General features: G+C 72.7%; 36 protein-coding genes and 2 pseudogenes (1 of these 38 cut by a window edge). 18 read left to right on the top strand and 20 right to left on the bottom strand.

Annotated elements, in window-relative coordinates:
* On the bottom strand, positions 1-419 hold the 5' portion of the coding sequence (locus ACZ5K7_RS28170; protein WP_351706265.1) for a Rieske (2Fe-2S) protein. 85 nt of this gene lie to the left of the window's left edge; 419 of the gene's 504 nt are visible here — the first part of the coding sequence; it begins with the start codon at positions 417-419; the stop codon falls past the left edge of the window.
* 545 nt (positions 420-964) lie between these two features.
* Between ACZ5K7_RS28170 and ACZ5K7_RS28175 the strand changes: the two genes are divergently transcribed.
* Entirely contained in the window at positions 965-2,506 is a 1,542-nt protein-coding gene (locus tag ACZ5K7_RS28175; RefSeq protein WP_468917462.1) for an amidohydrolase, read from the top strand.
* Between the two features lie 149 nt (positions 2,507-2,655).
* Here the strand turns inward: ACZ5K7_RS28175 and ACZ5K7_RS28180 are convergent, their stop codons facing one another.
* Positions 2,656-3,981: a lysine N(6)-hydroxylase/L-ornithine N(5)-oxygenase family protein gene (locus ACZ5K7_RS28180; RefSeq protein WP_468917771.1), complete on the bottom strand. Its 1,326-nt coding sequence runs from the start codon at positions 3,979-3,981 to the stop codon at positions 2,656-2,658.
* An 84-nt stretch (positions 3,982-4,065) separates the two neighbouring features.
* On the opposite strand from ACZ5K7_RS28180, the gene ACZ5K7_RS28185 reads away from it, so the two are divergent.
* Positions 4,066-5,019 (top strand): methionyl-tRNA formyltransferase, encoded by a 954-nt coding sequence (locus tag ACZ5K7_RS28185; protein ID WP_468917465.1) that lies wholly within the window; start codon positions 4,066-4,068, stop codon positions 5,017-5,019.
* 258 nt (positions 5,020-5,277) lie between these two features.
* Here the strand turns inward: ACZ5K7_RS28185 and ACZ5K7_RS28190 are convergent, their stop codons facing one another.
* The 4 genes from ACZ5K7_RS28190 to ACZ5K7_RS28205 all read right to left on the bottom strand — a co-directional run bounded on the left by ACZ5K7_RS28190 (position 5,278) and on the right by ACZ5K7_RS28205 (position 8,668).
* Positions 5,278-6,189, bottom strand: a complete 912-nt coding sequence (locus ACZ5K7_RS28190) for an ABC transporter ATP-binding protein (RefSeq protein ID WP_468917468.1) — start codon at positions 6,187-6,189, stop codon at positions 5,278-5,280.
* Positions 6,190-6,193: 4 nt separating this feature from the next.
* Positions 6,194-7,300, bottom strand: coding sequence for a FecCD family ABC transporter permease (locus ACZ5K7_RS28195; RefSeq protein ID WP_468917470.1), 1,107 nt, complete (start codon positions 7,298-7,300; stop codon positions 6,194-6,196).
* Positions 7,301-7,302: 2 nt separating this feature from the next.
* Positions 7,303-8,298 carry a FecCD family ABC transporter permease gene (locus ACZ5K7_RS28200; RefSeq protein ID WP_468917773.1) on the bottom strand — a complete coding sequence of 332 codons (996 nt, stop codon included), beginning with the start codon at positions 8,296-8,298 and terminating at the stop codon, positions 7,303-7,305.
* Positions 8,299-8,503: 205 nt separating this feature from the next.
* Positions 8,504-8,668: a hypothetical protein gene (locus ACZ5K7_RS28205; RefSeq protein WP_468917473.1), complete on the bottom strand. Its 165-nt coding sequence runs from the start codon at positions 8,666-8,668 to the stop codon at positions 8,504-8,506.
* Here ACZ5K7_RS28205 and ACZ5K7_RS28210 point away from each other — a divergent pair.
* Positions 8,658-30,608: a non-ribosomal peptide synthase/polyketide synthase gene (locus tag ACZ5K7_RS28210; protein WP_468917475.1), complete on the top strand. Its 21,951-nt coding sequence runs from the start codon at positions 8,658-8,660 to the stop codon at positions 30,606-30,608. The two genes, ACZ5K7_RS28205 and ACZ5K7_RS28210, sit on opposite strands and share 11 nt — an antisense overlap.
* A 58-nt stretch (positions 30,609-30,666) precedes the next feature.
* On the top strand, positions 30,667-30,870 hold the full coding sequence (locus tag ACZ5K7_RS28215) for an MbtH family protein (RefSeq protein ID WP_351706244.1): 204 nt from the start codon (positions 30,667-30,669) through the stop codon (positions 30,868-30,870).
* Between the two features lie 55 nt (positions 30,871-30,925).
* On the opposite strand, the gene ACZ5K7_RS28220 is transcribed toward ACZ5K7_RS28215, so the two are convergent.
* From ACZ5K7_RS28220 to ACZ5K7_RS28230, 3 genes are all read right to left on the bottom strand, one after another.
* A complete protein-coding gene (locus ACZ5K7_RS28220; RefSeq protein ID WP_468917478.1) occupies positions 30,926-31,996 on the bottom strand; it encodes an iron-siderophore ABC transporter substrate-binding protein in 1,071 nt (356 codons plus the stop codon).
* A 64-nt stretch (positions 31,997-32,060) separates the two neighbouring features.
* Positions 32,061-33,893, bottom strand: coding sequence for an ABC transporter ATP-binding protein (locus ACZ5K7_RS28225; RefSeq protein ID WP_468917480.1), 1,833 nt, complete (start codon positions 33,891-33,893; stop codon positions 32,061-32,063).
* Positions 33,890-35,590: an ABC transporter ATP-binding protein gene (locus ACZ5K7_RS28230; RefSeq protein WP_468917483.1), complete on the bottom strand. Its 1,701-nt coding sequence runs from the start codon at positions 35,588-35,590 to the stop codon at positions 33,890-33,892. The genes ACZ5K7_RS28225 and ACZ5K7_RS28230 overlap by 4 nt, the downstream gene beginning before the upstream one ends.
* 407 nt (positions 35,591-35,997) lie before the next feature.
* Here ACZ5K7_RS28230 and ACZ5K7_RS28235 point away from each other — a divergent pair, with 407 nt between their 5' ends.
* From ACZ5K7_RS28235 to ACZ5K7_RS28265, 7 genes are all read left to right on the top strand, one after another.
* Complete coding sequence (locus tag ACZ5K7_RS28235; RefSeq protein ID WP_468917486.1) at positions 35,998-36,774, top strand: HipA family kinase; 777 nt, start codon at positions 35,998-36,000, stop codon at positions 36,772-36,774.
* Complete coding sequence (locus ACZ5K7_RS28240; protein WP_468917488.1) at positions 36,771-37,220, top strand: DUF3037 domain-containing protein; 450 nt, start codon at positions 36,771-36,773, stop codon at positions 37,218-37,220. Before ACZ5K7_RS28235 ends, ACZ5K7_RS28240 begins: the two co-directional genes overlap by 4 nt.
* 152 nt (positions 37,221-37,372) lie before the next feature.
* Complete coding sequence (gene fabG / locus ACZ5K7_RS28245) at positions 37,373-38,134, top strand: 3-oxoacyl-ACP reductase FabG (RefSeq protein WP_351706229.1); 762 nt, start codon at positions 37,373-37,375, stop codon at positions 38,132-38,134.
* Between the two features lie 51 nt (positions 38,135-38,185).
* Positions 38,186-38,947, top strand: a complete 762-nt coding sequence (locus ACZ5K7_RS28250) for an SDR family oxidoreductase (RefSeq protein ID WP_351706226.1) — start codon at positions 38,186-38,188, stop codon at positions 38,945-38,947.
* Between the two features lie 221 nt (positions 38,948-39,168).
* Entirely contained in the window at positions 39,169-40,743 is a 1,575-nt protein-coding gene (locus tag ACZ5K7_RS28255; RefSeq protein ID WP_468917492.1) for an ABC transporter substrate-binding protein, read from the top strand.
* Between the two features lie 92 nt (positions 40,744-40,835).
* Complete coding sequence (gene ung, locus ACZ5K7_RS28260) at positions 40,836-41,522, top strand: uracil-DNA glycosylase (protein WP_351706312.1); 687 nt, start codon at positions 40,836-40,838, stop codon at positions 41,520-41,522.
* Between the two features lie 191 nt (positions 41,523-41,713).
* Entirely contained in the window at positions 41,714-42,217 is a 504-nt protein-coding gene (locus ACZ5K7_RS28265) for a hypothetical protein (protein WP_468917493.1), read from the top strand.
* Between the two features lie 47 nt (positions 42,218-42,264).
* Here the strand turns inward: ACZ5K7_RS28265 and ACZ5K7_RS28270 are convergent, their stop codons facing one another.
* Together ACZ5K7_RS28270 and ACZ5K7_RS28275 are read right to left on the bottom strand one after the other, a co-directional pair.
* Positions 42,265-42,738: a hypothetical protein gene (locus tag ACZ5K7_RS28270; protein WP_450972777.1), complete on the bottom strand. Its 474-nt coding sequence runs from the start codon at positions 42,736-42,738 to the stop codon at positions 42,265-42,267.
* Between the two features lie 112 nt (positions 42,739-42,850).
* Complete coding sequence (locus tag ACZ5K7_RS28275; RefSeq protein WP_351706214.1) at positions 42,851-43,363, bottom strand: DinB family protein; 513 nt, start codon at positions 43,361-43,363, stop codon at positions 42,851-42,853.
* 95 nt (positions 43,364-43,458) lie between these two features.
* Between ACZ5K7_RS28275 and ACZ5K7_RS28280 the strand changes: the two genes are divergently transcribed.
* Entirely contained in the window at positions 43,459-44,370 is a 912-nt protein-coding gene (locus tag ACZ5K7_RS28280; RefSeq protein WP_468917498.1) for a Gfo/Idh/MocA family protein, read from the top strand.
* Here ACZ5K7_RS28280 and lnt read toward each other — a convergent pair.
* A complete protein-coding gene (gene lnt / locus ACZ5K7_RS28285) occupies positions 44,288-45,868 on the bottom strand; it encodes an apolipoprotein N-acyltransferase (protein ID WP_468917501.1) in 1,581 nt (526 codons plus the stop codon). The genes ACZ5K7_RS28280 and lnt overlap by 83 nt on opposite strands.
* A gap of 76 nt (positions 45,869-45,944) precedes the next feature.
* A complete protein-coding gene (locus tag ACZ5K7_RS28290) occupies positions 45,945-46,430 on the bottom strand; it encodes a nuclear transport factor 2 family protein (protein ID WP_351706205.1) in 486 nt (161 codons plus the stop codon).
* Positions 46,431-46,986: 556 nt separating this feature from the next.
* On the opposite strand from ACZ5K7_RS28290, the gene ACZ5K7_RS28295 reads away from it, so the two are divergent.
* Complete coding sequence (locus ACZ5K7_RS28295; protein WP_468917504.1) at positions 46,987-47,727, top strand: SDR family NAD(P)-dependent oxidoreductase; 741 nt, start codon at positions 46,987-46,989, stop codon at positions 47,725-47,727.
* Between the two features lie 15 nt (positions 47,728-47,742).
* Here the strand turns inward: ACZ5K7_RS28295 and ACZ5K7_RS28300 are convergent, their stop codons facing one another.
* Together ACZ5K7_RS28300 and ACZ5K7_RS28305 are read right to left on the bottom strand one after the other, a co-directional pair.
* Positions 47,743-47,922 (bottom strand): hypothetical protein, encoded by a 180-nt coding sequence (locus tag ACZ5K7_RS28300; protein ID WP_046727191.1) that lies wholly within the window; start codon positions 47,920-47,922, stop codon positions 47,743-47,745.
* A 589-nt stretch (positions 47,923-48,511) separates the two neighbouring features.
* Positions 48,512-49,336, bottom strand: a complete 825-nt coding sequence (locus ACZ5K7_RS28305) for a helix-turn-helix domain-containing protein (protein ID WP_351706198.1) — start codon at positions 49,334-49,336, stop codon at positions 48,512-48,514.
* Between the two features lie 134 nt (positions 49,337-49,470).
* Here ACZ5K7_RS28305 and ACZ5K7_RS28310 point away from each other — a divergent pair, with 134 nt between their 5' ends.
* Both ACZ5K7_RS28310 and ACZ5K7_RS28315 read left to right on the top strand, forming a co-directional pair.
* Entirely contained in the window at positions 49,471-50,178 is a 708-nt protein-coding gene (locus ACZ5K7_RS28310; protein ID WP_468917509.1) for an alpha/beta fold hydrolase, read from the top strand.
* Between the two features lie 54 nt (positions 50,179-50,232).
* Complete coding sequence (locus ACZ5K7_RS28315; protein ID WP_351706192.1) at positions 50,233-50,598, top strand: nuclear transport factor 2 family protein; 366 nt, start codon at positions 50,233-50,235, stop codon at positions 50,596-50,598.
* Between the two features lie 112 nt (positions 50,599-50,710).
* On the opposite strand, the pseudogene ACZ5K7_RS28320 reads toward ACZ5K7_RS28315, so the two are convergent.
* Both ACZ5K7_RS28320 and ACZ5K7_RS28325 read right to left on the bottom strand, forming a co-directional pair.
* Positions 50,711-50,845: pseudogene (locus tag ACZ5K7_RS28320) on the bottom strand (undecaprenyl-diphosphatase); the annotation flags it as partial.
* A 270-nt stretch (positions 50,846-51,115) separates the two neighbouring features.
* Positions 51,116-51,947: pseudogene (locus ACZ5K7_RS28325) on the bottom strand (helix-turn-helix transcriptional regulator).
* 334 nt (positions 51,948-52,281) lie between these two features.
* Here ACZ5K7_RS28325 and ACZ5K7_RS28330 point away from each other — a divergent pair.
* The 3 genes from ACZ5K7_RS28330 (at position 52,282) to ACZ5K7_RS28340 (ending at position 54,484) form a co-directional block, all read left to right on the top strand.
* Positions 52,282-53,724: an aldehyde dehydrogenase family protein gene (locus ACZ5K7_RS28330; RefSeq protein ID WP_468917512.1), complete on the top strand. Its 1,443-nt coding sequence runs from the start codon at positions 52,282-52,284 to the stop codon at positions 53,722-53,724.
* 66 nt (positions 53,725-53,790) lie between these two features.
* On the top strand, positions 53,791-54,147 hold the full coding sequence (locus tag ACZ5K7_RS28335; RefSeq protein ID WP_468917515.1) for a nuclear transport factor 2 family protein: 357 nt from the start codon (positions 53,791-53,793) through the stop codon (positions 54,145-54,147).
* A gap of 28 nt (positions 54,148-54,175) precedes the next feature.
* Positions 54,176-54,484: a nuclear transport factor 2-like protein gene (locus tag ACZ5K7_RS28340; RefSeq protein WP_468917517.1), complete on the top strand. Its 309-nt coding sequence runs from the start codon at positions 54,176-54,178 to the stop codon at positions 54,482-54,484.
* Between the two features lie 8 nt (positions 54,485-54,492).
* Here the strand turns inward: ACZ5K7_RS28340 and ACZ5K7_RS28345 are convergent, their stop codons facing one another.
* From ACZ5K7_RS28345 to ACZ5K7_RS28355, 3 genes are all read right to left on the bottom strand, one after another.
* On the bottom strand, positions 54,493-55,572 hold the full coding sequence (locus ACZ5K7_RS28345; RefSeq protein ID WP_468917520.1) for a protein kinase family protein: 1,080 nt from the start codon (positions 55,570-55,572) through the stop codon (positions 54,493-54,495).
* Positions 55,573-55,661: 89 nt separating this feature from the next.
* Positions 55,662-56,470, bottom strand: a protein-coding gene (locus ACZ5K7_RS28350; RefSeq protein WP_468917523.1) for an IS5 family transposase whose coding sequence is annotated in 2 segments (ribosomal slippage) — positions 55,662-56,120 and positions 56,123-56,470 — 807 coding nt in all. Because the reading frame shifts where the segments join, the coding sequence is not laid out codon by codon here.
* A gap of 95 nt (positions 56,471-56,565) precedes the next feature.
* Positions 56,566-57,441, bottom strand: a complete 876-nt coding sequence (locus ACZ5K7_RS28355; RefSeq protein WP_468917526.1) for an undecaprenyl-diphosphate phosphatase — start codon at positions 57,439-57,441, stop codon at positions 56,566-56,568.
* Between the last annotated feature and the right edge of the window lie 230 nt (positions 57,442-57,671).

Consider the following 57,671-nt stretch of genomic DNA (forward strand, 5'->3'; position numbering starts at 1 on the left):
TCGGCGATGGCGAACTCACTGCCGTGGCAGGGACAGACGATCGCTCCGTTGGCGATGCTCGCCACCGCGCAGCCCGCGTGCGGGCACTTCGTCGAGAACGCCTTGTAAGTGCCCGACGTCGGCTGGGTGACGACCACGGCCTGGTCCTTGTAGATCGTGCCGCCGCCCTCGGGTATGTCCGAGGTCTTGGCGAGCGCGGAGCCACCGGCCGCCGCCGTGGAGGTGTCGGTCGAACCGCCCGAACCGTTGCTGTCCTGGGTGGTGGAGCCACCGCCCGCGTTGTTCGTGGTCGTCGAGCTCGACGAGTCGTCGGACGACCCGCAGGCGGTCAGCGCGGCGGCGAGCCCCGCCGCTCCGGCAGCCGCCATGATCGTACGGCGGGCCGGTTTGGCAGAGGGGTTGAGCGATGCGCTGGTCATGTGAGGGGTTCCCTTCCGCGGAGCTTCTCGTTGATCCGTCCAGGGGTACGGTCTTCGGGCACCACCTGTTCAGACGGCATCCCGATAGTGACCACCTCGACATGAGCCCCCGGTAAAACGTCGCTGTCGGTTCCCTGTCGGTGTCCGCGCATGCCCGCCGATTCAGGACGAGACGGACGGCGCCGCCCCGAGAGAGCGGGAGAAGTCGCGGTGCCGGCGGCCCGCGGCGCGCCAGGTGTGGCGGACGGCGAGCGTGCGTCCGGCGGCCGGGCGGTCCGGGTCGCCGGCGGTCCGGGCGTGGCCGAGTGGGGTGGGCGCTGCCCTTCGGCAGGTCCGGGGAGCCGGTCCGTCGCCCGACGGGGACCGGACGCGAACGCGATCAGGCGGATAAGGTGACCCTAAGTTTTGCGGCTGTCGCTGTCGAGCGGTGGCGTAGCGTGCCTCTGCCGGGGGGACTGTGCCGTCGTGGCCCACGGGTGGTCCCGGCGGCGGTCAAGGCCGCGGTGTCTCGGCTGACGACGGCTGCCGCCGCAGAGGGAGGCTCGATGACGGACTTGGCAGGCTCATCGCGCGGGCCGGTGGCGCGGACAGCGCCCCGGGGAACGGCGTTGACGCTCGCCCGGGTTCGGCTGGGGGCGGGCGGACCGCTCGTCCGGGTTCGGGTGGCGGACGGCGGGGTCACCCACGTGGTCGCGGAACAGGAGACCACGGCGTCCGCCGGACTCGTCGCGGGTGACCGGGTCCTCGACCTGGACGGGCGGGTCCTCCTGCCCGGACTGTGGGACGCCCACGTCCATCTCGCCGAGTGGGCCAGCGCACGCCGCCGGCTCGATCTGTCCGGCACCTCCTCCGCGCGGGAGGTGGCCGACCGGGTCCGCGACCACGGCCGTGCGGCCCCCGGCGGGTCGGTGCTGTTCGGATACGGCTTCCGGGACGGGCTCTGGAGCGACGCCCCGCACAAGGAGCTGCTCGACGCGGCCCTGCCGGATCGTCCGGTCGCCCTGGTCAGCGCCGATCTGCACGCCGTGTGGCTGAACTCCGCCTGCCTGGCGCTGGCCGGTCGGGGCGACCATCCGACCGGACTGGTCCGGGAGCACGAGGGACACGTGGTCCTCTCGGCGCTTCCCGAGGCGCCGGCCGAGACGGTGGACGGCTGGGTCGCCGACGCCTGCCGGGCCGCCGCCGCCCGCGGGATCACCGGTGTCATCGACTTCCAGTTCGGCGACACGGTGGGCGCCTGGGAGCGGCGCTCGGCGGACTTCCCGCCGGCCGTACGGGTGGCCGCGGCCGTCTACCCGAGCCACCTGGACGCGGCCCTGGCACGCGGACTGCGCACCGGGTCGCGGATCGGCGCGCACGGGGACCTGGTACGGGTCGGCCCCCTCAAGCTCTTCACGGACGGCTCGCTCAACACCCGCACCGCGCTCTGCCGTGACCCTTACCCCGGCCTTGAGGGCACGGACGGCGCCCACGGCATCGAGCAGACGCCACCGGACGAGTTGGTGCGGCTGATGCGCCGGGCCGCCGCCCACGGCATCGAACCCGCGGTGCACGCCATCGGCGACCGCGCCAACACCGTTGCCCTGGACGCCTTCGAGGCCGTGCGCTGCCGTGGCCGGATCGAACACGCCCAGCTGCTGAGCCCCGAAGACCTGCCGCGCTTCGCGGAGTTGGACGTCGTCGCGGGGGTGCAGCCCCGGCACGCCACGGACGACCGGGACGTGGCGGACCGGTACTGGACCGGCCGCACCGAACGCGCCTTCGCCTACGCCGACCTGCTGGCCGCCGGGGCGCGGCTGGAGTTCGGTTCGGACGCCCCCGTCTCACCGCTCGACCCCTGGCTCGCCGTCGCGTCGGCCGTCAGCCGCACCGACGACGACCGCCCGGCCTGGCATCCGGAACAGCGCCTGCCGGTACGGGACGCGCTGGCCGCGGCGGCGCGCGGGCGCCGGCTCATCAGGGTCGGGGACCCCGCCGACCTGGTGGTCGTGGAGGCGGATCCGCTGGCGGCGGACCCGGACGCGCTGCGCGCGATGCCGGTGCACGCCACGATGACGGCCGGCCGCTGGACCCACGGGCCGTACTGAGCCCGCTCCGCGACGGCGTTGCCGACCGCGGCCGACGCCTGGATGCGGGACGTGGAGCCGTTCGCCGGCCCCGCGGGGCGCGGGTCACGGGGAACCCCGTGGCCCGAACGGGACCGTACCGTCCGGGCCACGGGAGTGCGGGGGCGAGGTCAGGCCGCCGTCAGCCGGTCGGCCAGTACGGAACGGTGGATCTCCTCCGCCCGGACCGCCACGGTCGACAGCAGCGTGCTGGTGAGCCCGTGGGTGTGCTCGGTGCCGCCCTGGAGGTAGATGCCCGCGGTGACCTCCGGCACCGTCTCGACGCGGTGGTCCCGGCCCACCCGGATCTCGTCCCCGTCGTCCTTGAGGCACAGTTTGGCCGCGTCGCCGAGGATCGCCGTCAGGTCCCGGGGCCGGTAGCCGGTGGCGAGCACCAGCACGTCGGCGGGCAGCACCTGCCGCTCGCCGGTGGGCAGGAACTCGACGGCGACGTCGAGTCCGCCGTCGGCGGCGGGAGTGACACCGCGGACCCGCGAGACGTTGAGGAAGCGCAGCCGCTCCCGGCCGGCCACCTTCTCCCGGTACGTGGTGGCGTACAGCGACTCGATCAGATCCATGTCGACCACCGAGTAGTTCGTGGAGCGGTGGTAGTCGAGCAGGGACTGCTTGACCTCGGACGGCGACGAGAAGTAGACGTCGACCGCCTCCGGGTCGAAGATCCGGTTGGCGAACGGGCTGTCGTCGGCCGGGGTGTAGCCGTACTTGGCGAAGACCGAGCACACCTCGGCGTCCGGGAAGGTGCGGTGGAGGTAGTCCACCGTCTCGGCGGCGCTCTGCCCGGCGCCGAGCACGACCGCCCGCCGCACTGCCCCACCCGTTGCGGCCAGTTGCTCGGCTCGCGGTATCAACTCGCTGTTGTGCCAGACGCGTTCGGCCAGTTCGAGGCCGGGCGGCACATGCGGTTCGAGTCCCATCGCCACACTGATGTTGCGAGCCCGGTGGGTCACAGCCGCCCCGGGGCGCGCCGGGTCACGGCGGGTGACGTCGAAGAAGCCCACCCGGCCGTCCTCGTCGCGCACCGGGTCCACCGCGATCACCTCGCTGTCGTACGACACCTGGTGCGCGACCCGCGTGGCCGCCCATTCGAAGTACTCGTGGAACTCCATCCGCAGCGGGAAGAGCGTCTTCTGGTTCAGGAAGTCGATCAGTCTGCCGCGTTCTCGCAGGAAGCACAGGAAGCTGTAGTCGCTGGTCGGATTGCGCAGCGTGACGAGGTCCTTGAGGAAGGAGACCTGCATCGTGGCGTCGTCGATCAGCATGCCCCGGTGCCAGCCGAACCGCGGCTGGCGCTCCAGGAACAGGGCATCGATCCGACGGTCTGCCGCGAGACCCGCGTTGTGCTCCTCAACCGCTATGGACAGAGCGAGATTTGACGGGCCGAAACCGATCCCGACGATGTCGTGGACGACGTCGGGACCATTGACCGGTGATTTCACCTTGGCATCGCCTCCCTCAGGCTTGCCCATGCTAGATAAGGTAAGGCTTACCTAGCAATGGAGTCTTGGAAGGGAAGGACCGTCATGCGGGTCGTCATGCTCGGCTACCAGACGTGGGGTCACCGAACGCTGCAGGCGTTGCTGGACTCCGATCACGAGGTCGTCCTCGTCGTCACTCACCCGAGGAGCGAGCACGCCTACGAGAAGATCTGGGACGACAACGTCGCCGAGCTGGCCGAGAAGCACGACGTGCCGGTGCTGCTGCGCAACCGCCCCGACGACGCCGAACTCCTCGCCGCCGTGAGGGAGTCCCGTCCGGACATCATCGTCGCCAACAACTGGCGGACCTGGCTGCCGCCGGAGCTGTTCGACCTGCCCCCGCACGGCACCCTCAACGTCCACGACTCCCTGCTGCCGGCCTACGCCGGGTTCTCGCCGATCATCTGGGCGCTGCTCAACGGCGAGGAGCGGGTCGGCGTGACCGCGCACCGCATGAACGCCGAACTCGACGCCGGAGACGTCCTGGTGCAGCGCTCGGTGCCGGTCGGGCCCACCGACACGGCCACCGACCTGTTCCACCGCACCGTCGGCCTGATCGCGCCCATCGTGCGGGAGTCGCTCGACCTGATCGCCTCCGGCCGGGACGCCGGCCAGTGGATACCGCAGGACCGCGGCCGTGCCAGCTTCTTCCACAAGCGGTCCCTGGAGGACAGCCGCATCGACTGGACATGGCCCGCGGAGCGCCTGGAGCGCCTGGTACGGGCCCAGTCGGACCCGTATCCCAACGCGTACGCCTTCCACGGCGGCGCGCGGCTGCGGATCGTCTCCGCGGCCGTCTCCGAGGGCCGTTACGGCGGTACCCCGGGCCGGATCTTCATCCGCGAGGACGACGGCGTGGTCATCGTCGCGGGCCCCGACGCCCACACGGGCCGTGACCGGGGCCTGTTGGTCCGCCGGGTACGGACCGACGACGGCGCGGAGTACGCCGCGACGGAATACTTCCGCACGATGGGCGGCTACCTGACGTCCCGCCCCTGAAAGCGAGCCCCAACTCCCGCCGCGCCTCCCGGACTCGGGCCTCCGGCGGGTCCCGGGGGTTCAGTGGCCTTCCGGTGGACCGCGGGACTTCGGTGAACCTGCGTCCCCCGGCGGACTCGTCGGGCCGCCGGGTGTTCGGGGGAACCGGCGGGTTCGGCGATTCCGGGACTCGCCGGCCCTCCCGGGGGCGAGGCTCGGACCGCCCAGCTTTCCGGCCGGCAGGGCGTGGCGCCGCAGCGGGTCGTCTCGGCGGTCGGCTCAGTCGACGGCGGCCGGTATCGCTTCCTCGGTGGCGTGGGTGTCGTCGTCGTGGTGGTGGCGGCCGAGCGGGATGACCATCGGGGTGCCGCTGACCGGGTCGGGGGTGATCCGGCAGCGCAGGTCGAAGACGTCCTCGACGGTGGCCTCGGTGACCACCTCGGCCGGCGGGCCCTCGGCGACGATCCGGCCCGCCTTCATGGCGATGACGTGATCGGCGTACCGGCAGGCCTGGTTGAGGTCGTGCAGCACCATCACCACCGTGCGGCCCTCGCGCCGGTTGAGGTCCGTGATCAGGTCGAGCACGTCGATCTGGTGCGCGAGGTCGAGATAGGTCGTCGGCTCGTCCAGCAGCAGGACCGGGGTGCCCTGAGCGACCGCCATGGCGATCCACGCGCGCTGCCGCTGGCCCCCGGAGAGCTCGTCCACCGGCCGGTCCGCGAGGTCGGTGAGTTCGGTCGCGGCCAGCGCCGCCCGCACCGCCTCCTCGTCCGCCGCCGACCACTGCCGCCACCAGGTCTGGTGCGGGGAACGCCCGCGGCCCACCAGGTCGACGACGGTCAGCCCCTCCGGCGCCACCGGCGTCTGCGGCAGAATGCCCAGCTTGCGCGCGAGTTCGCGGGTCGGTATCGAGCGCAGCGCGGCGCCGTCCAGCTCGACCACGCCCTGGCGCGGGGCGAGCAGCCGGGCGAGGGCCCGCAACAGGGTCGACTTTCCACAGGCGTTGGCGCCGACGATGGCCGTGATCCGGCCGGTGGGCACGGTGAGGTCCAGGTCCTCCACCACCGGCCGTCCGTCGTAGGCCAGATGGAGGCCGGCGGCCCGCAACTCGGGCCCGGCCGCAGGCCCTTCGGGGGAACCGGGCGAGCCGGGGGCGGTCGGCCGCGGGGTGCGCGAGTCGGTGGTCGACATGGGATCAGCCTCCAGAGCCCGCGCGGTTGGCGCGGATGAGCAGCCACAGCAGGACCGGCGCGCCCAGGGCGCCGGTGACGACCCCGACCGGCAGTTCCGTCCCGGGGATCGCCTCGCGTGCGAGGAGGTCGGAGCCGAGGACGACGAACGCGCCGGTGAGGCCGGAGACGAGCGGGGGCGGCGACGAGGTGCCCGCCAGCCGCAGGGCGATCTGCGGACTGGCCAGGGCCACGAACGCCACCGGGCCGGCCGCGGCCGTGCCGAAGGCGATCAGGCCGACCCCGGTGAGCAGCAGCGCCAGCCGGACCGGCTGGACGGGGGTGCCGAGCCCGGCCGCCACGTCGTCGCCGAGCTGGAGCGTCCGCATCCAGCGGCCCATGCCCAGGGCCACCGGCAGCAGCACGGCCAGGGCGACGGCCAGCGCGTCCACCTGGTCCCAGGTACGGCCGTTGAGGTTGCCGACCAGCCAGCCGAGCGCCTCTTCCGCCTGGAACCGGCTGCCCCGGGCCACCAGGAAGTCGGTGGCGCTGGTGCAGATCCAGGACACGCCGATGCCGACCAGGATGATGCGGTAGCCGGTGGTCCCGCTCTTCCAGGCCAGCGCGTACACGAGGAGCGCGGTCGCGAGGGCGCCGAGCAGTCCCAGCGTGGACAGCCCGAGGCCACCGGTCCAGCCGAGGACCACCGCCGCGACCACCGCGGTTCCGGCGCCTTCGGTCAGCCCGATCATGTCGGGGCTGGCCAGCGCGTTGCGGGTCATCGTCTGGAACACGGCCCCGGAGACACCGAAGGCGATGCCGACGAGGAGCCCGGCGAGGGCGCGCGGCAGCCGCAGGTCCCGTACGACGGTGAGCGTGCCGGGATCGCCCACGCCGAACAGGGCCTTGACGACGTCGGGCAGGCTCACCGGATAGTCGCCGAGCGCCAGGCCCCAGCAGAACAGCGCGAACGCGCCGAGGGCGACGAGTACTCCGGTCAGCACGAGGCGCGGCCGGAACGTCCCGGAGACGGGGGGCGCGGCCAGCCGGAAGGGCCGGTCGCGCAGCGCGGACCGGGTCCGGGCGCCGGGAGAGGACTGTGTGTTCGGCTGGGCGGCCGACGGCGAGGTCACGGTCACACCTCCGCGAGCTTGCGGCGGCGGACCAGGGCGATGAAGAAGGGGCCGCCGAGGAACGCGACCAGGACGCCGGCCTGGATCTCGGTGGGCCTGGCCACCATCCGGCCCACGATGTCGGCGGTCAGCAGCAGGACGGGGGCCAGCGCCGCCGACAGCGGCAGCAGCCAGCGGTGGTCCGGGCCGATGCCGGCCGCCTGGGCGAGCACCCGGGCGAGGTGCGGGACGACCAGGCCCAGGAAGACCACCGGGCCGATCACGGAGACCGACGCGCCGGTCAGCAGCACCACCGCGGTCACGCCCTGGAGCCGTACCAGACCGAGCCGCCGCCCGAGAGAGGCGGCCACGTCGTCGCCGAGGGCCATGCTGTTGAGGGCGGGGGCGCAGGACAGCGCGAGGACGGCGCCGACCGCGAGGAACGGCAGGATGCGCAGCAGATCGCCGGAGTCCTGGTCGGCCAGGGTGCCGGCGGACCAGAAGCGGTACCGGTCCAGCGCGTCCTGGTCGGTCAGGACCACGGCACTGGTGAGCGAGGACAGCAGCGAGGTGACGGCCACTCCGGCGAGCGCCAGCTTGACCGGGGTCGCTCCGGACCGGCCGAGCCGCCCGAGCAGGAAGACCAGGACGCTGGCGGCCAGCGCCCCGGCGAACGCGAACCACACGTAGCCGTACAGCGATCCGACCCCGAACACCGCGACCGAGACGACGATCGCGAAGGAGGCGCCGGCGCTGACCCCGAGAATCCCGGGGTCGGCCAGGGGGTTGCGGGTCAGGGCCTGCATCAGCGCGCCGGACATGCCGAGCGCCGCGCCGGTCGCGAGGCCCAGCAGGGTGCGGGGGATGCGTACCGACCAGATCACGTTGTCCACGAGCCGGCTGGGCGGATGCCCGAGGACCGAGCGCACCACTTGGTCGAGCGGGACGCTCAACGCGCCCAGCGCCACGGAGAGAAGGGACAAAAGGACCAGGAGGGCGACGATCAGTGACACCAGCACCGTCGTGCGAAGCCTTCTGTCTGAAGCCACTTGCCGGTCTCCATACCGTCTTCCGGTCGGCCGCCGAGCAGTCCTGAGGGCGGGTTAGGTGAGCATAACCTCAGTCGCTGTGACTTGGGCCGCTGAAACCGCATCGACCCTGTTGAGTTAGGCAATCCTTACCTTACTATGCGAGCGGTCGCGGCTCCGCTGAGCCGTTCCACACCTATGGGGAGGCACGGGCAGCTGTGTCGGGCAACACGCGTTCTTCCGCACCTTCTTCGGCGAGTTCGGCTTCCGCGAGTTCGGTGACTTCGGCGAGTTCGGTGACTTCGGCGAGTTCGGTGACTTCCGCGAGTTCGGCGAGTTCGGCGACGAGGGTGACAACCACCGAGGACTACTGGCGGCAGAGGTTCGCCGTACCGGCACCGGAGACCGCGCTGCCGCTCGACTTCCCCCACCCGCCGCGGTCGCGGGAGCGGCGCCGACCGGCCCGCCGCACGGTCGCGTCGGGCACGACGGCCGACGAGGCGACCCGGCTCGCCGCCTTCGTCGCCCTGCTGCACCGCTACGGCGGCGCCGCGGCGACCGAGTTGACGGTCGCGTACGACGGGCTCCCGCTGCGCCTCACGGTGACCGGCGGCCTGTCCTTCGCCCAGCTGCGCGCACGCGTCACGGCCGCCCGTGCGGAGGCCGCCGCCCACCGGCTGCCGACCGCCGACCTGCTACGCCTGCTCGCTCCCGAACCGGGCCGCGGCGGCGCCCTGTTGTGCGCCTCCGGCTTCGGCACCGCGCCCTGGGACGAGGGCGGCCCGCTGGACCTGGCGCTGTCCGTGGCCGACGGGGAACTGCGCGCGGACTACGACCCCGACCTCTTCGAGGCCGCCACCGTCGACCGGATCCTCGGCCACTACGCCACCCTGCTCGCCGCCGCCCTCGAATGGGCCGACACCCCGGTCGCCGCCCTGGAACTCCTCGGCGAGGAGGAACGGCACCGGATCCTCGTCGAGTGGAACGACACCACGCACGACGTGCCCGCGCTCACCTGGCCGCGCATGTTCGCCGACCAGGTGGCCGCCCGTCCCGACGAGGTGGCCCTGATCCACGAGGACGTCCGCCTCACCTACGCCGAACTCGACGCCCGCGCGGCCCGGTTGGCGCACGCCCTGGTGGCCCGGGGGGCCGGTCCCGAGCAGGTGGTGGCCCTCGCCGTCCCGCGCTCGGCCGACATGATCGTGGCCGAGGTCGCCGTGCTGAAGGCGGGCGCCGCCTATCTGCCCGTCGACACCGACTACCCGGCCGACCGCATCGCCTACATGCTCGAAGACGCCCGGCCGGTCTGCCTCGTCACCACCGCCGAGATGGTCCCCGACCTGCCGCCGGGCCAGGACCCGCTGGCCCTCGACGCCCCCGAGACCCTCGCGGAACTCGCCGGCCACCCCGCCCACGACCCCGCGGCGGCAGCCGAGTTGACCGTCGCGCACGCGGCGTACGTCATCTACACCTCCGGCTCCACCGGCCGCCCCAAGGGCGTGGTGCTCTCCCACGCCGGTGTCGCCAAGCTGGTCGCCACCCAGCGCGAACGGTTCGGGATCGGCCCGCACAGCCGGGTCCTGCAGTTCGCCTCGCCCAGCTTCGACGTGGCCTTCTGGGACCTGTGCCTCGGCCTGCTCTCCGGCGGCCGGCTGGTCGTCGTACCCGCCGACCGCCGGGTGCCCGGCGCACCGCTCGCCGACTACGCGAACGAGCACGGCGTCACCTTCATGATCCTGCCGCCCGCGCTGCTGGCCGCCATGCCGGAGGACGTCCGACTCCCGCCCACGGCAACGCTGTTGGCGGGCACCGAGCGGGTCTCGCCGGAACTGGTCGGGCGGTACGCGCGCGGCCGGAAGATGTTCAACGCCTACGGCCCCACCGAGGCCACCACCAACTCCACGCTCGGCCGGTGCGACCCGGACACCCCGGCCGGCACCATCGTGCCCATCGGCGTCCCCGACCCCGGCACCCGCGCCTACGTGCTCGACGACCGGCTGCGGCCGGTACCGGTCGGCGTGGTGGGGGAGTTGTACCTCGGCGGCGCCGGACTCGCCCGCGGCTACCTCGGCCGGCCCGCGCTGACCGCCGAGCGGTTCGTGGCCGACCCGTTCGGCGCGCCCGGCGAGCGCCTCTACCGCACCGGCGACCTGGTCCGCTGGAAGGCGGACGGACGGCTGGAGTTCCACTGCCGCGCCGACAGCCAGGTCAAGATCCGCGGCTTCCGTATCGAGCCCGGCGAGATCGAGTCGGTGCTGCGCGCCCACCCGGCCGTCGACCAGGCCGCCGTGGTGGTCCGCGAGGACCGCCCCGGCGACCGCCGCCTCGCCGCCTACGTGGTGCCCTCCCTGGACGCCGCGGCCGAGGCCGACGAGGCCGTGTCCAACTGGAAGGACCTGCACGAACTCCTCTACTCCGCGGCCGGATCCGACGGCTTCGAGGAGAACTTCGCGGGCTGGAACAGCATGTACGACGGGCTGCCCATCCCACTCGCCGACCTGCGCGAGTGGCGGGACGCGACCGTCGCCCGGATCCGGGAGCTGCGGCCCCGCCGCGTCCTCGAGATCGGCGTCGGCAGCGGTCTGCTGCTTTCCCGGATCGCCCCCGACTGTGACGGGTACGTCGGCACCGACCTCTCCGAGGAAGCCGTACACGCCCTGCGCGCCCAGGTCGATGCCGTACCGGAGCTGGCCGGCAGGGTCAGCCTGCTGGCCCGGCCCGCACACGAACTGACCGGCCTGCCGGAGGGTTCCTTCGACACGATCGTCGTCAACTCCGTCATCCAGTACTTCCCGAGCGCCGACTACCTCACCGGCGTCCTGCGCTCGGCGGCCCGGCTCCTCGCGCCCGGCGGCGCGCTGTTCGTCGGCGACGTACGGAACCTGCGGCTGCTGCGGACCCTGAGTGCGGCCATCGAGACCGGCCGGGCCCACACGGACGACAAGGACGCCTTGCGCGCCGCCGTCGACCGGGCCGTGGCCTGGGAGGGCGAACTCCTCGTCGACCCCGACTACTTCGCGGCCCTGGACGGCTTCACCGCCGAGGTACGGATCAAGCGCGGCACCCACCACAACGAGCTGACCCGCTACCGCTACGACGTCGTCCTGCGCCCGGACATCGAGACTCCCGCCGACACCGTGACCGAGACTCCCGCCGACACCCTGACCGAGATCCCCGCCGACACCGCGACCGAGATCCACGCCGGCACCGTGACCGAAGTGCCCGCCCTCTCCACGGCCGAGATCCCCTGGTCCGCTCTCGGTACCCCCGAGGCCCTCGCCGAGCGGCTCACCGCACCGGACCGCCCGGCCCGCCTCCGCGTCACCGGCATCCCCAACGCCCGCCTCGCCCCCGACCTGGCCGCGCTCGGCACCCTCGACGACAGCAGCCGCACCGGCGGCCCCGGCGTCGACCCCGAGACCGTGTACGAGACCGCCGTCCGGCACGGCTGCCGCGCCGCCCTCACCTGGACCGCGGACGCCGAGGACGGCAGCTTCGACGCGGTGTTCGCCCTCGGTGACGACACCCCGCTCGGCCCGCTCTACCGCCCCGCCCAGGACCACCCGCACGCCAACCGCCCCGCGCCGTTCCGCAACGTCACCGCGCTGATGGCCCGACTCCGCGCACACACCGCCGAGTTCCTGCCCGAGTACATGGTCCCGGCCGCCCTGGTGCCGCTGGACCGGCTGCCCGTCACCCCCAGCGGCAAGCTCGACTCCGCCGCCCTGCCCGTCCCGGACTACGGCCTGCTCAGCTCGGGCCGCGCCCCGGGCACCGACCGCGAGCGCCTGCTGTGCGACCTGTACGCGCGTGCCCTGCGGGTGCCCTCGGTCACCGTCGACGACGACTTCTTCGCGCTCGGCGGCGACAGCATCGTCGCCATCCAGCTGCTCGTCCTGGCCCGCCGGGCCGGCCTGGAGCTGACCCCGCGCGACGTGTTCAGGCACCGTACGGTCGCCCAGCTCGCCACCGTCGCCCGCACCGCCGCCGCCGACGACACCGCCGAGCTGCCCTGGGCCTCCCCGACCGCCGACGAACTCACCGCGCTCCAGGGCCGCGACCCGCTCACGGTCGCCGAGGTCCTGCCGCTCGGCCCGCTCCAGGAGGGCTTCTTCTTCCACGCCCTGGTGGACGGCGGCGAGCACGACGCTTACGTGGTCCAGCAGGTGGTCGAACTCGCCGGACCCGTCGACGGCGGCCTGCTGCGGCAGGCCGCCCAGCGGCTGCTCGACCGGCACGCCCCGCTGCGGGCCTGCTTCCGCCAGCTCCCGGACGGCCGCCCCGTCCAGATCGTCGCCACCGGCCTCGACGTGCCGTGGCGCGAGGTCGACCTCGCCGCCCAGGACACCGCCGTCCGCACGGGCCTCGCCGAGGCCGTCGCCGCCGCCGAACGCGCCCGCCGCTTCGACCTCGCCCGCCCGCCGCTGCTGCGCTGCGCCCTGGTCCGCCTCGGCCCGGACCGCAGCCGCCTCGTCCTGACGTTCCATCACATCATCGCGGACGGCTGGTCCCTGCCCGTCCTGCACCGTGAACTCCTCGCCCTCTACGGTGCTGAGCCCGCCCCGCTGCCCGAAGTCGCCCCGTACCGCGGCTACCTGGCCCGCGTCGCGCGCGCCGACCGAGAGGCCGCACGGGACGCGTGGCGAGGCGCCCTGGCCGGGATCGACGAGCCCACCCGCCTGGTCGAGACCCCCGCCGCCGGGCCGATCGAGCCCGCCCAGATCCGCATCGAGCTGCCCGAGCGCACCACCGCGCGCCTCACCGCCCGCGCCCGCGAGCACGGCGTCACCCTCGGCACGGTCGTACAGGCCGCCTGGGGCCTGCTCCTGGCCGGTCTCACGGGCCGTCAGGACGTGCTGTTCGGCACCACCGTCTCCGGCCGGGACGCCGCCGTGGACGGTATCGAGTCGATGGTCGGCCTCTTCATCAACACCCTGCCCACCCGGCTGAGCTGGGCCCCAGCCGACACCCTCGGCGCCGTCCTGGAGCGTCTGCAGCGGGAGCAGAGCGCCCTGTTGGACCACCAGCACCTCGGCCTCGCCGAGATCCAGCGGGCCGCCGGGCACGCGGGCGGCGGCGAACTCTTCGACACCCTCGTGGTGTTCGAGAACTACCCAGCCGACTCGCACCTCACCAACCCCACCGGTACCGTCCGGCTGACCGGGCACGCCTTCCACGACGCCGTGCACTATCCGCTGGCCCTCGTCGTCAAGCCCGGCCGCCGTCTCGACCTGCGCCTCAAGCACCACGCCGACCGGCTCTCCGCCGACGCCGCAGGGACCCTTGCCGACCGGCTCACCCTGGTCCTGGACGCCCTCGCCGAGGACACCGCACGCCCGGTGGCCGCCCTCGACCTGCTCACCCCGGCCGAGCGGACCCACCCCGAGGGCGAGCGGCACGCCGTCACAGCGGTCACCCTGCCCGCCGCCATCGCCGCGCAGACCGCCCGCACCCCCGACGCCACCGCCGTCGTCTTCGCGGACACCACCCTCACCTACGCCGAACTCGACGCCCGCGCCGAGGCGTTGGCCCGACGGCTGCGGTCCCGGGGAGCGGGACCCGAGCGGTTCGTCGCCGTCGCCGTGCCGCGCTCGGCCGAGCTGATGGTCGCCCTGCTCGGCGTGCTCAAGTCGGGCGCCGCCTATCTGCCGCTCGACCTCGAGTACCCGGCCGACCGCATCGCGTACATGCTCACCGACTCCGGCGCCCGGACCGTCGTCACCACCGCCCGGGACGCCGTACGCCTGCCGGACACGGACGGCCTGGACATCCTGTACGTCGAGGAGGACGAGGACGTCCCCGACGCGCCCCGGTCCGCGCCGCTCACCCCGGACCACCCCGCCTACCTCATCTACACCTCCGGCTCCACCGGCCGTCCCAAGGGCGTCGTCGTCACCCACCGGGCCATCGGCAACCGGCTCGCCTGGATGCAGGGCGCATATCAACTCGGAGCCGACGACCGGGTGTTGCAGAAGACGCCGGCCGGCTTCGACGTCAGTGTCTGGGAGTTCTTCTGGGCGCTGCACGAGGGCGCCGCCGTCGTCCTCGCCGCCCCCGACGGGCACCGCGACCCCGCCTGCCTCGCCCGGCTGATCCGGGCCGAGCAGGTGACGACGATGCACTTCGTGCCGTCGATGCTGGAGGCGTTCCTCGCCTCCGAGGAGGTCACCGCGGACCCGTCCTGGGCGGGCAGCCTGCGCCGCGTCCTCAGCAGCGGCGAGGGGCTGCCCGGACGGGCGGCGGCCCGCTGGCACGAGCTGACCGGCGTACCGCTGCACAACCTGTACGGGCCCACCGAGGCCGCCGTCGACGTGACCTACCACGCCTTCGACGGCGCGGCCGACACCACCGTGCCCATCGGCCGGCCCGTGTGGAACACCGGCCTGCGCGTGCTGGACTCCTGCCTGCGCCCGGTGCCCGACGGCGCGCCCGGCGAGCTGTACCTGACCGGCGTCCAGCTGGCCCGCGGCTACCACCGGCGGCCCGCGCTCACCGCCGACCGCTTCGTCGCGGATCCCTACGCGGACACCCCCGGCGCCCGGATGTACCGCACCGGCGACCTGGTGCGCCGCCGCCCGGACAGCACGCTCGACTACCTGGGCCGCACCGACCGGCAGGTCAAGCTGCGCGGCAACCGGATCGAACTCGGTGAGATCGAGGCCGCGTTGACCCGGCACCCGGCGGTGGCACGCGGTGCCGTCGTCGTCCGCGACCAGCGCCTGGTCGCCTACGCGGTCCCGGCCGCCGGTGCCGTCGCCGACCCCGCCGAACTGCGCGCCGCGCTCGCCGACGAGCTGCCCGCGCCGCTGGTTCCGGAGGCGTACGTCGTCCTCGCCGACCTGCCGCTGACCCCCAGCGGCAAGCTCGACCAGGCCGCGCTGCCCGCCCCCGAGGCCGGACGCGCCGCCCGCCGCGAGCCCGCCGGACCCCTGGAGCGGCAGCTCACCGACATCTTCGCGGCCGTCCTCGGCATCGCCGACGTCGGCCCGGACGACGACTTCTTCCGGCTCGGCGGCGACAGCATCAGCTCCATCGGTGTCGCCAGCCGGGCCCGCGCCGCCGGCCTGGACCTCAGCCCACGCGACGTGTTCACCCACCGCACGCCCGCCTCCCTCGCGGCCACCACCGGCACCGCCACGGCCGCCGCCCCGGCCACCGCCGCCGCCTTCACCCTCACCGACGCCGAGCACGCGCGGGTCCGCGCCCTCGCCGCCCCGGCGGCCGTCGCCGATGTATGGCCGCTGGCCCCCCTCCAGGAGGGCCTGTTCTTCCACTCGGCCTACGACCAGGGCGCGTTGGACGTCTACACCGTCCACGAGACCTTTGACTTCGGCACCCGGCTGGACGCGGCCCGGCTGCGGGCCGCCGTCCGCACCCTCCTCGACCGCAACCCCGGCCTGCGCGCCGGGTTCACCAGCGAGGGCCTGGACCAGCCGGTGCAGTTCATCGTCGAGGACCCGGAGATCCCGCTGCAGGAGGTCGACCTCACCCATCTCCCGGCCACCGAACAGGACGCCCAGGTGCGGGAGTTGACCGACGCCGAGCGCAACCGCCGGTTCGACCTGTCCGCGCCCCCGCTGTTCCAGCTGCTCCTGCTGCGGCTCGGCGCCGAACGCGGCGACCGGCTCGTCATCGGCCGCCATCTGATCCTCTGGGACGGCTGGTCCGCCTGGCTCTTCCTCGACGAGCTGTTCGCGCTGTACGAGACCGGCGGTGACGCCTCCGACCTGGCCACGCCCGGCAGCTACCGGGACTACCTCACCTGGCTGGACCAGCAGGACGACCCCGCCGCCACCGCCGCCTGGCGCACCGCCCTGGACGGCCTTGAGGAGCCCACCCTGCTGGCCCCGACGGCCGCCGACGGTCTCGAACCGGTCATCCCCGACCAGCTCGACCTACGCCTGACCGCCGCCCTCGGCGACCGGCTGCGGGAGACCGGCCGGGTCCACGGCCTCACCCTGAACACCCTGCTCAACGCGGCCTGGGGGCTCACCCTCGCGTCCGCCACCGGCCGCCCCGACGTGGTCTTCGGCACCACGGTCGCCGGCCGGCCCAGCGAGGTCCACGACGTCGAGAACATCATCGGGCTGTTCCTCAACACCGTCCCCACCCGGATCGCCTTCGACCCCGCCGAGCCGGTCCTCGACCTGCTCCGCCGTATCCAGGGCGAACGGCTCGACCTGATGCCGTACGAGCACCTCAGCCTCGGCGTGCTCCAGGCCGAGACCGGGCACCGCAAGCTGTTCGACACCCTGTTCGTGCTCCGCAACAACGACACCGAGGACCGGCTGTCGGAGCTGCGCACCCGGCACGGCGCCACCGCCGTCGCCAACGTCGACGCCACCCACTACCCGGTCAACCTCGTCGTCACCCCGGGCCACCGGATCGCGGTCACCCTCACCCACCGGCCCGACCTGGTCCCCGCGGACCGCGCGCAGGCCCTCCTGGACCGCTTCGCCCTGCTCCTCGACCGCCTCACCGCCGACCTGACGGCACCCGTCGGTTCCCTGGACCCGCTGCTGCCCGCCGAACACACGGCGCTGCGCGCGGAGTGGGCCGCCGGCCGGGTCGCGGACCCCGAGGACACCATCGCCGACCTGCTCGCCACCCAGGCCGCCCGCACCCCGGACGCCCGCGCCCTGGTCTTCGGCGAACACACCCTCACGTACGCCGAACTCGACGCGGCCGTCAACCGCATGGCCCGGCTGCTGATCGAGCGTGGCGCGGGCCCCGAGCGGGTAGTCGCCCTTGCCCTGCCGCGCTCCCTGGACATGGTCGTCGCCCTGTTCGCCGTGCTGCGCACGGGCGCCGCCTATCTGCCGCTGGAACTGGACCACCCGGCCGACCGGCTCTCCCTGACGCTGGCCGACGCCAGCCCCCTGCTGCTGCTCAGCAACGCGGCCGTATCGGCCACGCTGGACGGCGACATGACCCGGGTGCTGCTCGACGACCCGGCCACGAAGGGGGAGTTGGCGGGGCTGCCGGACACGCCGGTTCACCGCCGCTTCAGCCTCGAACACCCCGCCTACGTCATCTACACCTCCGGCTCCACCGGCCGCCCCAAGGGCGTCGTCACCCCCTACCGGGGCCTGACGAACATGCAGCTCAACCACCAGAAGGAGATCTTCGAACCGGCCATCGCGGCGGCGGGCGGACGGCGGCTGCGGATCGCGCACACCGTGTCCTTCGCCTTCGACATGTCGTGGGAGGAGCTGCTCTGGCTGGTCGAGGGCCACGAAGTGCACGTGTGCGACGAGGAGTTGCGCCGTGACGCCGAGGCGCTGGTCGCCTACTGCGAACACCACCGCATCGACGTCGTCAACGTGACGCCCACCTACGCCCGGCTTCTCATCGAGCAGGGCCTGTTGGAGGGCCATGTCCCGCCGCTCGTCCTGCTCGGCGGCGAGGCGGTCCCGGAGACGGTCTGGGCGGCCCTGCGCGACACCGAGGGCACCTACGGCTACAACCTGTACGGGCCCACCGAGTACACCATCAACACCCTCGGCGGTGGCACCCTCGACTCCGACACCCCCACCGTCGGCAAGCCGATCCGCGGCACCCGCGCCCACCTCCTGGACGCCTGGCTGCGCCCGGTGCCCGACGGCGTCCCCGGCGAGCTGTACATCGCCGGTATCGGCCTGGCCCGCGGCTACCTCGACCGGCCCGGCCTGACCGCCGAACGTTTCGTGGCCGACCCGTTCGGAACGCCCGGCGAGCGCATGTACCGCACCGGTGACCTGGTGCGCCGCAACCCCGACGGCAACCTCGACTTCCTCGGCCGCACCGACGACCAGGTGAAGATCCGCGGCTACCGCATCGAACCCGGCGAGATCGAGACCGCCCTCAGCCGCCACCCGCTGGTCTCCCAGGCCGCCGTGATCGTCCGCGACGAACGCCTCGTCGGCTATGTCGTGCCCTCCGGCGCCGACACCGCCGAACGCACCGCCGCCGAGGCCGCCCAGGTCGGCGAATGGCAGGTTATCTACTCCGACGAGTACGAGGAGATCGGCACCGCCGTCTTCACCGAGCAGTACGACGGCTGGGACAGCTCCTACGACGGCCGGCCCATCCCCTTCGAGCAGATGCACGAGTGGCGCGAGGCCACCCTCGCCCGCATCCGCTCCCTGAACCCGCGCCGCGTCCTCGAGATCGGCGTCGGCTCCGGCCTGTTGCTCTCCCGGCTCGCCCCGGACGCCGAGGCCTACTGGGCGACCGACTTCGCCGCCCCCGTCATCCGCAAGATCGGCGCCGAACTGCGCGCCGGGGACCCGGAGCTGGCGGCCAGGGTCGAGCTGCGCTGCCGTCCCGCCGACGACCTCAGCGGCCTGCCCACCGGCTACTTCGACACCATCGTCATCAACTCCGTCATCCAGTACTTCCCGAGCATCGAGTACCTCACCGCCGTCATCGACGGCGCCATGGCGCTGCTCGCTCCCGGCGGCGCCCTGTTCGTCGGCGATGTCCGCAACCTGCGCCTTGCCCGCACCTTCCACACCGAGATCCAGCAGGCCCGGGGCACGGCGGCGGCCGAGCTGGAGCGGGCGGTGGAGCGCGGTCTGCGCCTGGAGAAGGAACTCCTGGTCGACCCCGACTTCTTCACCACCCTCGGCCACGGCGTCGACCTGCGCACCAAGCGCGGCCGCCACCACAACGAACTGACCCGGCACCGCTACGACGTCGTCCTGTACGCCGGCGAGCCGGACATCCGCCTCGACGACGCGCCCACGGTCCGGTGGACCACCGCCCACACCGTGGGCGAACTCGCCCGCGGTGGCTGGACCTCCGAGGCCATCGGCCAACTCCTCTCGGCGGGCGGCAAGTTGAAGGGTCACCTCGGTGACCGCTCGCGCGCCGAGCGGCCCGCCGCCCTGCGGGTGACCGGTATCCCGGACGGCCGGACGGACGAGGACGGCGTCGACCCGGAGACCCTGCACGCGCTCGGCGCGGACGCCGGATACCGGGTGCTGACCACCTGGTCGGCACGGACCGGCACGTACGACGCCGTCTTCCTCTCGGCCGAAACGGCTGAAACGGCTGAAACGGCCGAAGCAGCCGAACACCGGCTCACCGGCGGCCTGTTCCGCCCCAGCGGCGGTTCCGGGCCCCACGCCAACGACCCCACCGCCGCCCGCGAGACCAGCGCCCTGATCCGCAGGCTGCGCGAGGACCTCGGCCGGGAACTGCCCGAGTACATGGTCCCGGCCGCCTTCGTCACCGTCGACGGCCTGCCCATGAACGCCAACGGCAAGCTCGACCTCCGCGCCCTGCCCGAGGCCGAACCCGCGGTCGCCCTCGGCGGCGGACGCGGCCCCCGCACCCCGCAGGAGGAGGTGCTGTGCCAGCTGTTCGCGGAGGTGCTGGGGCTGCCGGAGGCCGGAGCGGAGGACAACTTCTTCGACCTGGGCGGCCATTCACTGCTCGCCACCCGGCTGGTCAGCCGCGCCCGCACCGAACTGGGCGCCGAACTCGCCATCCGTGACCTCTTCGAGGCACCCACCCCGGCCCGGCTCGCCGCGCGAGTCGGCGAGGCGAGCACCGCCCGGCCGCCCGTCACCCCGGTGACCGACCGGCCCGACCGCATCCCGCTGTCCCCGGCCCAGCGCCGGCTGCTGCTCGTCGAGCAGATCACCGGCAGCGGTGTCGCCTACAACTTCCCGCTGGTCTTCCGGCTGCGCGGCGACCTCGACACCGAGGCACTGCGCGCCGCCCTGCGGGACGTGGCGGGCCGCCACGAGGCCCTGCGCACGGTGTTCCCCTCGCACGAGGGCGAGCCGTACCAGCGGATCGTCCCCGCCGAGGAAGCCGACCCGGCCTTCACCGTCACCGACGCCGCCGAGGGCGACCTGCCCGCGCTGATCGAGGCGGCCCAGCGCCGCCCCTTCGACCTCACCGCCGAACTCCCGCTGCGCTGCGCGGTGTTCCGGCTCGGCGCCGCCGACCACGTGGTGGCCGTCGTCCTGCACCACATCACCACCGACGAGTGGTCCGACCGGCCGTTCCTCGCCGACCTCGACACCGCCTACGCCGCCCGCCGCGCGGGTACGGCCCCGGACTGGGTGCCGCTGCCCGTGCACTACGCCGACTACACCCTGTGGCAGCGGGAGCTGCTCGCGACCGGCGGCGAGACCCAACTCGCCTACTGGACAGAGGTGTTGCGCGGGCTTCCCGACGAGCTGACCCTGCCCGCCGACCGGCCGCGTCCCCCCGGGCCGACCGGACGGGGCGGCAAGGTCCGCCTTGAGCTGCCCGCCGCCACCGGCCGCGCCCTGCGCGACCTCACGACCGCCACCGGCACCAGCATGTTCATGCTGTTCCAGGCCGCCACCGCCGCCCTGCTCAACCGGCTCGGCGCCGGCGAGGACATCCCGCTCGGCGCACCCATCGCGGGCCGCACCGACGAGGCGCTCGGCGACCTGGTGGGCTTCTTCGTCAACACCCTGGTGCTGCGCACCGACCTGTCCGGCAGGGACCTGACCTTCCGTCAGCTTCTCGGCCGGGTACGGGAGTCGTCGCTGTCCGCCTTCGAGCACCAGGACCTGCCCTTCGACAGCGTGGTGGAGGCCCTCAACCCGCCCCGGATGGCCGGCCGCAACCCGCTCTTCCAGGTCATGCTCGGCTACCACTTCCGTCCGGACGGCGACCCCGACGTGCTGGGCCTGGCCACCGAGTGGTTCGACATGGACACCGGCATGGCCAAGTTCGACCTGCACTTCACCTACGTCGACGAGTCCGACCGGGTGGTCCTGCTCCTGGAGTACGCCACCGACCTCTTCGACCACACCACCGCCGAGCGGCTGGCCACCCGCGCGATCCGGCTCCTGGCCCGCGCCGCCGCCGAGCCAGACCTGCCGGTACGGGACCTGGACGTCCTGGACGAGGACGAGCGGGCCCGCATCCTCACCGACTGGAACGCCACCGCCCACCCGGTCCCCTCCGGCACCCTGCCCGAGCTGTTCCGCGCCCAGGCGGCCCGTACCCCCGACGCCACCGCCCTCGTCTTCGAGGAACAGCGGCTCAGCTACGCGGAGCTGGACGCCCGGGTGGAGCACACCGCCCGCGTCCTGGCCGGCCTCGGCGCGGGCCCGGAGCGGACCGTCGCCGTCGCCCTGCCGCGCTCGGTCGACCTCGTCGTCGCCCTGCTCGCCGCGCACCGCGCCGGGGCCGCCTATCTGCCGCTGGACCCGGACTACCCGGCCGACCGGCTCGCCCTCATGGTCGAGGACGCCCGCCCGGTGTGCGTGATCCGCGACGCCCTGCCCACCGGCCCGGAGGCCGAGCTGCCGGCCTCGTACGACCCTCGCCACCCGGCGTACGTCATCTACACCTCGGGCTCCACCGGCCGCCCCAAGGGCGTGGTCGTCCCGCACGAGGGGATCGTCAACCGGCTGCTGTGGATGCAGGACGCGTACCGGCTCGACGCCGAGGACCGGGTGCTGCAGAAGACGCCGTCCAGCTTCGACGTGTCGGTGTGGGAGTTCTTCTGGCCGCTGATCACCGGGGCCACGCTGGTCGTCGCCCGGCCCGAGGGCCATCGCGACCCCGCCTATCTGGCCCGGCTGATCCGCGAACAGGACGTCACCACCGTCCACTTCGTGCCCTCGATGCTCCAGCTGTTCCTGGAGGAGCCGACGGCCGCCGACTGCACCGGACTGCGCCGGGTGATGTGCTCCGGCGAGGCGCTGCCGGCTGCGGTGACCCGGCGCTTCCACGAGGTGGTCCCGGCCGGACTGCACAACCTCTACGGCCCGACCGAGGCCTCCGTCGACGTCACCGCGATCGAGATCGGTCCCGGCGCGACCAGCGTGCCGATCGGCCGCCCGGTCTGGAACACCCGCCTCCACGTCCTCGACGCCGGTCTGCGTCCGGTGCCGCCCGGGGTCCCGGGTGAGCTGTATCTGGCGGGCGTACAGCTGGCCCGCGGCTATCTGGACCGGCCCGGGCTGACCGCCGAGCGGTTCGTCGCGGATCCCTTCGGGGCGCCGGGGGAGCGCATGTACCGCACCGGCGACCTGGCCCGCTGGACGGCTGACGGCACGGTCGAGTACCTGGGCCGCACCGACGACCAGGTGAAGGTCCGCGGTTTCCGGGTCGAACTCGGCGAGATCGAGGCCGTGCTCGCCGCCCACCCCGCCGTCGCGCACGCCACGGTCGCCGTCCGCGACCAGGCGCTCGTGGCCTACGTGGTCCCCGACGCGGGTCCGGTGGTGGACGCGACCGCACTGCGCGCCCACGCCGCCGCCGCACTGCCCGCCCACATGGTCCCGGCCGCCTATGTCACCCTCGACGCCCTGCCGCTCACCCCGAACGGCAAGCTCGACCGCAAGGCCCTGCCCGACCCCGGGTTCACCGCCGGCGCGGGCGACGGCACCCGGCCGCGCACGCCGCGCGAGGAGATCCTCGCCGCCCTGTTCGCCGACGTCCTGGGCCTCGAACGGATCGGCGTGGACGACGACTTCTTCGCGCTCGGCGGCCACTCACTGCTCGCCATGCGCCTGGTCAGCCGCGTCCGCACCGCGCTCGGCGCCGATCTCACGGTCCGCTCGGTCTTCGAGGCGCCCACCGTGGCCGGGCTCGCCGCCCGCACGGACGCCTCCGGCGACGCGGGCCGCCCCGCACTCGCCGACCCGCGCCCGCGTCCCGAACCTCTGCCCCTGTCCTCCGCGCAGCGCCGGCTGTGGCTGCTCGCGCAGGTGGACGGCGCGAGCACGGCGTACAACCTGCCGTCGGCCTGGCGGCTGACCGGTCTCCTCGACCGCGAGGCCCTTCAGGCCGCCCTGAACGACGTGGCCGTCCGGCACACCCCGCTGCGGACCGTCTTCCCGGCGGTCGACGGGGTCCCGCACCAGCACGTCCTGGACCCGGCGGACGTCCAAGTCCCGTTGGTCACAGCCCCGTTCGAGGAACTCACGGAACAGGCGGCGCACCTCTTCGACCTGGAGCACGAACTCCCGCTCCGTGCGGCCCTGTTCAGGACCGCCTCGGACGAGCACGTCCTGCTGCTCCTGCTGCACCACATCGCCACCGACGAGTGGTCCGACCGCCCGCTGCTCGCCGACCTCTCCACCGCCTACGCGGCCCGCACCGCGGGCCGGGCCCCCGACTGGCCGCCACTGCCCGCGAGTTATGCCGACTACACGCTCTGGCAGCGCGACCTGCTGGCCGCGACCGAGCCCCGGCTGCTCGCCCACTGGACCGAGACCCTGCGCGGGCTGCCCGGCGAGCTGACCCTGCCCGCCGACCGGCCGCGCCCCGCCGAACCCGGCGGACGCGGCGGCACCACCGGCTTCACCGTGCCGCCCGCCCTGGCCCACGCCCTGCGCGGGCTCGCCCGCGAGCACGGCGTGAGCATGTTCATGGTCGCCCAGGCGGCCGTGGCCGCGCTGCTGCACCGGCTCGGCGCCGGCGACGACATCCCGCTCGGCGCCCCGGTCTCCGGCCGCTCCGACGAGACCCTCGAAGACCTGGTCGGCTTCTTCGTCAACTCTCTGGTCCTGCGCACCGACCTGTCCGGCGACCCCACCTTCGCCGAGCTGCTCGCCCGCGTCCGGGAGACCGACCTGGCCGCCTACGAGCACCAGGACCTGCCCTTCGAGCGGCTGGTGGAGGCCCTCAACCCAGAACGCTCCCTGGCCCGGCACCCGCTGTTCCAGGTGATGGTCGTCCACCTCGCGGGCCAGGGCGACGCACCCGTCCTGCCCGGCCTCACGGTCCGCCGCGAGACCGTCGGCCAGGACAGCGCCAAGTTCGACCTCAGCTTCGACTTCGTCGAGCAGGACGAGCACATCGACGGCTGGATCGAGTACAGCGCCGACCTCTTCGACCAGTCGACCGCCGAACTCCTCGCCCGCCGCCTGGAGTCCCTGCTGGCGCAGGTCGCCGCCGACCCGGACCGCCGCGTCGGCACCCTGGACGTCCTGCGCGACGAGGAACGCGCGCTCGTCCTCACCGGCTGGAACGACACCGCCCGGGACGTCCCGGACCTCACCCTCCCCGAGCTGTTCCGCGCCCAGGCGGCCCGTACCCCAGGAGCCACCGCGCTCGTCTTCGAGGACACCTCGCTCACCTACGCGGAACTGGACCAGCGGGTCGAGCGGCTCGCCCGCACCCTCGCCGCGCACGGGGCGGCAGCCGAGGCGACGGTCGCCGTCGCCCTCCCGCGCTCCCTCGCGCTCGTCGTGACCCTGCTCGCCGTGCACCGTGCCGGCGCCGCCTATCTGCCCCTGGACACCGGCTACCCGGCCGAGCGGCTGGCGTACACGCTCACCGACGCCCGCCCGGTCTGCCTGGTCACCACCGACGGCGTCACCCTCCCGGAAGCCGGCGTGCCCCGCCTCGCGGTCGACGCCGCCGGCACCCCCGCCGACCCGGCCCACGCCCCGCTGCCCACCGCCTACGACCCCCGCCACCCCGCCTACGTCATCTACACCTCCGGATCCACCGGCCGCCCCAAGGGCGTCACCGTCCCGCACCGGGGCATCGCCAACCGCCTGCTGTGGATGCAGGACACCTACCGCCTCGACGCGGACGACCGGGTGCTGCAGAAGACCCCGGCGGGCTTCGACGTGTCCGTGTGGGAGTTCTTCTGGCCGCTGATCACCGGCGCCACCCTGGTCGTCGCCCGCCCCGAGGGTCACCAGGACCCGGCCTACCTGGCCGCCCTGATCAGGCGCGAGCACATCACTACGGCCCACTTCGTGCCGTCGATGCTGCGCGCCTTCCTGGACGAACCGACCGCCACCGACTGCACCGTGCTGCGCCAGGTGATGTGCAGCGGCGAGGCGCTGCCCGCGCCGCTGGCCGCCCGCTGCCACCGGGTCCTGCCCGGCACCCGCCTGCACAACCTGTACGGCCCCACGGAGGCGTCGGTCGACGTCACCGCCCACGAGGTGCCCGCCGACCCGGCCTCCGTGCCGATCGGCCGCCCGGTGTGGAACACCCGCACCTACGTCCTCGACGCCGCCCTGAACCCGGTGCCGCCCGGCGTGCCCGGCGAACTGTACCTGGCGGGCACCCAGCTGGCCCGCGGCTACCTGGGGCGTCCCGGCCTGACCGCCGAGCGGTTCGTCGCCGATCCGTACGCGACCACGCCCGGCGCGCGCATGTACCGCACCGGCGACCTGGCCCGCTGGACGGCGGACGGCGAACTGGAGTACCTCGGCCGCACCGACGACCAGGTCAAGCTGCGCGGCTTCCGGATCGAACTCGGCGAGATCGAGGCCGTGCTCGCCGCCCACCCGGCCGTCGCGGACACCGCGGTCGTGCCACGGGACGTACGGCTCGTGGCCTACGTGGTGGCCGCCGGATCCGGCGCGGACCCCGCCGAACTCCGCGCCCACACCGCCCGGTCGCTGCCCGACCACATGGTCCCCGCCGCCGTGGTCACCCTCGACGCCCTCCCGCTCACCCCGAACGGCAAGCTGGACCGCCGGGCCCTGCCGACGCCGGACTTCGCCGCCGAGGTCACCGACACCCGGCCGCGCACCCCGCTGGAGGAGACCCTGTGCGCTCTCGTCGCCGAGGTGCTCGGACTCGAACGGGTCGGTGTCGAGGACGACTTCTTCTCCCTCGGCGGGGACAGCATCGTCGCCATGCAGCTGGTCGCGCGGGCCCGCGCCGCCGGGCTGGCCTTCAGCCCACGGGACGTGTTCCGGCACAAGTCGGCCGCCGGACTGGCCACCGTGACCACCACGGCCGCAACCGAACGCCGGGACGAGACCGCCCTGCTCGACCTCACCGAGAGCGAGCGCGCCGAACTCGCCGCCCTGCCCGCCGGCTCCGACGTACTGCCCGTCTCCCCGCTCCAGGCCGGCCTGCTCTTCCACGCGGCCCTGGACTCCGGCGACGAGGGGCCCGACGTCTACACCGTCCAGGTCACCTACGACCTGGACGGCCCCCTGGACACCGACCGGCTGCGCGCCGCCGCGCAGGCCGTGCTCGACGCCCACGAGAACCTGCGCAGCGGCTTCTGGCACCTGTCCTCCGGACGGCCCGTCGCCGTCGTACCGCGCACCGCCGTGCTGCCCTGGCGGCAGCTCGACCTCACCGGGGACCCGCAGGACTGGACCCGGCTGCTCGCACAGGAACGGCGCCGGTTCGACCCCGAACGCCCGCCGCTGCTCCGGCTGTTGCTGGCCAGGGTCGGCCAGGACCGGCACCGGCTGGTCCTCTCCCACCAGCACCTGCTCCTCGACGGCTGGTCACTGCCGCTGCTGGCCGCCGAACTGTGGGCGCGCTACGAGGGCCGCACCCCGGCCCCGGCCGCCCCCTACCGCGCGCACCTGGAGCTGCTGGCCGCCCAGGACCCGGCCGCCTCCACCGCCGCCTGGGCCGAGGCCCTCGCCGATCTGGCCGAGCCCACCCGGCTGGCGCCCGCCGACCCCGACCGGGCCGCCGCCGTCCCGGGCACCCACACCGTGGAACTGGACGCCGTCCGCACGGCGGAGCTGGAGGCGTTCGCCAGGCGCCGGGGCGTCACCGTCAACACCCTGATACAGGCGGCCTGGGGCGTGCTCCTCGGCCGGCTCACCGGGCGCCAGGACGTGGTGTTCGGTGCCACCGTCGCCGGCCGATCGCCCGAACTCGCCGGATCCGAGGCGATGATCGGCCTGTTCATCAACACCGTCCCGGTACGGGTGCGGGTACGCCCCGAGGAGAGCACGGCCGCCCTGCTGGAGCGGCTCCAGGACGAGCAGTCCCGGCTCATCGCCCACCAGCACCTCGGCCTCGCCGACATCCAGCGCGCCGCCGGACTGGGCGAACTCTTCGACACCCTGGTGGTGTTCGAGTCGTACCCGGTGGCGGAGACCGACGAGGAGACGGGTGACGCGCCGCGCGTCACCGTCCGCGACCACGCGGACTCCACCCACTATCCACTCGCCTGGGCCGTCGAACCCGCCGAACGGCTGCGGGTGACCGCCGAGTCCCGCCCCGACCTGTTCGAGGCGGCCACCGTACGGCGGATCACGGACGCCCTGACCGGTCTCCTCACCGGCATGGCCGCCGACCCGGACGGTCCTGTCGGCCGCCTGGAGCTGCTCGGCTCCGCCGACCGGTACACCGTCCTGGAGACCTGGAACGACACCGCGCTCCCGGCCGCCGAACGGCTCGGTACCGTACCGGCGTTGTTCGCCGAGCAGGCCGCCGCCACGCCCGACGCGGTCGCCGTCACCGACGGCCGTTCCACCTGGACCTTCGCTGAACTCGACACCCGGAGCACCGAGTTGGCGCGGACCCTGGCCGGGCACGGCGCCGGGCCCGAGCGGATCGTGGCGCTCGCCCTGCCCCGCACCGCCGACCACATCGCCGCCATCCTCGCGGTGATGAAGGCGGGCGCCGCCTATCTGCCCCTCGACCCCGACCTGCCCGAGGCCCGGCTGACCGCGATGCTCGCCGACGCCTGCCCGGTACTGGTCCTCGCCACCACGGACACCGCAGCCGGTCTGCCGTCCGTCACCGATGTCCCGGTCCTGCTCCTGGACGCCCCGGCGGACGGCCGCCCGCAGGCCGAGCCCACCCCGCCCGGCCCCGACCACCCCGCCTACGTCATCTACACGTCCGGCTCCACGGGCCGCCCCAAGGGGGTCGTCGTCACCCAGCGCGGGATCACCAACCTCTTCCACAGCCACCGCCACGACCTGCACGACCTGGCCAAGGAGCGCACCGGGCGACGGCACCTGAGGGTCGGACACGCCTGGTCGTTCTCCTTCGACGCCTCCTGGCAGCCGCAGCTCTGGCTCCTCGACGGGCACGCGCTGCACATCGCCGACGACGAGACGCGCCGCGACCCCGAACTCCTCGCCGCCTTCCTCCGTGACCAGGGCATCGACTTCGTCGAGGTCACCCCGTCCCTGCTCGCCCGGATGGCGGACAGCGGCCTGATCGGCCCCGACGGCGACTGCCCGCTCACGCTGGTCGGCTTCGGCGGCGAGGCCGTACCCGAGTCCCTGTGGCACCGGCTGGCCGCACTCCCGGACATCGAGGCCGTCAACCTCTACGGCCCCACCGAAGCCACCGTCGACGCCCTCGTCGGCCGGGTCCGCGACAGCGCCCGCCCGGTCGTCGGACGCCCCGTCCACCACTCCCGCGCCTACGTCCTGGACACCGCCCTGCGCCCGGTCCCGCCCGGCGTCACCGGCGAGCTGTACCTGTCCGGGCCTGGCCTGGCCCGCGGCTACCTCGGCCGCCCGGAACTCACCGCCGAACGCTTCGTCGCCGACCCCTTCGGCGCACCGGGGGAGCGGATGTACCGCACCGGCGACCTGGCCCGCTGGACCGAGGACGGCCTGCTGGAGTTCGCCGGACGCACCGACGACCAGGTCAAGATCCGCGGCTACCGCATCGAACTCGCCGAGATCGAGGCCGCGCTCGACACCCACCCGGCGGTCACGCAGACCGTCGTCGTGGCCCGCGAACACCGCCCCGGGATACGGCAGTTGATCGCCTACACCGTCGCCGACGACACGGCCGGCGCGGACGGCGCCGAGTTGCGGGCGCATGCCGCTGCCACCCTGCCCGACTACATGGTCCCGGCCGCCGTCGTCGTGCTGGAGCGGCTGCCGCTGCTGTCCAACGGCAAGCTCGACCGGGCCGCGCTGCCCGCCCCCGACTTCACCGCGGCGGGCGGCGGCCGGGCCCCGGAGAACGACACCGAGCACACCCTGCGCGACCTGTTCGCGGACGCCCTCGGCCTGCCCGCCGAGGCCATCGGCACGGACGACGACTTCTTCGCCTGCGGCGGGGACAGCATCGTCGCCATGCAACTCGTCGCCCGGGCCCGCTCGGGCGGCCTGCGGATCACGCCCCGCCAGGTCTTCCAGCACCGCACCGTCGCCGCCCTCGCCGCCGTCGCCGTCCCGCTGGGCGCCGGCGAACGGCACGCCACCCACGACGACGGCACCGGCAGCGTCCCGCTCACCCCGATCATGCGGGCCCTGATCGACCGCGGCGGCCCGCTCGCCGCCTACCATCAGGCGGCCCTGATCCGCACCCCGGCCGACCTCACCGAACCCGGCCTGCTGGCCGTGCTCGGGGCGCTCGCCGCACGGCACGACATGCTCCGCGCCCGGCTCGTCCGCGCACCGGAGCCCGCCCTGTGGGTGCCGGCCGCACCGGACACCGACGTGCGGACCTGGCTCGCCCGGGTCGACGTGCGCGACGCCGTGGCCGACGAGACCGCGCTGCGGGACGCCATCGCCCGCCACGCGCGCACGGCCCTGGCCGGACTCGACCCGGACGCCGGGGCGATGGTGCGGGCGGTCTGGTTCGACGCAGGCCCCGACCACCCCGGGCGGCTGCTGCTCCTCGTCCACCACCTGGTGATCGACGGTGTCTCCTGGCGGGTGCTGCTGCCCGACCTGGCCGGCGCCTGGGCGGCCGTCCGCGGCGGCCGCACCCCCGAACCGGCCCCGGTGGAGCTGTCGTTCGCCCGCTGGTCGCGGCTGCTCGGCACCCGCGCCGCCGACCCGGCCGCCGAGGACGAGCTCCCGTGGTGGACGTCCGCCCTCGCCGCGGGCGCCGGACTGCCCCTGGCCCGCCCCCTCGACCCCGCCCGGGACACCGTCGCCACCACCCGCCACCTCTCCCTGACCCTGCCCGCCGGCATCACCGGCCCGCTGCTCGGCCGGGCCCCGGCCGCCTTCGGGGCGAGCGTCAACGACGTCCTGCTCACCGCGTTCGCCCTGGCCGTCGGCGACTGGCGGGCCCGGACCCTGGGCGCCGCGAGCGCCGGCGGCCCGGTCCTGCTCGACCTGGAGGGCCACGGCCGCGAGGAGGAACTCGCGGGGGACGCCGACCTGTCCCGTACGGTCGGCTGGTTCACCAGCGTGGTCCCGGTACGGCTCGACCCGGGCCCGGCCGGCCCGGACACGCTCGCGGGCGGGGCCGCGCTTGACGAGGCGGTGGCCCGGATCCGGGAGCACCTCGGCAACCTCCCGGCGGCCGGCATCGGCCACGGGCTGCTGCGCCACCTCAACCCCGTGACCGGCCCGCTCCTCGCCGAACTCGGGGAACCGCAGATCGAGTTCAACTACATGGGCCGCTTCGACCGGCCCACCGCCGCCGACTGGTCCTACGCCGCCGAGGAGTCGGCCGCCGACCTCGACGCCGACCCGGGCATGCCGATGTCCCACGCCCTCACCCTCAACGCCCTCACCGAGGACCGCCCCGAGGGGCCGGAACTCACCGCCCACTGGGCGTACGCGGCCGGACTCCTCACCGAGGACGCGGTACGGGCGCTGGCCGAGACCTGGTTCCGCGCACTGGAGGCGCTGGTGGCACGCGCGGACGAACTGGACAACTGACCGACGGCACCGACCGGACAGACCCACCGAACAGACCGAGAGGCAAGGACCCGCTGACATGAGCAACCCGTTCGAGAACCCCGACGGCGTCTACTCCGTCCTCGTCAACGACGAGGGCCAGTACAGCCTGTGGCCCGACTTCGTGGACGTCCCGGCGGGCTGGACCGTCGTCCACGGCCCGGCCGCCCGCCAGGAGTGCCTGGACCACATCGAGACCCACTGGACGGACCTGCGGCCCAGGAGCCTCGTCGACGGCTCCTGACAGCCGAAAAAACGGGGCGGGTCCGGTCTTCCCGGACCCGCCCCTCTCGCATGTGTCACGACGCCGGCTGCTCGACCTTCGTCGCGGTCTTGCCGTCCACCGCCGCCGCCAGCTGCGGCACCAGGCGTTCCAGGACGTACGGAATGCTCAGCACGGTCGACAGGGACACCGCGTTGCCGTAGTCGCTGGTCTCCTTGATGTAGACCTCACGGCCCTGCTTCACCACGTTCAGATCGCCGTATATCGGGTCACTGTGCAGCTTGGTGACCGACGTGGTGGTGTCCGGCGCGATCCACACGGCCACGTCCTGGTCGAGCAGGTCGTAGCGCTCCTTGCTGATCTGGGCGCCGAACTGGTCCCCGATCACCTTGTCGAGGTCCTTGGGCAGCGCGAAGCCGAGGTCGGACAGGAGCCGGGAGCGCGGGTCCTGGCTGCCGTAGACGAAGACGCCCTGATAGGGGGTCGCCATGACCGCCGTGGCCTTGGCGAACTCCGGGTTGGCCTTCGTGGCCGCCGTGAACTTGGCCTCGACGCCCGAGACCAGCGTCTTGGCCTCATCGGCCTTGCCGAGCGCCTGGCCGATCTCCTCGGTCTGCTGCTGCCACGGCACGCCGAAGTCGTTGTACTCCTTCGGCTGGGCCACCACCGGCGCGAACTTCGACAGGCTCGCGTACTGCGCCTTGGTCAGCCCCCCGTACACGGCGAGGATGAGATCCGGCCTGAGCGCCGCGATCTTCTCCACCTGGGGGCCGGTGCCGGTGTCCTTGAGCACGGTCGGCGCGGAGGCGCTGCCCAGCTTGTCCTGGGCCCACGGACCGATCGCCCCCTTGTAGCCGCCCAGCCACTCGGTCGTGCCGACCGGGACCTTGCCGAGGGCGAGGACCGCGTCCTGGTCGGTGAGGCCGACCGTCACGATCCGCTTCGGCTCGGACTTGATCGTCGTACTGCCGTACTTGTGGGCGATCGTCACCGGGTAGGCGCCCGCGGACGCGGACGAGCCCGTGGAACCGGCCGAGGCGGAGTCGGAGTCGCTGTCGGAGGAGCCGCAGGCGACCGCCGTCGCCGTGAGCAGGAGTACGGAGGCGAGCAGGCCGGTGAGCCTGGAGACTCTGGTGGCGCGAGGCATCAGGTGATCCTTCTGTTCGGGCGACGGGTCCGGCGGGGGGCGGCTTGGATCAGTGGGGGCTCGGTCAGCGGGGGGCTCGGTCAGCGGGCGCTCGGGAGGCGTCGGCGGGGCGTTCGGCGGTGGCGCGGCTGCCGGCCCAGGCCTGCCACAGGGCCGCGTACCGGCCCTCGGCGGCGAGGAGTTCATCGTGGGTGCCCTCCTCGACGATCCGGCCGGCGTCCAGGACGACGACCCGGTCGGCCGCGGCGGCCTGGCTCAGCCGGTGGGCCACGACCAGTGCCGTACGGCCCCGCAGCGCCTGCTCGGCGGCCTCGTCGAGCAGCCGGGCGCCCGAACTGCCGGCCTCGGCGGTCGCCTCGTCGAGTACGACGACCGGCGGATCGGCCAGCAGCAGACGGGCCAGGGCGAGTTGCTGGGCGCGGTCGGCGGTGAGCCGGTGGCCGCCGTCCCCGACGACCGTGTCCAGCCCCTCCGGCAGGGCCTCGGCCCAGCCGAGGGCGCCCACCCGGGCCAGCGCGTCCCACAGCTCCTCGTCGCTCGCGTCCGGGCGGGCGAGGCGCAGGTCGTCGGCGAGCGGCCCGGCGAACACGTGCACCTCCTGGGTGACGAGCCCCACCAGCCGGCCGGACTCGTCCGGTTCGGCGCCGCCGATGTCGACCCGGCCCGCCTCCGGGCGGTGCAGCCCGGCCACCAGCTTGGCCAGGGTCGTCTTGCCCGCACCGGTGGTGCCGACCAGCGCGATCCGCTCCTTGGGCCGCACCTCCAGGTCGACACCGCGCAGCACCGGACGGCCGGGCACGTACGCGTGCGAGACACCGGCCAGGGTCACGGACGGGTCGCCCGCCCCGGCCGTCGTACCGGCGTCCCGCCGCCCGGAGACCGCGGGCACCGGCTCGTCGATCACACCGACCAGCCGGGCCAGGCCCGCCGTCGCCGACTGGGCGTCGTCGAGCAGCACCAGCGCGGTGTTGACCGGACCGAAGAGGCTGTGGAAGTACAGGGCGGCGGCCGTCGCCGTGCCGACCGAGGCGGAACCGGACCGCACCAGCAGGAACCCGGTGCCCAGGACGGCGGCGAGACCCACGTACTCGGCGATGTGCAGCCTGCTGTAGAAGCGCAGCACCAGCCGTACTCCGCGCATGGTCAGTTCCACCGCGGCCCGCGAGCGCTCGGTGACCCGGCGGCTGTGGCCGTCCTGGAGCCGGTACGCCCGTACCGTGCGGGCCCCGCCGATGGTGTCCAGCAACTGCTGCTGTTGCTCGCCGGTGGCGATCCGCTCCTGGGCGTACAGGGGGACGGCGTTGCGCACGTACCAGCGCGCGGTGTGCGCCTGCACCGGCACGGCGAGCAGCGCGGCCAGCAGGAACCGCCAGTCCAGCAGGGCGAGGGCGCCCAGGGTCAGCACGATCGACAGCGCGGAGCGGGCGAGTTCGGGCAGGGCGGTGCGCACCGCGTCGGCGACCCGGGAGACGTCCCGGGTGACCCGGGAGTTGAGGTCGCCGGAGCCCGCCCGCTCCAGCCGCTCCAGCGGCAGCGCCAGGGCACGCTCCACGAACCGTTCGCGCAGCCGGGCGAGCGCGGTCTCGCCGAGCCGGGACACCAGCGACATGCCCAGCGCGGTCGTCACGCCCTGGACCACGGCCACCCCGGCGAGCGCGAGCACGGGCGCGGTGAGCGCGTCGGGGGAGCGGTGCCGGGTGACCAGGTCGACGATATGGCCGAGCAGCGGCTGGGTGAGCAGTCCGACGGCCGTGGCGAGCACCAGCACGCCGAAGCCGGCGGCCGCCAACCCCCGGTTCGGGCGCAGCAGTTCGCGTACGGCCGCGCGAGTGCGGGCGGGTGTGGCCGTGGGCAGCAGAGCCCGCCCGGGATCGTCCCCTCGGTCGGTCCGGGTCATGCGAGCACCGCCGTCCGGTAGGTCTCGTGGGTCAGTGCCAGCTCCGCGTGCGTGCCCTCGGCGCCCACCCGGCCGCCGTCCAGGAACACCACCCGGTCGGTGACGGCGAGCAGCGCCGGGCTGTTGGTCACCACGACCGTCGTCCGGCCCTGCCTGATCCGCCTCAGCCCCTCGGCGATACGGGCCTCGGTGACCGCGTCCACCGCGGTCGTCGGATCGTGCACCACCAGGACGGGTGGCTCGGCGCGCAGCGCCCGTGCGAGCAGGACGCGTTGCCGCTGCCCGCCGGACAGCGACCGCCCGCCCTCACCGACCCCGGTGTCCGCTCCGTCCGGCAGCGAACGGGCGACCTCGTCGGCGTCGGCGGCGGCCATCGCCCGGTCCGTGCGCGGGTCCGGGCCGTCGCCGCCCCCCGGGGTCACGTTCGCGGCCAGGGAGCCCTCGAACAGCGCGGCGTCGTGCGCGGCGACCAGCACCGCGGCCCGCAGCCCCGCCGGGTCCAGCCGGGTCAACGGCACCCCGTCCAGCTCGACCGAGCCCGACTCCGGGTCCGCCTCCCGGCCCAGACAGCTCAACAGGGCCTCGGCACACGCCGGATCCGTCACCGCGATCCCGGTCAGCCGGCCGGCGGCCAGGTCGAGGTCCACGCCGTCGAGGCCGCCGAACCGTACCCCGCGCAGCCGCACCTGCCCGCGCACCCCGTCCGGCACCGGCTCGTCCCCGCCCACGACGGCGGGTCCTGCGGCCAGCACCCGGGCGATCCTGGCGGCGGAGGCGCGGCCCTGCGCCAGCTCGGTGTTGACCCAGGCGAACGTCTCCAACGGGCCCAGCAGGAACAGCGCGAGCCCGACCGCCGAGACCAACTGCCCCAGCGTGAGGGACCCGTCGAGCGCCAGCCGGCCGCCCACCCAGGCGATCAGCGCGATGAACCCGCCGGTCAGGGCCAGGACCAGACCGGTCTGCCACGCCTCGGCGCGGGCGGCGCGCAGGGTGGCCGCGAGGGAGACCCTGCTGGTACGCCGGTACCGCTCCACGGCCGCCCGCTGGGCGCCGAGTCCCTTCAGCACCCGCAGTCCGGCCACCAGGTCGGCCGCGACTCCGGCGGCGCCCGCGGCCCGGTCCTGCTCGGCCTCGCTGCGCCGCTCCAGCGGTTTGCTGAGCAGATGGCCCAGCCACAGCAGCACCGGCGTGCCCAGCAGCACGATCAGACCGAGCGTCACGGAGGTGAGCAGCAGGGCCACGGCGCTCACGGTGATGCCGGCGACCGCCCAGATCCCGCTCATCAGCGCCATGTTGACCGCGCCGACCCGCTTGGCGTCCTCGGTGGCCACGTTGGCGAGTTCGCCGGAGAGCCGGTCCTCCTCGGCGCCGCCCCGGGGGTCGAGCACCCGGTGCACGATCGCCAGCCGGAGGGTGTGCGCGGCTTCCTCGGCGCCGCGTTCACCGGCGCGCGCGCCCAGCCGGAAACTCCACGACAGGCACACGTACAGGACGGCCAGGACGGCCAGCCACAGCGCCAGACGTCCGGCGTCCTGTCCGGCCACGGCCTGGTCGACGACGACACCGATGAGCACGGGGACCAGCGCTTCCCCGAGTTGGTGCACACAGCCGAGCGCGGAGCCCAGAGCGAGCCGCCGCCCCTGCCCCCTGACCGAACGTGCCAGGACGTCTCGCCCCGACGGTTCCCCTGATCCCACCAGCCACCCTCCGGAAACCGGTCAACTTAGGCAAGGCTACTCTAAGTAAATGCGGTGACGTCAATCCCCGATTCCCCTCAGACGGACGGGTGATGACGATCCGGCGGGGGGCGAGCGACGCCGTCGAGATCCGCCGCGAGGGAGTGCGGCGGGATATTGCGCGGGCGCCCGGCGACCGGCGCCGGGAGCCCGGTGCCGGAGGTGCTCGGTGTTTGTGTGGCCTCGGTGGTGGCGTCGGAGTTGGCGCGGTACCTCGGGTGTGCGCGCTGCTCGGCGTGACGGCTCGGGTGTTCATGGGCGGCCATCACGCTCGGTTACTATGCTCACTTCGTGCCGGAGGCCGAAGGCAGAGGGCCGCAGCCCTCCGCTGTTGATCGCAAGGTTGAAGACTTGGATGGCCTGAGGAAATGCTGCCAGAAGTCACTGTGACCCGCTATATCACGCCCCTGCGTGAGGGCGGTTCGCTGCCGGGGCTCGTCGAGGCCGACGACTTCGGGACGTATGTCATGAAGTTCACCGGCGCGGGGCAGGGCCGGAAGACGCTGGTCGCCGAGGTCGTCTGCGGTGAACTCGCCCGCCGGCTCGGGTTCCGGATGCCCCGTCTGGTCACCGTCGAACTGGACCCGGTACTCGGGCTCGGTGAACCCGAGCAGCAGGTGCAGGACCTGCTGCGCGGCAGCGGCGGCACCAACCTCGGCATGGGCTTCCTCTCCGGCGCCCTCGGCTTCGACCCGCTCGCCTTCACGGTGAGCCCCGAGGAGGCCGGGCGGATCGTCTGGTTCGACGCGCTGATCAACAACGTCGACCGCTCCTGGCGCAACCCCAACCTGCTCGTGCACCGCGGCGACCTGTGGCTCATCGACCACGGCGCCACCATGATCTGGCAGCACAACTGGCCCGCCGCCGAGGCCTCCGCCGGCCGCCCCTACGACGCCGCCGACCACGCGCTGAGCGGCTCCGCCCCCGATGTCCGGGCGGCCGCCGCGGAGTTGGCGCCCCGGGTCACCGAGGACCTGCTCGCCGAGGTCACCGCCGAGATCCCCGACGTCTGGCTGGCCGACGAGCCCGGCTTCGACACCCCCGACGACCTGCGGCGGACCTACGCCCGGCCGCTGCTCGCCCGAGCCGCCGTCATCCATGAGCGCATCACCGGCATCGAGCCCCGCACCCAGGGAGCAAAGTGAGCCAGACCCACATCCACGTGGCCGGACATGTGGTCGAGCGGCACATCACCCGGTCCGGCCAGGGCGGCGGCCGGGATGTCTTCGAGTACGTCCTGCTGCGTGTGGTACCCCGCGTGGAGCGCGGCGAGTGCATCAACGCGGGCGTGATCGTCTACTGCCGGGCCAAGGCCTACGTCGGCGCCCGCACCCATCTCGACGAGGCCCGGCTGCTGGCCCTGGACCCGGACGCGGACCTGGCCGGGGTGCGGGCCGCGCTCGGGGCGGTCGAGCGCGTCTGCGCGGGCGGGGAGGCGGCGGGGCAGGCGGCCGGCGACGACCCGGGGCGGCGCTTCCGCTGGCTCGTCGCCCCCCGCTCGACGGTCGTGCAGCCCGGCCCCGTCCACACCGGGCTCACCCTCGATCCGGCGGCCGAGACCGAGCGGCTGCTGGACCTCCTGGTGAGGTAATCGATCACACCCGCGCGGTGTGACGTTGACACCGCGTGCCAGGGCTTCTAGCGTCACGTCTACTGAAGGTACTAAGCGGTCGCTCACCGCAGGGCGGGCTCCGTGAGCGGGCTCACTCGATCAGGTTCTCTCAAGGGCGAGGAGACACAGGAATGTCCACCACAGAGCAGCGGGTCGCGGTCGTCACCGGTGCCGCACGCGGGATCGGCGCCGCCACCGCCGTACGACTGGCCGCCGAGGGCCGCGCCGTCGCCGTGATCGACCTCGACGAGGCCGCCTGCAAGGACACCGTGGAGAAGATCACCGCGGCCGGCGGCAAGGCGATCGCGGTCGGCGCCGACGTCTCCGACGAGGCCCAGGTCGCCGCCGCCATCACGCGGGTCGTCGAGGAGCTGGGCGCCCCGACCATCCTGGTCAACAACGCCGGCGTGCTCCGCGACAACCTGCTGTTCAAGATGTCCGCGTCCGACTGGGACACGGTCCTCAACGTGCACCTGCGCGGCTCCTTCCTGATGACCAAGGCCGTCCAGCAGCACATGGTCGAGGCCGGCTGGGGCCGGGTCGTCAACCTGTCCTCCTCCTCGGCGCTCGGCAACCGCGGCCAGGCCAACTACTCCGCCGCCAAGGCCGGTCTGCAGGGCTTCACCAAGACCCTCGCCATCGAGCTCGGCAAGTTCGGCATCACCGCCAACGCCGTCGCCCCCGGCTTCATCGCCACCGAGATGACCAAGGCCACCGCCGAGCGCGTGAAGATGGGCTTCGAGGAGTTCAAGGCCGCCGCCGCCACCCAGATCCCGGTGCAGCGCGTCGGCGAGCCCGAGGACATCGCCAACGCCATCGCCTTCTTCACGAACGAGGCGGCCGGCTTCGTCTCCGGCCAGGTGCTGTACGTGGCCGGCGGACCGCTGGACTAGCGGACGCCAGGGATCACCAGGGTTCACCAGGGACTATCGAGGATCACGGACATGACTGAACTGCCCGAGCTGTCCGGCAAGGTCGCCATCATCACCGGTGCCAGCCGCGGCATCGGCTATGGCGTCGCCGAGGCGCTGATCGCCCGCGGCGACCGGGTCGCCATCACCGGCCGCAACGAGGACGCGCTCAAGGAGGCCGTGGAGAGCCTGGGCGCCGAGCGCGTCATCGGCGTCGCCGGGAAGGCCCACGACCTGGCCCATCAGAGCGAGGTCGTCGACCGCACCATGGAGGCCTTCGGGCGCGTCGACTTCCTGGTCAACAACGCAGGCACCAACCCGGTGTTCGGCCCGATCGCCGATGTCGACCTGGACGTGGCCCGCAAGGTGTTCGAGACCAACGTGGTCTCGGCCCTCGGCTTCGCCCAGAAGACCTGGCACGCCTGGCAGAAGGACAACGGCGGCGCCATCGTCAACATCGCCTCCGTCGCCGGCCTTTCGGCCTCGCCGTTCATCGGCGCGTACGGCATCAGCAAGGCCGCGATGATCAACCTGACCCAGCAGCTGGCGCACGAGTTCGCCCCCGGCGTCCGGGTCAACGCGATCGCCCCCGCGGTCGTCAAGACCAAGTTCGCGGAAGCCCTGTACGAGGGCCGGGAGGCCGAGGCCGCCGCGGGCTACCCGCTCCAGCGGCTCGGCGTGCCCTCCGACATCGGCGGCGCGGCCGCGTTCCTGACCTCGGAGCAGTCCGACTGGGTCACCGGCCAGACGCTCGTCGTCGACGGCGGCATCTTCCTCAACGCCGGCGTGGCCTGACGGCTCCACAGGCCGTCCGGGCGTCGTCTTCGTCACAGACATTTCATCCCAGGAACGACGGAAACGACGCCCGGACGGACACACAAGATCCACACAGCTGAATGACAACGTCGTCATAGCACATTCGATCAACGCCCGTGTTTCCGGGGCGGTTCAAGGAGGACAACGCTGCGGTATGGTCTGCCGCCGACCCCTGGTATGGCGGATCGAGGAGCGAGCGCGTGTTCAACCGGAACCGAGGCCTTCGCAGAGTGGCCGCTGTCGCGTCCATAGCCCTGGTGGCCGGCTGCGGTGTGTTGGCCGGCAGCAGTACGGAGGACAGCGGGCCGATCGTCGTCGGGACCACCAGCGCCCCCAGCACCCTCGACCCCGCCGGGTCCTGGGACGGCTCCTGGGAGCTGTTCCGGAACATCTACCAGACCCTGCTCGCCTACCCGGGCGGCGCCACCACCCCGCAGCCCGACGCCGCCGAGCACTGCGCCTTCACGGACTCCGGCAACCGCACCTACCGCTGCGAACTGCGCTCCGGCCTGAAGTTCGCCGACGGCGACGCGCTCGACGCGGAGGCGGTCAAGTACTCCATCGACCGGATACGGACCATCAACGCGCCCAGCGGACCCGCCGGACTGCTCGGCAGCCTCGACAGGGTGCAGGCGCTCGGCGACCGCGAGGTGGTCTTCCACCTCAACAAGACCGACGCCACCTTCCCGTTCGTCCTCGCCACCCCGGCCATGTCGATCGTCGACCCCGACGACTACCCCGCGAGGTCGCTGCGCAAGGACGACGCGGTGTACGGCTCCGGGCCGTACACCCTCAAGTCGTACGACGACGAGCGGGCCGAACTCGTCCGAAACGACCGCTACCACGGCTTCGCCGACCGGCAGAACGACGCGGTGACCATCCGCTACTTCCAGGACTCGGCCACCATGGTCAAGGCCCTGCGGTCCGGGGACATCGACGTCACCTACCGCGGCCTCGCCGCCTCCGACATCGTCGCCCTGGAGGCGCACACCGACAACGAGCTGCAACTGATCGACGGCACCGGCACCGACATCAGCTACCTGGTGTTCAACCCCGCCGACCCGTGGGCCAAACAGCCCGCCGTGCGCAGGGCGGTGGCCCAGATCGTCGACCGCTCCGCGATCGCCCACAAGGTCTACAAGGGCACCGTCGACCCGCTCTACTCCATGGTCCCGGCGGGCCTCACCGGCCACACCACCGGCTTCTTCGACGACTACGGCGACCCCAGCACCTCCAAGGCCCGCAAGATCCTCACCGACGCCGGCGTCACCCAGAAGGTCCCGCTCACCCTCTGGTACACCACCGACCGGTACGGCTCCGAGACCGGCCGGATGTTCCAGGAACTCAAGCAGCAGCTGGACGACTCCGGACTGTTCACCATCACCCTCCGCAGCCGGCCCTGGAAGACCTATGTCGTCGGTTACCAGAAGGGCGAGTACCCCGTGTTCGGGCGCGGCTGGTTCCCGGACTTCCCCGACGCGGAGAACTTCATCGCCCCGTTCGTCGGCGAGCAGAACGCGCTGGGGACGCCGTACCCGTCCCCCGTGATCACCGGCAAGCTGCTGCCCGAGTCGCGCACCGAGAGCGACCGCGGCGAGGTCGTCAAGCAGTTCGAGGAGGCCCAGCAGATCCTCGTCGACGACGCGCGGCTGATCCCGCTGTGGCAGGGGCGGCAGTACGTCGCGGCCAGCGACGACATCTCCGGCGGCGAGCAGGCGCTCGACCCGTCGACGATCATGATGATGTGGGAGCTGCACCGCAAGACCAGCTGGTGAACCGGTGTGCGAGGGCGATTGTCAGTGGCCGCCTGTAGGTTCTTGGGCATCAGCAGGAACTGCAAGTGACCGTACATCGTGAGGACGTTGACGTGACCGACATCGCCATGCTGCCCGAGTCCTGGCGCGGGGTTCTGGGCGACGAACTGCAGCAGCCCTACTTCAAGGAGCTGACCGAGTTCGTCGAGGAGGAGCGGGCGAACGGCCCTGTCTACCCGCCGCGCGAGGAGGTCTTCGCCGCGCTGGACGCCACGCCGTACGACCAGGTCAAGGTGCTGGTCCTCGGCCAGGACCCGTACCACGGCGAGGGCCAGGGCCACGGTCTGTGCTTCTCCGTCCGCCCCGGGGTGAAGATCCCGCCGTCCCTGCGGAACATCTACAAGGAGATGAAGGAGGAGCTGGGCTGGGAGCAGACGCCGGACAACGGCTATCTGATGCCGTGGGCCCAGCAGGGCGTCCTGCTGCTCAACGCGGTGCTCACGGTCCGCGCCGGTGAGGCCAACTCGCACAAGAACAAGGGCTGGGAGAAGTTCACGGACGCGGTGATCCGCGCGGTCGCCGAGCGGCCCGACCCGGCGGTCTTCGTCCTCTGGGGCGGCTACGCGCAGAAGAAGCTCCGCCTGATCGACGAGACCCGGCACGTGGTGGTCCAGGGCGCCCACCCGTCCCCGCTGTCCGCGAAGAAGTTCTTCGGCTCCCGCCCGTTCACCCAGATCAACGAGGCGGTCGCGGCGCAGGGCCACCAGCCGATCGACTGGCGCATCCCGAACCTGGGCTGAGCGCGCGGGGCGGGTGCCGGGCCTACGAGGGGGGTGTCGGCCGGCGGGTATCGGGACCGCGGGGGTATCGGACCGACGGGGGCGGGGCCGACGAGGGGGGAACACGTCGGTTTCGGGGCGGGTCGGATGGCGCTGAGGGGCCCCGGTGGCGGTTAGCGTCGTCGGAGACAGCGGAGAGCTCGGAGGACGTGGTGGCGGAGCGACAGGAGCGCACGGCACCCGATGCCGTGCTCACACGGATCGGGCAGGTCGTGATGCTGCACCACGCCGGGGACCGTGAGGAGGCCCGCCGGCGTCTGCTCGACCTGTGGGCGGAGCTCGGCGAACACGGCGAGCCGTTGCACCGCTGCACCCTGGCCCACTATCTGGCCGACACCCAGGACGATCCGTCCGACGAACTCGCCTGGGATCTGCGCGCGTTGTCGGCGGCGGACGAGGCGGAGGGAGCCGAGGGGCTGCGCGGCTTCTACCCCTCGCTGCATCTCAACCTCGCCGCCGACTACGTCAAGCTCGGCCGCGCCGAAGCCGCCCGCACCCATCTGCGCCGGGCTCGCGGCGCGGCCGCCGTCGCCCTCGGCGACGACGGGTATGGCGACGGAGTGCGGGCCGCGATCAGCCGCCTGGAGCTGCGGCTGGGGGAGGACGACACACCGGACGGCGACTCCTGGGGCCCACCACGGCAGCGGCCGAACTAGCGGCGGTCCGTTCGATCGCCGTTCACCGCGCCCTTGCCGGCGCCTCCTCAACGCCCGTACGTCTGCTCGCAGATCCGCACCTCCGGGCTGTCCGTGCGCCAGCCGCCGTACTGCCGGCCGAGGGCGCACACGTCCGGGGCCTTCGGCACGGACCCGGAGAGATCGGGGACGTCGGTCCCCGGGCCGCGGGGCCGCTGCGGGTGCGGGTGGGGGTGCGGGGCGACCGCCCGCGGGGCAGGGGTCCGGTGGTGGGACGGGGGAGGGGGTGCCGGGGCGTGGGCGGCGGTCGGCGTGGCCCGGTGGGCCGGGCGGGACGGGCCGACCATCTCCAGGGCCTCCTTGACCGGCGCCTGCACCACCCGGGGCTCGGCGGTCCCGTCCGGGCGGGGCACCGACGGCTGCGAGGGCGCCGTACCGGGCGGCGGGCCGGGCGCCGCCGGACGCTGGACCGTCACGCAGCCGGAGAGGGCCGAGACGGTCACGGTGACCAGAAGCGCTGCGGTGGTGGTCGTTCGATGCACCCGGGCAACTCTGCTGGGTTCGCACGGAGGTTGACACCGCCGACAGGAGTTTGGTGCCCCGCACGGGTGATCTCGTGCCCCGTACGGGGGGCCGGCGGGTGCGAGGCTGACGTCACTCGCCGGTCGCGCCGTCGATACGCTCCCGGATCAGGTCGGCGTGGCCGTTGTGCCGGGCGTACTCCTCGATCATGTGGGTGTGGATCCAGCGCAGGCTGGGCTGCTCCCCGGTGCGGCGGTGGCGGCCCTTGGAGAGGTCGTCCAGGCCGAAGTCGGCCGCGTTGCGCCGGGCGGCCTCGATCTCGGCCTGCCAGCTCGCGTACGCCTCCTGCCAGGTGTCCGCCGCGCCGAAGTGGAACTCCCCGTCCGGCTCCTCGTCGCTCCAGTAGAGCGGGTGCGCCGCCTCGCCGGCGAGCACCCTGCGGTACCAGGACCGCTCCACGTCGGCCATGTGCCGCACCAGCCCCATGAGGGACAGCGGGGACGGCTCCACCGAGGCGATGGCGAGCTGGGCGTCGGTCAGACCCGCGCACTTCATCGCGAGGGTCTGCCGGTGGAACTCCAACCAGCCCTCCAGCATGGTGCGTTCGTCGGCGTCGAAGGCGGGTGAACGGCGTTCGGTCGTCATGCCGGGCATCCTTGCCCACCCGGCCCGATCCCACCACGGATTATCGGCCCGTATGCTTCCGGACAGGCACATGGGCAACCGCGAGGAGAGCGTCAGTGAAGGTCGGCTGCATCGGACTCGGCGACATCGCGCGGAAGGCGTATCTGCCGGTGCTGGGCGTGCAGCCGGGCCTCGAACTCCATCTCCAGACCCGCACCCCCGCCACCCTCGCCGAGGTCGCCGACAGCCTCCGGCTGCCCGCCGACCGCCGGCACGCGACCCTCGACGACCTCCTCGCCCAGGATCTCGACGCCGCTTTCGTGCACGCGCCCACGGCCGCCCACCCCGAGATCGTCACCCGGCTCCTGGAGGCGGGCGTACCGACGTACGTCGACAAGCCCCTGGCCTACCGGTTCGCCGACTCCGAGCGCCTTGTGACGCTCGCCGAGGCGCGGGACGTGTCGCTGTTCGTCGGTTTCAACCGGCGCCACGCCCCCGGTTACGTCCAGTGCGCCGACCACCCGCGCGAGCTGATCCTGATGCAGAAGAACCGCGTCGGGCTGCCCGAGGAACCCCGCGCGATGATCCTCGACGACTTCATCCATGTCGTCGACACCCTCCGCTTCCTCGCCCCCGGCCCGGTCGACGACATCACCGTCCGCGCCCGCGTCGCCGGGGGCCTGCTGCACCATGTGGTCCTGCAACTGTCCGGGGACGGCTTCACCGCGCTCGGCGTGATGAACCGGCTCAGCGGCTCGGCGGAGGAGATCCTGGAGGTCTCCGGGCAGGACACCAAGCGTCAGGTCCTCAACCTCGCCGAGGTGATCGACCACAAGGGGCAGCCGACGGTCCGGCGGCGCGGCGACTGGGTGCCGGTCGCCCGGCAACGCGGCATCGAAGGGGCCGTGCTCGCCTTCCTCGACGCCGTCCGCGCCGGCAAGGTGCTCAGCGCCCGGGACGCACTGGCGACTCATGAGCTGTGCGAGCAGGTGGTACGAGAGGTTCGGCGGCACTCCGGCGCAGCCTGAGCGCCCGCAGCCGCAGCCCCTCGCCCAGACAGAAGCCGGCCAGCACCAGCAGCGCGCCGTCCACCGTCCAGTCGCCGTACCGCACGAACGGCGTGACACCGCGGGCGATCGGCACCTCGTAGACCCGCGCCGTGCTGGCGTCCGTGCCCAGCCACGGTCCCAGCCGCGCCCCGTCCGGGCCGTACACCGCGGAGACGCCGGTCAGCGTGGCGTGGACCATGGTGCGGCCGGTCTCGGCGGCCCGCAGAGCGGCCAGCGAGGCGTGTTGTTCGGGGGCCCAGCTGTGCTGGAACGACGAGGTCGAGGTCTGGCCTATCAGCACCTCGGCGCCGTCCTGGGCGAGATGCCGGCTCATGTCGGGGAACGCGGTCTCGAAGCAGACCATGGGCCCGATCCGCAGCCCGTGGCCGACGTCCATCACCACCTGCTCGGTGCCGCGGCGCCGGTCCTCTCCGGCCGCCTTGCCGACCGAGGTGGCCCAGCCGAGCAGCGAACGGGCCGGTATGTACTCGCCGAACGGGACCAGCCGCATCTTGTCGTACCGGTCCCCGGTCGGGCCGTCCGCGCCCACCAGGAGGGAACTCTTGTAGATGCCGGGCCGGTCGGAGCGCCGGGCGTCCACGTTGACCAGGATGTCCGCGCCGGTCTCCCGGGAGAGGGCGGCGATCCGCCGGGCGAGGTCGGGCCGGTCACCGAGGTCGTACCCGACGCTGCTCTCGCCCCAGACGATCAGGTCGGGGCGCCGCCCGGCCAGTTGCCGGGTCAGCTGCTCCTCGCGGGCGAAGCGCCGGTCGCCGCTGTCGGTGCCGTCGACGATGCCGGGCTGTACGACGGCGATACGGACCTGGCCGTCGACGTCCGGGCGCGGTGACCACATCCAGGCGGCGGAGGTCGCGGCGGCCGTGGCCACCAGCGAGGCCACCGCGGGCACCCGTGCCTCGCGCACGGAGACGAGGACGGTCAGCGCCACATTGACGGCCACGACCAGGAAGCTCAGCAACCAGACCCCGCCCACGGAGGCCAGCCGCAGCGCGGGCGTCACCTGCCACTGGGTGGCGCCGAGCATGCCCCACGGCCCGCCCAGCCCCTGCCAGGACCGCACCAGTTCCACCATCAGCCAGCCCGACGGCAGCACCAGCACCGCGGTCGCGGCCCGCCCCGGTGACGGTGTCCCGCCCAGCAGTCGGCGCGTCAGCAGGCCCCAGGGCGCCCAGAGCACGCTCAGCAGGCCGGCGATCAGGAAGATGAAGACGTGCAGGCTCGGCAGCAGCCAGTGGTGCACGGCGACCATGAACCCGAACCCGCCGCACCAGCCGTCGTACGCCGCCCGCCGCCCGGTCGGCGCCGAGCGCGCCAACAGCAGCCAGGGGACCAGGGCGACGTAGGCGAACCACCACAGCGACGGCGCCGGAAAGGCCAGTACGGGCAGCGCGCCCCCGAGCGCCGCCACGCAGGAACGCCGCCAAGGGGAGGTGAGCCAGCGCTCGACGGTCCTCATGCGTCGCCTCCTGCCTGCGGGTCCTTCCAGTGTGCGGGACCGGCGGGGATCTCCGACAGGGGGCCTGGGCGCGGGGTCAGTCCGGTACCACCGCCGCGCGCTGCTCGCTCATCCTGCGCCACTTCTCCTCGACGACCACCTGGCGCAGCCGCCAGCCGTCCCGGGTGCGCAGGAACGCGAAGGCGTAGCGGCCGCCGCACACGAAGTCCGGGGCGGTGGAGGCGCCGTCGCCACCGGCGAACCGCATGGGGTTGATGTAGTCGGCCTGGAGGTGGGCGGTGTCCCCGGCGTCCTGCTCCAGGATCCCGAACCGCACCTGGCGGTTGACGATCAGATGCTGCCGCATCGAGAACAGGGTCAGGCTCTCCGAGAGCCACCCGGCCACCTGCCCGGCATCCCCCTCGATCCCGCCGGCCGACCGGTAGTCGGCCCGCCCGTCCGCGGTGAACAGTCTGCGGTACGCCGTCCAGTCCCCGTCGTCCACGGCCACCGCGTAGTCGGTGACCAGTCCGTCCACGGCCAGCCGGTCCATCACGGTCGCGAGCTCCACGCGCTGCGTCATCGGCTCAGTGTTGGGCACGGGGCGAGCACAGCCAAGAGGTGTGGGCGATATGCGGGTGATATTCGGCGATGTTCGAACCGACCGGGCCCCGACCTCGGTCACGCGTACGGCCGACGGGTGGAATGAGAATGTGAGTTCGATGAAATCCTCGGTCGTCGCAGGGGGCGCACGAGGACGACCCCACAGGGGGCACCGTCGGCCTGTGCCCATGACCTTGGGTGCGGTCGCCGAACTCCGGATCACGGCCGCGTGGCGAAGTGGACGAAGAACGGGCCTTCCGTCGAGCATCCTGCCCTGCGCCGCGGGGTGCCCGTCCGCCGCGTCCTGTCTCCGGGCCGCACGAGAACCGGGTTGCGTGGCAGGGGGGTTGCATGGGGGCAGGGGGAGTCGAGGTGTGCGCCCGCGTGGGCGCGGCGGGACCCCGGGCGGGATCGGCGCTTCGGTACACCGCCTTCTCGGTCCGCCGGACGGGCCTGTCGGGCGAGGCGGTCACAGACGAGGCTTTTCGCGTCCTCCGACCGTAAGATCATCGCCCGGTCGGTCTCAGGAGGCTCGTATGGCACGTCCCGTCACGGTCGTCACCGGTGGGAGCCGGGGTATCGGCGCCGCCGTCTGCCTGCGGCTCGCGGCCGACGGGCACGATGTCGTGATCGGCTACGTCCGGGACGCGGGAGCCGCCGAGGTGGTCGCCGAGGGGGTGCGTAAGAGCGGGGCGCGTTGTGCTGCCGTAGCGGTGGACACGGCAGTGGAGGCGGATGTCGAGCGGCTGTTCGACACGGCGGAACGGGAACTGGGTGCCGTCACCGGGCTGGTCAACAACGCCGCCGTGACCGGGCCGCTCGGGCGGCTCACGGACGTGGACAGCGCCGATCTGCGGCGCGTCGTCGAGGTCAATCTGCTGGGCACGCTGCTGTGTTCACGGCGGGCCGCCCGGCTGATGGCGGAGCGCGGGAACGGGGCGATCGTGAACGTGTCCTCGGCGGCGGCCACGCTCGGCAGCCCTGGCGAGTACGTGCACTACGCGGCGACGAAGGCGGCCGTCGACGCCCTGACCGTGGGCCTCGCCAAGGAGCTCGGACCGGACGGGGTGCGGGTCAACGCGGTCGCGCCCGGAGTCGTCGACACCGAGATGCACGCGGCGATGGGCGACCCGGGACGGGCCCGACGGATCGGCGCCGCAGTGCCGTTGGGGCGGCCCGGCCGACCGGAGGAGATCGCCGCCGCCATCGCCTGGCTGCTGTCCCCGGAGGCCTCCTACACGACGGGCGCGGTGCTGCGGATCTCCGGCGGCCGCTGAAGCCCGGCGCCGGGGTCAGGCCGCCTCGATGATCCGCCCGCGGATCGCCTCGGCCCACTCGACCACCAACAGCTCGTACTCCGACCGCTCCTGGGCCGACAGCGTGCCGCCCGCACGCAGCCACAGCGCCCGGATGTGCTCGTTGACCTCGGCAGCAGACCGCGCGGAACCAGGGGTTCGGGAATCGGGGGACATACCGAACAGCGTAGGGGCAAGAACTGACCGTGCGCTACCAGGCGGCTACGCAGACCGTATGGGGTTGGTCACGGGCGGAACGGCGGGCGGGGCGCCGAGCCTTGGCATTTGCCGGACGGGTGGTCGCGACGCGGACCCGGCGGTACGCCCCTGTCCTGGCCTTCGCCCTCACCGGAGCCGGTACGACGCCTCCAAAGCCCGGGAAAACGGCGGGTGTTGGGGGTTGGCCGAGATAGGCCGCCCAGCCGCGCCCACACCACGAACGACCGCCCCGGCGCACACACCGCGGGAGCCGATTCAGCACGCTCGCGCGGTAGCCGTCGCCTCCCCCACGCCCGCGGCGAATCCATCGCCGTCCCGCGCCCATGCCGCGCCCCGCGCTCCCGCAGTCGACGTCGCCCGCCCGCACTCACGCCGCACACACGCCGCGCATCCGCCGTAGTCGTTCCGCGCTCCCGCCGCGATCATCTTCCCGGCATTCACGCCGTGGACGCTGCTGGCGTGCCCCCCCCCGTGGTCGTGCCGCGCCGCGCCTCCGCCGTAGTTGTCACGCCTTGCGCTGCCGCCGCGATCATCTCCCCCCGGGCACTCACGCCATGGTCGTCGCCGACGCAAGCAACGCCAGTTTCTCGGCGCTGTCGGTGTCCGGAGTCGGGTGGTAGATGACGAGGGTCTGGCCGGTCGTCCCGGTGACGGTCAGGCGTTCGCGGTTCAGGCGCAGGCGGCCGACCTGGGGGTGGTCGATGTGTTTGGCGGCGCCCTCGCACGCGGCCACGTCGTGGCGTGCCCAGAGCCGGCTGAAGTGGGGGCTCGCGAGGGAGAGTTCGCCGACGAGGTCGATGACACGGGGGTCGTCCGCGTCGGTTCCGACGGACCGGCGGAAACCGGCGATCATGCCGGCGCCCGCGTTCGCCCAGTCCGGGTGGAGGGCCTGCTCGGCGGGGTCGAGGAAGGTGTCCCGCAGCCGGTTGGCGCCGACCGTGAGGCGCGGTGACAGCGCGGTCGCCAGGGCGTTCACGGCGAGCACGTCGAAGTAGCGGCCCTCGACGAGCGCGGGCAGCGGGAGGGCGGCGACCAGCTGGACGACGCCGGGCGGAACCGTCTCCTTCCGGCGGTGGCGCCGGCGTCGGCGGGGCCCCGCGGCGCCGAGGCTCAGCAGATGGGCCGTCGCGGCCTCGTCGAGGCGCAGTACCCGGGCGAGGGACTCCAGGACCTGTACGGAGGGGTTGCGGTCGCGGCCCTGTTCCAGACGCAGGTAGTAGTCGGCGCTGATCCCGGCCAGCATCGCCACCTCCTCCCGGCGCAGGCCCGGCACCCGCCGTACCCCGAGCACGGGGATGCCGACCTGCTCGGGCGTGACGAGCTCACGGCGGGCACGTACGTACGCGCCCAGCAGGTTCGGTTCGTCGGTCATCCCGCCACCGTAACGCGGGCCGTCGCGCCCCTGCCTGGTCCTGTCACCCCCAGGACCAACGGGGCTCTGCCCCGGCCGGAGCGGGCGCGGGAGCGTGATCGACGACGGTCATGACCACAGTGAGGAGCGAGACCATGTCGACGTATCTATTGGTGCACGGCGCCTGGCACAGCGGAGAGTGCTGGGAGCGGGTCGTCCCCCTGCTGACGGCGGCGGGACACCGGGTGTTCGCGCCGTCGCTCACCGGACACGGCGGGAAAGCGCATCTGCTCGGCCCCGAGGTCGGCCTCGACACCCACGTCGACGACGTCGTGGGGCTGATCACGGACGAGGACCTGACCGATGTCGTGCTCGTCGGCCACAGCTACGCGGGGCTGGTCGTCTCGTCCGTCGCCAACCAGGTCCCCGACCGCGTCGGGCACCTGGTGTATCTCGACGCGATGGTCCCGGAGCACGGCGAGAGCGCCGCCGACGTCCAGCCCGTGAGCCAGGTCCTGATCGACCGCGCGCTGGCCTCCGGCAGCGGCTGGCGGGTCCCGCCGCTGCCCGAACTGCCCCTGCCGCACGGCCTGTTCGGGGTGACCGATCCGGCAGACGTGGCCTGGCTGCGCTCGATGCTGACCGATGAGTCGGTGCGCTGCCTCCAGCAGCCGGTGCGGCTGGACAACCCGGCCGTGCACTCGATCCCCCGGACCCACATCCACTGCGTCGCCGACGTACCGGAAGGCATCGTCCGCCGTCCGGTCCCCGCGACGGAGCAGGTGTGGCGACTGCCCACCGGCCACGACTGCATGATCACCATGCCGGCGGAACTCGCGGAACTCCTGCTCAAGCTCGGCTGATCCCGAGGGGAAACGCGCTGTGCAGGGGGCGGTGCGAGGCCGTAGCCTGCCCGCATGACGGACCAGGACGAGCGCGCGGTACAGGCGGCCATCGACGGGGAGCTGCGGCTTCTCGATCCCGAGGTGCGTGCCTCCCCGGACCTCGTCCTGGAGCTTCTCGACCCGGAGTTCACGGAGATCGGGGCGTCCGGCCGCCGCTGGGACATCGTGTCGGTCCTCACGGTGACCAGCGGCGGATCGGTGTCCCCTGACTCGCCGGTCCAGGTGAGCGAGATGTCCGGGACCGTGCTCGCACCGGGCCTCGTCCACCTGACGTACTTCGCGGACAACCAGGGACGCCGGGCCTGGCGCAGCTCCCTGTGGCGGCTGACGGAGACCGGCTGGCGGATGTACTTCCACCAGGGCACACTCACCGCCTGACGAGGCGCCCGCCGAACCGCCGGCCGAGAAGCTCCGGTCGAGTGGCTCCGGCCGAGAAGCGCCGGACGAGAGCCGCCCGCCGAGAGCCGCCCGCTGAGAGCCGCCCGGGGTGCTAGCCCGCCGACTCCGCCGCGTGCGGGCTCAGCACGTCCGCCGAGACCAGGGCGATGATCACGATGCCGAGGGCGATGCGGTACGAGACGAACGGCATGAAGCTCTTGTTGGAGATCCACTTCATGAACTGATGTACTTCGGCAAAGCCCTCGTCTGATACGACTCTGCGCGAGCCTGGAACTGAGCAACCCTCTCAACCCTCGAATGGTGCCCAGCCAACTGCATACGACAGGTCACAACACCAGACGGGCCCCAGTCCGTGGTGCCTGCGGATCCCCGACGGCCAACTTGGCACTGTCCGACACAAGTTCCGGCAGAGGAAGGAGGTACTCCACCGGTTGCCCGGAGTCCGACAACACCCTGGCAACCGGGGTGCCACAGCTGCTGGGGGCGACTCCTGAGATCACGGACTTTGTCGGCCGGCCGCATGGAGCGACCCCAGGAGTGCGAGGGAGTCCGCGTCGGTGCTTCCAGCTTCTGCGGTCCCGACCAGGAGGTACTGGCCGGAGGCGGCCTGTACGTCGAACGCCTGGTAGGTGAGGGTGATCTGGCCGACGTCCGGGTGGTTGAAGACCTTGGTCTTGCGGCCCAGGCCGCTGACGCTGAGGTCCTGCCACAGGGCGGCGAACTCGGGGCTGTCGGCAAGTAGTTCCCGTACCAGCGCGGCGATCTCGGGATCGCGGCGTTCCCCCCCCGGCGGCCAGGCGCAGTGCCTCGACGGAGTCGCGCGCGACGGTCTGCCAGTCGGCGAACAGCTTGCGGGCTGCCGGGTCGCGGAAGAGGGAGCGGACCATGCGGCGTGGGTCGGCCAGAGGCGAGAGCAGGGCATCGGCCAGCGCGTTGGAGGCGAGGATTTCCAGCCGGTGGTTGATGACGTAGGCCACGGCGGTGGGGAAGGCGTCCATCAACTGGAGCAGGGCCGGGTGCACGGGGTCGTGCGGAGCGGCGGGCGTCGATTTCGGCAGCAGGCCGGCGAGCCGGTAGGCGTGCCAGCGAGCATCGGTTCCCAGCTGCAGAGCCTTCGTGATGGCGTCGATGACCTGGGCGGAGGGGTTGGTCTCCCGCCCCTGTTCGAGACGTGCGTAGTAGTCGGCGCTGACCCCGGCCAGGACAGCGACCTCCTCACGCCGCAGGCCGGTGACGCGGCGCGTGCCGGACGTGGCCATGCCCACGTCTGCGGGACTCAACCGAGCACGGTGTGCGCGGAGGAACTCACCCAGCTCGTGGTCGCTCATCCTCGCATCGTACGCCGCCTCCCGGGCCGCCTGGGCGTGCCTGAGCAGCGAGGAGCCGTGTCCTGATGGCCGCAGTGGCTCTCGGACCGTAGCGGCTGTCTCCGGAGGGACCCGGGCAGTCGTTCCTGGGTGTGGCACTCCTAGGCAGACCCGGCCTTCCTGGTCGGTGGCGGGAGACCGATAGTCGGTGGTGTGCCTTCCCTGCGACCGCGGGACGTCAGGGGGACCTGACACCAGGGCCGATCCGACGGGCCGATCCGACACCAGGAGAATCCGTCGTCCCCAAGGCCACCGGTACCTCCGACAGTACCGATCCTCACACCAGGAGAGTTCCATGACTACTGGCTTCACCATGACGATCGCGGGCAGAGCGATAGCCGGAGCGAGCGAATACGACGTGCTCGACCCGGCCGACGAGACTGTCGCGGGGCGGGCGCCCGTCTGCTCGCCCGAGCAGCTGGACCAGGCCGTGGCAGCAGCCCGGGCGGCGCTTCCCGGCTGGTCGGCCACTCCGTTCGAGGAGCGCCGCAAGCTCGTCCTGGCGGTCGCTGACGCCGTCGAGGCACAGCTCGAACCGCTCAAGCGGCTCCTCACCCGGGAACAGGGCAAGAGCTTGGACGACGCCGCCGGCGAGATCCTCGGGTTCGGGTACTGGCTGCGCGGGACGGCTTCGCTGTCGCTGCCGGAGACGGTCAATGAGGACAGCGCGGAGCGTCTCTCCGTCACCCAACGTGTCCCGCGGGGTGTCGTCGGGGCGATCGTGCCGTGGAACTACCCGCTGGGCAACGCCGGGTTCAAGCTCGCTCCGGCCCTGCTCACGGGCAACACCGTGGTGTGGAAGCCGTCGCCGTTCACCCCGCTGACCACGCTGAAGGTCGGCGAGATCCTGCGCGACGTGCTCCCGCCCGGCGTGCTGAACGTCGTGTCGGGCGACGCCGGGCTCGGGCCGCGGATGACCGAACACCCGGGCATCGACATGATCAGCTACACCGGCTCCACCAGGACTGGCCGCCAGGTCATGGCCGGCGCGGCGCCCACCCTGACCCGCGTCACCCTGGAATTGGGCGGCAACGACCCCGCCATCGTCCTTCCGGACATCGACGTCCCGGCCGTCGCCGAGAAGCTGTTCTGGGGGGCCTTCGCCAACAGCGGTCAGGTCTGTCTGGCGATCAAACGCCTTTACATCCACCGAGACGTCTACGAACCGCTGAAGCAGGCCCTGGCCGCCTACGCCGGCACTGTACGGATGGGCCCCGGCACCGAGGCGGGCGTGCGCCTCGGCCCGGTCCAGAACCGCCCGCAGTACGACCGGATCCTCGGCCTCCTCGACGACTCCCGGGCGCACGGCCACAGCTTCGCCATCGGTGGCCCGGCGCAGGGCCAGGACAGGCCCGGCTACTTCGTGCCGCTGACGCTCGTGGACAACCCCCCGGAGGACTCGCGCATCGTCCAGGAGGAGCAGTTCGGCCCGGTCCTGCCGCTCCTCCGGTTCGACGACGTCGACGACGCCGTGGCCCGGGCCAACGCGGGCGAGTACGGACTCGGCGCGTCCGTCTGGTCGGCCGACCCCGAAGCGGCCCTGGCCGTCGGCCGACGCCTGGAGGCGGGCACGGTGTGGATCAACGAGGTCCAGCACCTCACCCCGTATGTCACCTTCGCGGGCCACAAACAGTCCGGCCTCGGCTCCGAGAGCGGGCCCGAGGGCCTGATCGAGTTCACCGCGCCTCGGACCATCTCGGTCCGGCGCGGCGGAGGGGCTTCGACGGCAACGTCCTGAACTCCGGTCACGGACCCGTGACCGTGCACCGACGACATCGAACGACACAGAAATAAGGAGCCGATCGTGCCGACGAAGCAGCAAGTGGAGGAGTGGGTGGCCGGCTACGTGCGCGCCTGGCGCAGCCACGCGCCGGAGGAGATCGCGTCCCTGTTTGCCGCCGATGCCGAATACCACGAGTGGCCGTACGAAACGCACTGGATCGGCCGCGAGGAGATCGTGAAGGGCTGGCAGAGCCGAGAGGCCTGGCAGCAGGGCGGCTGGGACTTCGACTGGACCCTCTTCATGACCAACGGAGACACGGCCGCCATCGGCGGCACGGGCGTCTACAAGGAGCTCGGTACCTTCGCCAACCTCTGGACCGTGACCTTCGACGAGCACACCAAGTGCACCGTGTTCCGCATGTGGAACAACCAGGTCTGAGTCCGGGAACCAGAACCACCGAGGAGAGATGATGGTCGACGACGCAGAATTCAAAGCCCTGGCCCCCTTCATCAAGCTCGTCGAGGACTCACTCGCGGGACTGGCCGACGGGGACCGCTACTTCGACCTGTTCGCGGACGACGTCGTCATGGAGTTCGTCTACGCGCCACCAGGCACACCGCCCGAGCTCCGGGGACGTCAGGCGATCATCGATTCGTTCCGCGGCTACGGGCGCATCATCACCCTCGACCGCATGAGCGACGCCAGGGTCTACACGCCGGCCACGCCCGGCGTGACCGTACGAAGCGAGAACAGCCGCCGGGAGCCCCAGCGCTGAGTTCCTGCTCAGCTGCGACGCGGCCTGTCCGCATCGAGGGCCCGGCGGAGCGCCTCCGACGGGTACGGGGTCTGCCTGCTCTCATCCTGGACCTTGCCGTAGAAGTCCGTCATCACTGCGGCGAGCGGTGCATGGCGGGAGAGGATCGCCCTGGCCACTTGCGGTCCGCCCAGCGGGTCCTCCCCTTCCGCACATGCCCGAATGAGTGCGCAGCGTTCTTCCCGCTCGTACTTGTATCCGTAGAGATGCGTGATCAGCCAGTTCACCAGCCAGCTGCGCGTGTAGCAGCGATCGTAGGTCCTGTGCAGCTCGAAGAAGCTGGTCTCGGACGGTGACAGATCGAATTGGGAGGAGAGGGAGAGTCCGTAGTCGGCGAAGTACAGGCGTCGGCCGTCGGTCAGGATGTTCTGAAAATGGGCGTCGAAGTGCAGCAGCCCGCGAACGTTCATGAAGGACGTGCCGGCCTCCAGCCCGTCCTCCACCAGGGAGCAGGCCCGGTCAGCGGACTCATCGTCAGCCTGTACCTGCTCAACGAACCACTCGTGGAGCGTCTGAGGGATGTACTCCAGGAAGATCGCCAGGCTCGCAGAGGACTGCTGAAGGGCCTCGATACGACGGCGTACCTTCGGACCGCCTCCCCAATAGTCCACGGCCCGCTCCACGTCCGGGAGTTCCCCGGAAAGCGCGGACGTGTCCGGCAGCACCCGCCAGTGGTACATCAACGGAAACCCCTGGTACTGCCTTCCGAGAACCCAGTTCGTCGTCATGATGTGGACGGCGAGCTCCCGCCACGCCCCGAAACTGGGCCCGACCGGGCCCGGCCCACCAACGCCGTACTGGCAGAAGGTGGGAAGCCCGAACAGGTTGGCCGTGGACCGGACATGCTCCGGAAGAAGCTCCATGTCCGTGAGCGGCACCCGCTTCACGAAGACCGGCTTCCCACCGACCTCCAGCAGCGCGGACCTCCCGCCGATACCGGAGCCAAGCGGCACGGCAGCGTCCACAAGCTCGCCCAGCTGGCGATCACTTCGCAGGGCGAGGGACGTGGAGACAGCGCTGTAAGCGGCCAAACGCGCGTCTTCCGACATGCCGGGACGCTCGACTGCTACGTGCATCGGAATACCGACCTCGTTTCCGTCATGTACGCGAGTGTCCACCAGCTGCCTAAGACGCCATTTCACTTGGTGAGTCTGCGGTGGCATACGAGGGTGGCGGCGATGGCTGTGAAGGCGAGGAAGTGTTCGGGCTTGCGCTCGTAGCGGCGGTGCAGGCGCCGACAGCCGGACTGCCAGGACACGGTCCGCTCCACGACCCAGCGGTGACGTCCCAGGCGTCGGGATGACTCGATGCCCTTGCGGACAAGGCGGTGCCGGATGCCGCGGGAAGCGAGCCATCGCCGCAGGTGACGATAGTCGTAGCCCTTGTCACCGTGCAGTTTGCCGGGCCGCCGGCGACGAGGGCCGCGGCGTGAGCGGATAGGCGGGATGCCCCGGACCAGCGGGATGAGGGCCTGGCTGTCGTGGAGGTTGGCGGCGGAGATGCCGATCGACAGGGGCAGGCCCTGACGGTCGACGATGAGGTGGATTTTCGATCCCTTCTTGCCGCGGTCGGTCGGATTCGGTCCTGTCAGTCGCCCCCTTTGAGAGCCCGGACGCTGACGGAGTCGATCGCACACCGTGACCAGTCCAGCTCACCCCGGGCACCGAGTTCGTCCAGGACCAGGCGGTGGAGCTTGGCCCACACCCGGGCCTCGGTCCATTCGGTGAACCGCCGGAAGGCGGTGACCCCTGACAGCCCGAACCCCGGCGGCAGTTGGTTCCAGGTGCAGCCCGAGGTGGCCACGAAGATGATCGCGGCCAGTACCTCGCGGTCACCTCGCCGACGGTGCCCTCCACCCTGCGGGCGGACCGGCGCCGGTGGCCCCACCCGCTGGAACAGCTCCCACAGGTCTCCCGGCGCCATTCGTTCGACAAGCGCAGCAGTCATCACCCCAGAGTGCCGCAAGATCACGCCAACTGAAATGGCGTCTTAGGCGCTAGGAAATGCTAGATGGCGCCGCCCCCGCCCCCCAACGACGTGCCCTAGCCCGCCGACTCCGCCGCGTGCGGGCTCAGCACGTCCGCCGAGACCAGGGCGATGATCACGATGCCGAGGGCGATGCGGTACCAGACGAACGGCATGAAGCTCTTGTTGGAGATCCACTTCATGAACCAGGCGATGACCGCGTATCCGGACGCGAAGGCGATCACCGTCGCGAACAGGGTCGGGCCCCAGGCCACGTGGCCCTCGCTCACCGAGTCCTTGACCTCGAAGGCGCCGGAGGCCAGTACCGCCGGGATGGCGAGCAGGAAGGAGTAGCGGGCCGCCGCCTCGCGCTTGTAGCCCATGAACAGGCCGCCGCTGATGGTGGCGCCGGAGCGGGAGACGCCCGGGATCAGGGCGCAGGCCTGGCAGAGGCCGTAGATCAGGCCGTCCTTCACGCTCAGGTTCTCCAGCGCCTTGCGCTGCTTGGGCGCCCGGTGCCGGCCGCCCGTCTCGTCGCGGGCGGCCAGCCGGTCGGCGACGCCGATGACGATGCCGACGACTATGAGCATGGTCGCCGTGATGCGCAGATCGCGGAACGGACCCTCGATCTGGTCCTTGAGCGTCACACCCAGCAGGCCGATCGGGATCGAGCCGACGATCACCAGCCAGCCCATCTTGGCGTCGTGATCGCGTCGCATCGCCTTGTCGAACAGCGACCGGAACCAGGCCGAGATGATCCGCCCGATGTCCTTGCGGAAGTAGATCAGCACCGCGGTCTCCGTGCCGATCTGGGTGATCGCCGTGAAGGCGGCGCCCGGGTCCTTCCAGCCGGAGAAGGCCGCGGTCAGCCGCAGATGCGCACTGGAGGAGACGGGCAGGAACTCGGTCAGCCCCTGGACGAGTCCGAGGATCAGCGATTCGAACCAAGACATGAAGGTACGGCGTCCCAGGGGTGAGAGAGGCTGGCGGACGCGCGGGCGCGCGTGATCATGCGTGTGCAACGGCAGCGTAGCGGGCCGCGGTGACAGCGCGGACACAGGGGTTCGGCGGGCGGACAGGAGTGAGGGGGTGTTGACCGGCCTGGGCACCGACGCTTACGTTTCCCCAGGAGAAAGCGCTTGCTCCCGCACATCGGGGTGCGTGTGCGGCGCACGTCGGGCGA

This window comes from Streptomyces sp. NPDC031497 (genome assembly GCF_055580905.1).

Coding starts and splice junctions, on each gene's coding strand:
- ACZ5K7_RS28305 (WP_351706198.1), bottom strand. CDS start 49,336: ATGACCGACGAACCGAACCTGCTGGGCGCGTACGTACGTGCCCGCCGT.
- ACZ5K7_RS28355 (WP_468917526.1), bottom strand. CDS start 57,441: ATGTCTTGGTTCGAATCGCTGATCCTCGGACTCGTCCAGGGGCTGACC.
- lnt (WP_468917501.1), bottom strand. CDS start 45,868: ATGAGGACCGTCGAGCGCTGGCTCACCTCCCCTTGGCGGCGTTCCTGC.
- ACZ5K7_RS28235 (WP_468917486.1), top strand. CDS start 35,998: ATGCTGCCAGAAGTCACTGTGACCCGCTATATCACGCCCCTGCGTGAG.
- ACZ5K7_RS28250 (WP_351706226.1), top strand. CDS start 38,186: ATGACTGAACTGCCCGAGCTGTCCGGCAAGGTCGCCATCATCACCGGT.
- ACZ5K7_RS28290 (WP_351706205.1), bottom strand. CDS start 46,430: ATGACGCAGCGCGTGGAGCTCGCGACCGTGATGGACCGGCTGGCCGTG.
- ACZ5K7_RS28225 (WP_468917480.1), bottom strand. CDS start 33,893: ATGACCCGGACCGACCGAGGGGACGATCCCGGGCGGGCTCTGCTGCCC.
- ACZ5K7_RS28190 (WP_468917468.1), bottom strand. CDS start 6,189: ATGTCGACCACCGACTCGCGCACCCCGCGGCCGACCGCCCCCGGCTCG.
- ACZ5K7_RS28310 (WP_468917509.1), top strand. CDS start 49,471: ATGTCGACGTATCTATTGGTGCACGGCGCCTGGCACAGCGGAGAGTGC.
- ACZ5K7_RS28340 (WP_468917517.1), top strand. CDS start 54,176: ATGATGGTCGACGACGCAGAATTCAAAGCCCTGGCCCCCTTCATCAAG.
- ACZ5K7_RS28330 (WP_468917512.1), top strand. CDS start 52,282: ATGACTACTGGCTTCACCATGACGATCGCGGGCAGAGCGATAGCCGGA.
- ACZ5K7_RS28275 (WP_351706214.1), bottom strand. CDS start 43,363: ATGACGACCGAACGCCGTTCACCCGCCTTCGACGCCGACGAACGCACC.
- ACZ5K7_RS28295 (WP_468917504.1), top strand. CDS start 46,987: ATGGCACGTCCCGTCACGGTCGTCACCGGTGGGAGCCGGGGTATCGGC.
- ACZ5K7_RS28185 (WP_468917465.1), top strand. CDS start 4,066: ATGCGGGTCGTCATGCTCGGCTACCAGACGTGGGGTCACCGAACGCTG.
- ACZ5K7_RS28315 (WP_351706192.1), top strand. CDS start 50,233: ATGACGGACCAGGACGAGCGCGCGGTACAGGCGGCCATCGACGGGGAG.
- ACZ5K7_RS28215 (WP_351706244.1), top strand. CDS start 30,667: ATGAGCAACCCGTTCGAGAACCCCGACGGCGTCTACTCCGTCCTCGTC.
- ACZ5K7_RS28175 (WP_468917462.1), top strand. CDS start 965: ATGACGGACTTGGCAGGCTCATCGCGCGGGCCGGTGGCGCGGACAGCG.
- ACZ5K7_RS28220 (WP_468917478.1), bottom strand. CDS start 31,996: ATGCCTCGCGCCACCAGAGTCTCCAGGCTCACCGGCCTGCTCGCCTCC.
- ACZ5K7_RS28300 (WP_046727191.1), bottom strand. CDS start 47,922: ATGTCCCCCGATTCCCGAACCCCTGGTTCCGCGCGGTCTGCTGCCGAG.
- fabG (WP_351706229.1), top strand. CDS start 37,373: ATGTCCACCACAGAGCAGCGGGTCGCGGTCGTCACCGGTGCCGCACGC.
- ACZ5K7_RS28345 (WP_468917520.1), bottom strand. CDS start 55,572: ATGTCGGAAGACGCGCGTTTGGCCGCTTACAGCGCTGTCTCCACGTCC.